This window comes from Cellvibrionales bacterium (assembly GCA_016713115.1).
Classification (GTDB): domain Bacteria; phylum Pseudomonadota; class Gammaproteobacteria; order Pseudomonadales; family UBA7239; genus UBA7239.
In genome coordinates this window covers 115,343-171,758 of the sequence record JADJPU010000001.1, presented here as the reverse complement: position 1 = coordinate 171,758, position 56,416 = coordinate 115,343, and the positions used below count along the sequence as shown (strand labels likewise).

Annotated in this window: 56 protein-coding genes, 1 tRNA gene and 1 pseudogene (2 of these 58 cut by a window edge); 32 read left to right on the top strand and 26 right to left on the bottom strand. The window is 50.9% G+C overall.

The features are described from left to right. The 6 genes from IPK30_00835 to IPK30_00810 form a co-directional block, all read right to left on the bottom strand. Positions 1 to 1,084, bottom strand: the 5' portion of a protein-coding gene (locus IPK30_00835; protein ID MBK8101881.1) for a B12-binding domain-containing radical SAM protein. It extends 404 nt beyond the left edge of the window; 1,084 of the gene's 1,488 nt are visible here — the first part of the coding sequence; it begins with the start codon at positions 1,082 to 1,084; the stop codon falls past the left edge of the window. Positions 1,085 to 1,178: 94 nt separating this feature from the next. Next, a complete protein-coding gene (gene scpA / locus IPK30_00830; GenBank protein ID MBK8101880.1) occupies positions 1,179 to 3,305 on the bottom strand; it encodes a methylmalonyl-CoA mutase in 2,127 nt (708 codons plus the stop codon). 22 nt (positions 3,306 to 3,327) lie between these two features. Further along, positions 3,328 to 3,744 (bottom strand): methylmalonyl-CoA epimerase, encoded by a 417-nt coding sequence (gene mce, locus IPK30_00825; protein MBK8101879.1) that lies wholly within the window; start codon positions 3,742 to 3,744, stop codon positions 3,328 to 3,330. A gap of 81 nt (positions 3,745 to 3,825) precedes the next feature. Beyond that, positions 3,826 to 4,020: an excalibur calcium-binding domain-containing protein gene (locus tag IPK30_00820; protein MBK8101878.1), complete on the bottom strand. Its 195-nt coding sequence runs from the start codon at positions 4,018 to 4,020 to the stop codon at positions 3,826 to 3,828. Positions 4,021 to 4,281: 261 nt separating this feature from the next. Next, on the bottom strand, positions 4,282 to 4,713 hold the full coding sequence (locus IPK30_00815; GenBank protein ID MBK8101877.1) for a type II toxin-antitoxin system VapC family toxin: 432 nt from the start codon (positions 4,711 to 4,713) through the stop codon (positions 4,282 to 4,284). A 1-nt stretch (position 4,714) separates the two neighbouring features. After that, positions 4,715 to 4,954, bottom strand: coding sequence for an AbrB/MazE/SpoVT family DNA-binding domain-containing protein (locus IPK30_00810; protein ID MBK8101876.1), 240 nt, complete (start codon positions 4,952 to 4,954; stop codon positions 4,715 to 4,717). A gap of 89 nt (positions 4,955 to 5,043) precedes the next feature. On the opposite strand from IPK30_00810, the gene rluC reads away from it, so the two are divergent. The 13 genes from rluC (at position 5,044) to IPK30_00745 (ending at position 19,133) form a co-directional block, all read left to right on the top strand. Continuing rightward, complete coding sequence (rluC, locus tag IPK30_00805) at positions 5,044 to 6,000, top strand: 23S rRNA pseudouridine(955/2504/2580) synthase RluC (GenBank protein ID MBK8101875.1); 957 nt, start codon at positions 5,044 to 5,046, stop codon at positions 5,998 to 6,000. Positions 6,001 to 6,076: 76 nt separating this feature from the next. Continuing rightward, positions 6,077 to 7,474, top strand: a complete 1,398-nt coding sequence (locus IPK30_00800) for a hypothetical protein (GenBank protein ID MBK8101874.1) — start codon at positions 6,077 to 6,079, stop codon at positions 7,472 to 7,474. A gap of 200 nt (positions 7,475 to 7,674) precedes the next feature. Then, positions 7,675 to 8,964: a Fic family protein gene (locus tag IPK30_00795; GenBank protein ID MBK8101873.1), complete on the top strand. Its 1,290-nt coding sequence runs from the start codon at positions 7,675 to 7,677 to the stop codon at positions 8,962 to 8,964. A 34-nt stretch (positions 8,965 to 8,998) separates the two neighbouring features. Next, entirely contained in the window at positions 8,999 to 9,676 is a 678-nt protein-coding gene (locus tag IPK30_00790; GenBank protein ID MBK8101872.1) for an HAD-IA family hydrolase, read from the top strand. 49 nt (positions 9,677 to 9,725) lie between these two features. Further along, on the top strand, positions 9,726 to 10,379 hold the full coding sequence (locus tag IPK30_00785) for an SPOR domain-containing protein (protein MBK8101871.1): 654 nt from the start codon (positions 9,726 to 9,728) through the stop codon (positions 10,377 to 10,379). A 28-nt stretch (positions 10,380 to 10,407) separates the two neighbouring features. Beyond that, complete coding sequence (locus IPK30_00780; GenBank protein MBK8101870.1) at positions 10,408 to 10,986, top strand: CvpA family protein; 579 nt, start codon at positions 10,408 to 10,410, stop codon at positions 10,984 to 10,986. Between the two features lie 3 nt (positions 10,987 to 10,989). Beyond that, positions 10,990 to 12,504 (top strand): amidophosphoribosyltransferase, encoded by a 1,515-nt coding sequence (purF, locus tag IPK30_00775; protein MBK8101869.1) that lies wholly within the window; start codon positions 10,990 to 10,992, stop codon positions 12,502 to 12,504. Positions 12,505 to 12,522: 18 nt separating this feature from the next. Beyond that, a complete protein-coding gene (locus IPK30_00770; GenBank protein ID MBK8101868.1) occupies positions 12,523 to 14,010 on the top strand; it encodes a glycosyltransferase family 39 protein in 1,488 nt (495 codons plus the stop codon). After that, complete coding sequence (locus IPK30_00765; protein MBK8101867.1) at positions 14,010 to 15,206, top strand: O-succinylhomoserine sulfhydrylase; 1,197 nt, start codon at positions 14,010 to 14,012, stop codon at positions 15,204 to 15,206. Before IPK30_00770 ends, IPK30_00765 begins: the two co-directional genes overlap by 1 nt. Positions 15,207 to 15,223: 17 nt before the next feature. Further along, a complete protein-coding gene (locus tag IPK30_00760) occupies positions 15,224 to 16,147 on the top strand; it encodes a MoxR family ATPase (protein MBK8101866.1) in 924 nt (307 codons plus the stop codon). A gap of 3 nt (positions 16,148 to 16,150) precedes the next feature. After that, positions 16,151 to 17,119 (top strand): DUF58 domain-containing protein, encoded by a 969-nt coding sequence (locus IPK30_00755; GenBank protein MBK8101865.1) that lies wholly within the window; start codon positions 16,151 to 16,153, stop codon positions 17,117 to 17,119. 3 nt (positions 17,120 to 17,122) lie between these two features. Next, entirely contained in the window at positions 17,123 to 18,127 is a 1,005-nt protein-coding gene (locus IPK30_00750) for a DUF3488 domain-containing protein (protein ID MBK8101864.1), read from the top strand. Beyond that, complete coding sequence (locus tag IPK30_00745) at positions 18,069 to 19,133, top strand: transglutaminase domain-containing protein (protein MBK8101863.1); 1,065 nt, start codon at positions 18,069 to 18,071, stop codon at positions 19,131 to 19,133. The genes IPK30_00750 and IPK30_00745 overlap by 59 nt, the downstream gene beginning before the upstream one ends. A 52-nt stretch (positions 19,134 to 19,185) precedes the next feature. On the opposite strand, the gene IPK30_00740 is transcribed toward IPK30_00745, so the two are convergent. Next, positions 19,186 to 19,902, bottom strand: a complete 717-nt coding sequence (locus IPK30_00740; protein ID MBK8101862.1) for a hypothetical protein — start codon at positions 19,900 to 19,902, stop codon at positions 19,186 to 19,188. A gap of 710 nt (positions 19,903 to 20,612) precedes the next feature. Next, positions 20,613 to 21,014, bottom strand: coding sequence for a hypothetical protein (locus tag IPK30_00735; protein ID MBK8101861.1), 402 nt, complete (start codon positions 21,012 to 21,014; stop codon positions 20,613 to 20,615). Between the two features lie 20 nt (positions 21,015 to 21,034). Between IPK30_00735 and IPK30_00730 the strand changes: the two genes are divergently transcribed. Further along, positions 21,035 to 22,183 (top strand): hypothetical protein, encoded by a 1,149-nt coding sequence (locus IPK30_00730; GenBank protein MBK8101860.1) that lies wholly within the window; start codon positions 21,035 to 21,037, stop codon positions 22,181 to 22,183. Positions 22,184 to 22,218: 35 nt separating this feature from the next. Here IPK30_00730 and IPK30_00725 read toward each other — a convergent pair. Next, a tRNA-Val gene (locus tag IPK30_00725) sits at positions 22,219 to 22,295 on the bottom strand. 169 nt (positions 22,296 to 22,464) lie between these two features. Here IPK30_00725 and fnr point away from each other — a divergent pair. Together fnr and IPK30_00715 are read left to right on the top strand one after the other, a co-directional pair. Beyond that, positions 22,465 to 23,214 (top strand): fumarate/nitrate reduction transcriptional regulator Fnr, encoded by a 750-nt coding sequence (gene fnr / locus IPK30_00720; protein ID MBK8101859.1) that lies wholly within the window; start codon positions 22,465 to 22,467, stop codon positions 23,212 to 23,214. Between the two features lie 33 nt (positions 23,215 to 23,247). After that, positions 23,248 to 24,375 carry a lytic murein transglycosylase gene (locus IPK30_00715; GenBank protein ID MBK8101858.1) on the top strand — a complete coding sequence of 376 codons (1,128 nt, stop codon included), beginning with the start codon at positions 23,248 to 23,250 and terminating at the stop codon, positions 24,373 to 24,375. On the opposite strand, the gene IPK30_00710 is transcribed toward IPK30_00715, so the two are convergent. Next, the gene (locus IPK30_00710; GenBank protein MBK8101857.1) at positions 24,372 to 24,782 is read right to left on the bottom strand and encodes a MerR family DNA-binding protein; all 411 of its coding nucleotides are present in this window, start codon (positions 24,780 to 24,782) and stop codon (positions 24,372 to 24,374) included. The genes IPK30_00715 and IPK30_00710 overlap by 4 nt on opposite strands. A 72-nt stretch (positions 24,783 to 24,854) precedes the next feature. Here IPK30_00710 and IPK30_00705 point away from each other — a divergent pair, with 72 nt between their 5' ends. From IPK30_00705 to cadA, 3 genes are read left to right on the top strand one after another with little or no spacing between them, the layout of a single operon-like run. Continuing rightward, positions 24,855 to 26,537 carry a multicopper oxidase domain-containing protein gene (locus tag IPK30_00705; GenBank protein ID MBK8101856.1) on the top strand — a complete coding sequence of 561 codons (1,683 nt, stop codon included), beginning with the start codon at positions 24,855 to 24,857 and terminating at the stop codon, positions 26,535 to 26,537. Beyond that, positions 26,527 to 27,222, top strand: coding sequence for a copper resistance protein B (locus tag IPK30_00700; GenBank protein ID MBK8101855.1), 696 nt, complete (start codon positions 26,527 to 26,529; stop codon positions 27,220 to 27,222). Before IPK30_00705 ends, IPK30_00700 begins: the two co-directional genes overlap by 11 nt. A gap of 16 nt (positions 27,223 to 27,238) precedes the next feature. After that, positions 27,239 to 29,557 (top strand): cadmium-translocating P-type ATPase, encoded by a 2,319-nt coding sequence (gene cadA, locus IPK30_00695; protein ID MBK8101854.1) that lies wholly within the window; start codon positions 27,239 to 27,241, stop codon positions 29,555 to 29,557. A 64-nt stretch (positions 29,558 to 29,621) separates the two neighbouring features. On the opposite strand, the gene IPK30_00690 is transcribed toward cadA, so the two are convergent. From IPK30_00690 to IPK30_00675, 4 genes and pseudogenes are all read right to left on the bottom strand, one after another. Further along, complete coding sequence (locus tag IPK30_00690; protein MBK8101853.1) at positions 29,622 to 30,791, bottom strand: thiolase domain-containing protein; 1,170 nt, start codon at positions 30,789 to 30,791, stop codon at positions 29,622 to 29,624. A gap of 1 nt (position 30,792) precedes the next feature. Beyond that, positions 30,793 to 31,861 (bottom strand): annotated as a pseudogene (locus tag IPK30_00685) (thiolase domain-containing protein). After that, on the bottom strand, positions 31,854 to 32,396 hold the full coding sequence (locus IPK30_00680) for a Zn-ribbon domain-containing OB-fold protein (GenBank protein ID MBK8101852.1): 543 nt from the start codon (positions 32,394 to 32,396) through the stop codon (positions 31,854 to 31,856). Before IPK30_00680 ends, IPK30_00685 begins: the two are co-directional and overlap by 8 nt. 11 nt (positions 32,397 to 32,407) lie before the next feature. Further along, positions 32,408 to 32,872, bottom strand: a complete 465-nt coding sequence (locus IPK30_00675) for an OB-fold domain-containing protein (GenBank protein MBK8101851.1) — start codon at positions 32,870 to 32,872, stop codon at positions 32,408 to 32,410. A gap of 216 nt (positions 32,873 to 33,088) precedes the next feature. Here IPK30_00675 and IPK30_00670 point away from each other — a divergent pair, with 216 nt between their 5' ends. Continuing rightward, positions 33,089 to 33,337, top strand: a complete 249-nt coding sequence (locus IPK30_00670) for a prevent-host-death family protein (protein ID MBK8101850.1) — start codon at positions 33,089 to 33,091, stop codon at positions 33,335 to 33,337. A gap of 12 nt (positions 33,338 to 33,349) precedes the next feature. Further along, entirely contained in the window at positions 33,350 to 33,721 is a 372-nt protein-coding gene (locus IPK30_00665) for a type II toxin-antitoxin system death-on-curing family toxin (protein ID MBK8101849.1), read from the top strand. 46 nt (positions 33,722 to 33,767) lie between these two features. On the opposite strand, the gene IPK30_00660 is transcribed toward IPK30_00665, so the two are convergent. Further along, positions 33,768 to 34,499, bottom strand: a complete 732-nt coding sequence (locus IPK30_00660) for an arginyltransferase (GenBank protein ID MBK8101848.1) — start codon at positions 34,497 to 34,499, stop codon at positions 33,768 to 33,770. An 89-nt stretch (positions 34,500 to 34,588) separates the two neighbouring features. Between IPK30_00660 and IPK30_00655 the strand changes: the two genes are divergently transcribed. Next, positions 34,589 to 35,518, top strand: a complete 930-nt coding sequence (locus IPK30_00655; GenBank protein ID MBK8101847.1) for a sugar nucleotide-binding protein — start codon at positions 34,589 to 34,591, stop codon at positions 35,516 to 35,518. A 13-nt stretch (positions 35,519 to 35,531) separates the two neighbouring features. Here IPK30_00655 and IPK30_00650 read toward each other — a convergent pair whose 3' ends face one another. From IPK30_00650 to IPK30_00630, 5 genes are read right to left on the bottom strand one after another with little or no spacing between them, the layout of a single operon-like run. Next, positions 35,532 to 36,308 carry a hypothetical protein gene (locus IPK30_00650; GenBank protein ID MBK8101846.1) on the bottom strand — a complete coding sequence of 259 codons (777 nt, stop codon included), beginning with the start codon at positions 36,306 to 36,308 and terminating at the stop codon, positions 35,532 to 35,534. Beyond that, positions 36,308 to 38,461 carry a glycoside hydrolase family 3 C-terminal domain-containing protein gene (locus tag IPK30_00645; GenBank protein MBK8101845.1) on the bottom strand — a complete coding sequence of 718 codons (2,154 nt, stop codon included), beginning with the start codon at positions 38,459 to 38,461 and terminating at the stop codon, positions 36,308 to 36,310. Before IPK30_00645 ends, IPK30_00650 begins: the two co-directional genes overlap by 1 nt. After that, entirely contained in the window at positions 38,461 to 39,348 is an 888-nt protein-coding gene (gene ispA / locus IPK30_00640) for a (2E,6E)-farnesyl diphosphate synthase (GenBank protein ID MBK8101844.1), read from the bottom strand. The genes IPK30_00645 and ispA overlap by 1 nt, the downstream gene beginning before the upstream one ends. Before the next feature lie 11 nt (positions 39,349 to 39,359). After that, positions 39,360 to 39,602, bottom strand: coding sequence for an exodeoxyribonuclease VII small subunit (locus IPK30_00635; protein ID MBK8101843.1), 243 nt, complete (start codon positions 39,600 to 39,602; stop codon positions 39,360 to 39,362). Positions 39,603 to 39,610: 8 nt separating this feature from the next. Next, on the bottom strand, positions 39,611 to 40,645 hold the full coding sequence (locus IPK30_00630; protein ID MBK8101842.1) for a rod shape-determining protein: 1,035 nt from the start codon (positions 40,643 to 40,645) through the stop codon (positions 39,611 to 39,613). Between the two features lie 198 nt (positions 40,646 to 40,843). On the opposite strand from IPK30_00630, the gene gatC reads away from it, so the two are divergent. The 4 genes from gatC (at position 40,844) to IPK30_00610 (ending at position 44,371) form a co-directional block, all read left to right on the top strand. Next, positions 40,844 to 41,131 (top strand): Asp-tRNA(Asn)/Glu-tRNA(Gln) amidotransferase subunit GatC, encoded by a 288-nt coding sequence (gatC, locus tag IPK30_00625; GenBank protein ID MBK8101841.1) that lies wholly within the window; start codon positions 40,844 to 40,846, stop codon positions 41,129 to 41,131. A 17-nt stretch (positions 41,132 to 41,148) separates the two neighbouring features. Then, entirely contained in the window at positions 41,149 to 42,606 is a 1,458-nt protein-coding gene (gene gatA, locus IPK30_00620; GenBank protein MBK8101840.1) for an Asp-tRNA(Asn)/Glu-tRNA(Gln) amidotransferase subunit GatA, read from the top strand. Continuing rightward, entirely contained in the window at positions 42,603 to 44,054 is a 1,452-nt protein-coding gene (gatB, locus tag IPK30_00615) for an Asp-tRNA(Asn)/Glu-tRNA(Gln) amidotransferase subunit GatB (protein ID MBK8101839.1), read from the top strand. The genes gatA and gatB overlap by 4 nt, the downstream gene beginning before the upstream one ends. Before the next feature lie 92 nt (positions 44,055 to 44,146). Further along, positions 44,147 to 44,371 (top strand): PA4642 family protein, encoded by a 225-nt coding sequence (locus tag IPK30_00610; protein ID MBK8101838.1) that lies wholly within the window; start codon positions 44,147 to 44,149, stop codon positions 44,369 to 44,371. A gap of 69 nt (positions 44,372 to 44,440) precedes the next feature. Here IPK30_00610 and IPK30_00605 read toward each other — a convergent pair whose 3' ends face one another. The 4 genes from IPK30_00605 to IPK30_00590 form a co-directional block, all read right to left on the bottom strand. Continuing rightward, a complete protein-coding gene (locus IPK30_00605; GenBank protein MBK8101837.1) occupies positions 44,441 to 45,817 on the bottom strand; it encodes a cytochrome P450 in 1,377 nt (458 codons plus the stop codon). Positions 45,818 to 45,906: 89 nt separating this feature from the next. Then, positions 45,907 to 47,283: a cytochrome P450 gene (locus tag IPK30_00600; GenBank protein MBK8101836.1), complete on the bottom strand. Its 1,377-nt coding sequence runs from the start codon at positions 47,281 to 47,283 to the stop codon at positions 45,907 to 45,909. Positions 47,284 to 47,404: 121 nt separating this feature from the next. Further along, the gene (locus IPK30_00595) at positions 47,405 to 48,022 is read right to left on the bottom strand and encodes a methyltransferase domain-containing protein (protein MBK8101835.1); all 618 of its coding nucleotides are present in this window, start codon (positions 48,020 to 48,022) and stop codon (positions 47,405 to 47,407) included. Continuing rightward, positions 48,023 to 48,955 carry an alpha/beta hydrolase gene (locus IPK30_00590; protein ID MBK8101834.1) on the bottom strand — a complete coding sequence of 311 codons (933 nt, stop codon included), beginning with the start codon at positions 48,953 to 48,955 and terminating at the stop codon, positions 48,023 to 48,025. Between the two features lie 150 nt (positions 48,956 to 49,105). Between IPK30_00590 and IPK30_00585 the strand changes: the two genes are divergently transcribed. From IPK30_00585 to IPK30_00560, 6 genes are all read left to right on the top strand, one after another. After that, on the top strand, positions 49,106 to 49,282 hold the full coding sequence (locus IPK30_00585; protein MBK8101833.1) for a YezD family protein: 177 nt from the start codon (positions 49,106 to 49,108) through the stop codon (positions 49,280 to 49,282). 119 nt (positions 49,283 to 49,401) lie between these two features. Next, positions 49,402 to 51,003 carry a porin gene (locus tag IPK30_00580; protein MBK8101832.1) on the top strand — a complete coding sequence of 534 codons (1,602 nt, stop codon included), beginning with the start codon at positions 49,402 to 49,404 and terminating at the stop codon, positions 51,001 to 51,003. 49 nt (positions 51,004 to 51,052) lie between these two features. Next, positions 51,053 to 52,063: a sulfate ABC transporter substrate-binding protein gene (locus IPK30_00575; protein ID MBK8101831.1), complete on the top strand. Its 1,011-nt coding sequence runs from the start codon at positions 51,053 to 51,055 to the stop codon at positions 52,061 to 52,063. A 36-nt stretch (positions 52,064 to 52,099) separates the two neighbouring features. Next, positions 52,100 to 52,933 (top strand): sulfate ABC transporter permease subunit CysT, encoded by an 834-nt coding sequence (gene cysT / locus IPK30_00570; protein MBK8101830.1) that lies wholly within the window; start codon positions 52,100 to 52,102, stop codon positions 52,931 to 52,933. Further along, positions 52,920 to 53,777: a sulfate ABC transporter permease subunit CysW gene (cysW, locus tag IPK30_00565; protein ID MBK8101829.1), complete on the top strand. Its 858-nt coding sequence runs from the start codon at positions 52,920 to 52,922 to the stop codon at positions 53,775 to 53,777. The genes cysT and cysW overlap by 14 nt, the downstream gene beginning before the upstream one ends. 11 nt (positions 53,778 to 53,788) lie before the next feature. Beyond that, the gene (locus IPK30_00560; protein MBK8101828.1) at positions 53,789 to 54,862 is read left to right on the top strand and encodes a sulfate/molybdate ABC transporter ATP-binding protein; all 1,074 of its coding nucleotides are present in this window, start codon (positions 53,789 to 53,791) and stop codon (positions 54,860 to 54,862) included. A gap of 11 nt (positions 54,863 to 54,873) precedes the next feature. Here the strand turns inward: IPK30_00560 and IPK30_00555 are convergent, their stop codons facing one another. Together IPK30_00555 and IPK30_00550 are read right to left on the bottom strand one after the other, a co-directional pair. Next, positions 54,874 to 55,908: a phytanoyl-CoA dioxygenase family protein gene (locus tag IPK30_00555; GenBank protein ID MBK8101827.1), complete on the bottom strand. Its 1,035-nt coding sequence runs from the start codon at positions 55,906 to 55,908 to the stop codon at positions 54,874 to 54,876. A 171-nt stretch (positions 55,909 to 56,079) separates the two neighbouring features. Then, positions 56,080 to 56,416, bottom strand: the final stretch of a protein-coding gene (locus IPK30_00550) for an LLM class flavin-dependent oxidoreductase (GenBank protein ID MBK8101826.1). The gene runs 407 nt beyond the window's last position; only the last 337 of its 744 coding nucleotides appear in the window; the start codon falls outside the window, past its right edge; its stop codon occupies positions 56,080 to 56,082.

The following is a 56,416-nucleotide window of genomic DNA, read 5'->3' as shown; positions in this document are numbered from 1 at the left end:
GTATAGCGTTGCGAGTTTTTTCAATATCTAGGTTTTTTTCGACAAGCTTTTGTAGTCGCGGCGTTACAGTTTCAATGGCAACGCCAACTAGATAGGTGCCTGCGTCCGCTAATGCGTTAATTGTTTCTTCGTCGAGAATGTCTGCGCGTAATCCATTTGGAAATGCAAATTTTAATTTTCCTGGCCAGCGACGTTTTACCTCTCCCATAATAGCTTTGAGGCGAGGTTTATGAAGGTTGAAAATATCATCCACGATGTGAAATTCGTCAACGCCGTACTCTTCGTGCAATCTTTCTATTTCTGCAACAACATAGTCAACGCTATGGTAAACAAATTTTTTTGAAAATAGGTCGTGACAGTAATTGCACAGGTAGGGGCATCCGCGAGATGTAAACAGTAGTGCGTAGCGCTTTCCTCGCAAATTATTTGCCATGTTGGAGACTTTTGCATAAGCGCTGATATCAATGGCATCCCATGCGGGGGGCAGCAAACTGTCCAAGTCGTTGATCTGATCTTGCCGTGTAGAGAGAAAAATAGAGTTATCTTTTCGCCGAAAAGACATGCCAAGAATTGATTCATCGGGCAATCGTCCTTGTGCTAGTTGTAAAAGAGCTTGAGTAAAGGTTCTGTCTGCGGATCCTTCAAAAACCCAGTCAATATTGGAATCTTGTAGAATTTTTTCTGCATTCTTAAGTGCGTAAGGGCCGCCAAACACAGTGATAATTTTGGGATTTTGGGTTTTGATGCGTTCTGCTAAAGCATGCCCAGCATAAGCTTCATAGTTCAGTGCGGAGAAACCCACGACATCAGGTTGAAACTCTTGCAATATCTGATCAAAGGTCTCTTCTTTCATCAGTCGTAGTTTCATGTCTACAACACGGACCTCAACATGCTCCTCCAGTGCTGCTCGAATGTTAGACGCAAGGTATAACAGACCTATCGGAGGCGCGTGAGCCGGTACAGGTATGGGCTGGTAAGGCTTTAGAAGCAAAACTTTAAGAGAGCGAACAATAGGGTGGTTGATAGTGTCTTGGGCACTTGTGTCAGCGCTGTAATCAACCAACCGAATAGCTTGAGCTTTCATGATAGATATACCACTGCTAATCTGAGGCAACCTGAGCAATCGTATAGTAACGGTGATGTGTTTTATAGATGCTTGTTTTGTGTGCTAGACAATATCAAGCCCTAATCGCCGCCAACACTTCTTTCGCTGCCACCGGAATCTGCGTGCCGGGGCCAAACACGCATTTCACACCAGCGTTGAACAGGAATTCGTAATCCTGTTTCGGAATTACGCCGCCGGCAATGACGATGACATCCTCTGCGCCGAGTTTTTTCAGTTCGGCAATCAACTCTGGTACTAATGTTTTGTGACCTGCGGCCTGTGACGAACAGCCGACGATGTGTACATCGTTTTCCACCGCTTGTTTGGCCACTTCGGCTGGTGTGGAGAACATGGGTGACAGGTCGATGTCGAAGCCGAGATCGGCAAAGGCGGTGGCGATGACTTTCGCGCCGCGATCGTGGCCGTCTTGCCCCATTTTGCACACCAACATGCGCGGGCGGCGACCGTGTTTGTCGGCGAATTGCTTCACGTCTTCCACAATGTTTTGCCAATCCTTATCCATCTGGTAAGCGCCTCCGTAAACGCCGGAAATGGTGCGGGCTTGTGCGTTGTAGCGGCCGAATTCTTTTTCTAACGCAGACGAAATTTCACCCACGGTGGCGCGTGCGCGCGTGGCTTGAATCGCTAAATCCAGCAGGTTGCCGTTGCCAGTTTTTGCTGCTTCAGTCAGTTGATTCAGAATGGCTTCAACTTTGGTGTTATCGCGCTTGGCTTTCAAATCATTCAAGCGTTTGATTTGCGATTCACGCACCGCGACGTTGTCGATTTCAAGAATTTCGACATCGTCTTCTTTTGCCAGTTTGTATTTATTCACGCCGACGATGACATCTTCGCCGCGATCAATGCGCGCTTGTTTTTTCGCGGCCGACTCTTCGATACGCATTTTTGGCAAGCCGGATTCCACGGCTTTCGCCATGCCGCCCTTGCTTTCGATTTCTTCGATCAGCGCCCATGCTTTGTCAGCCAGTTCTTGCGTGAGTCTCTCCATCATGTACGAGCCGCCCCACGGGTCGACCACATTACAAATGCCGGTTTCTTCCTGAATGATGAGCTGCGTGTTGCGAGCGATGCGCGCGGAAAACTCGGTTGGGAGCGCGATGGCTTCGTCGAGTGCATTGGTGTGCAGCGATTGCGTGCCGCCGAACACCGCTGCCATCGCTTCGATGGTGGTGCGCACCACATTGTTGTACGGATCTTGCTCGGTGAGCGACCAGCCGGAGGTTTGGCTGTGTGTGCGCAGCATTTTCGAGCGCGCGTCTTTCGGATTGAATTCGCTGACGATGCGCGACCACAGCAAACGCCCAGCGCGCAGCTTGGCAATTTCCATGTAGAAGTTCATGGAAATACCCCAGAAGAAGGACAGGCGACCGGCGAAAGCGTCGATATCCAAACCGGCGGCGAGTGCAGTGCGGATGTATTCCTTGCCGTCGGCCAGCGTGTAAGCCAGCTCCAGCGCGGCATCGGCACCGGCTTCTTGGATGTGATAGCCGGAGATGGAAATGGTGTTGAACTTCGGCAGGTTTTTCGAGCAGTAGGCAATGATGTCGCCGATGATTTTCATGGAGGGCGCAGGCGGGTAGATGTAGGTGTTGCGCACCATGAATTCTTTCAGGATGTCGTTCTGGATAGTGCCAGCGAGCAGGTCTTGCGACACGCCCTGTTCTTCAGCGGCGATGATGTAACCCGCCAGCACCGGCAACACCGCGCCGTTCATGGTCATGGATACCGAAACCTTGTCGAGCGGGATACCGTCGAACAGCACTTTCATGTCTTCCACCGAATCGATGGCCACGCCCGCTTTGCCCACATCACCCGTTACGCGCGGGTGATCGGAGTCATAGCCGCGGTGGGTCGCCAGATCGAAAGCCACGGAAACACCTTGACCGCCCGCCGCCAGGGCTTTGCGGTAGAAGGCGTTGGATTCTTCGGCGGTGGAAAAGCCCGCGTACTGGCGAATCGTCCACGGCTTGCCGGCGTACATGGTGGCCTGTGGGCCGCGCACAAAAGGCTCGAAGCCGGGCAGGGTGTTGGCGTGGGGCAGGCTGGCGGTGTCGGCAGCGGTGTAGAGAGGCTTGAGGGTGATGCCTTCCGGTGTTTCGGTGTTCAGGCTGTCCAGCGGCTTGCCTTTCAGTTGTTTCTCTACAGAGGCTTGCCAGTCGGCGACGGTTTTGTTGGTCATGTGGGCTGTCCTAAAAGGCGTATCAGTGATGGTCGTCAGCGGGCTGGTTAATTTCAATCAGCACGCCGTCGCAGCATTTGGGGTGGATGAAAATGACTTGGCAGCCGTGCGCGCCGGGGGTGGGCGCATCGGAGAGGAACTGATAGCCCTTGGCTTGCAGCATGGCCACATCTTCCAGAATGTTGTCGGAGCGGAAGCAGATGTGGTGGATGCCACCTTTGCCGTTCTTTTCCAGATATTTTGCGATGGGGCCTTCGCCGTTCAGCGGGTGTACCAGCTCAATTTGTGTGCCAGCGATAGGGAAAAAGGCCGTGGTGGTTTTGGCGGCTTCCACATCTTCCGTGCCGTTGAAGGTCAGGCCGAAGTCTTCCAAGAAGCGGCTGATGGCTTTTTGCAGGTCGGGAACGGCGATGGCGATATGGTCGAGATGGGTAATCATCGGAGCCTCAAAGAAGGTGGGGAGCCACAAAGAGGCGGCATTTTAGCGGGCTGAGGCAGGGCGGGGCTAGTCAAACAGCGACTAACTGCACCATTGACTCTCACAAGGAATGCCATCGTTATCGCCATCCATTTTGGTATTGGGGCAGTTTCGTAGAAAGTAAGTTGCTTCTTCACAGGAGGTCATTTGTGAGCAATGGACGCGGCCATCGCAAGTGAATTTTTGGGGGGGGCTTGCGTTGGCGCTTTGTAAAAAAGGAATGTTGTTGGGTGTCATACTTGGTATACGGATGCTGCCTTGCTCCGTCAAAACTGCAAATACGAGCAGGGCCACGCCAAAAACCTGTATAAAAAATGACTTTTTAGCCACTTGCCAGTGAAAAATCAGGAAAAAGAGCGAGATAAAGGGGATAAATAGAACGCCCAAGCCCCACAGTATGCTGGTTCTAAAAGCGGCAACCAGAAACATAATGCCGCCGACAAAGGCGATGGCTAAGCCCAACAGAATGGCGGTATCCGACATGCATTTTCCTCCCAATTAGAGCGCGTAATTTGCCACAGATTCATGCACTTGGCTTGCCCAGTTTTCCACGCGCAGATCGGGGTAGTGCTGGAAATCCTGTTCGTTGTTGGTGACTAGCGTGAGATCAAGGCTCAAGGCGTGAGCCGCAATCAAGCGATCCAGCGCATTGCGTTGGCGGTCGCGCACGGCGGCGCGCAGAACGCCGTAGTGCAGCGCCTCGTTTTCAGTGAAGGGCAGCGCCGGAATATCCTCCAGCAGCGCGGCAAGCGCATGTTCGTTTTGCTGACGGTTGGCAGGATGCATTTCTACGCCCGCGCGTAGCTCGGCCAGCGTCACCATCGACATCACCACATCGCCGCGATACAGGCTTTCTAACTTGTGCAGCACTTGCGGCGGATGCTGGCGAATCAAGTAGATACAGATATTGGTGTCGAGCAGGTAGCGCATATCACCAGCCCGCTCTTTCGGCTTCTGGCTCGGCGGCTGGGCGACCTGCGGCCATGAAATCCACGCTGAATGCCGCCAATTTGCTGCGCAAACTCGTCAACCGATGTTGGCGGAGTGGGCGAATGATTAGCTCGTCACCACGGCGCTCGATCTCCACATCTTGCAGGCCATCGGGAAAACCCAGTTCTTTGGGAATACGGACGGCTTGCGAATTGCCGCTTTTGAAAACGCGCGTTTGCATGATGTGAGCCTTCACTAAGTTGTGCGTGATTACAGTATATACATAATATGACCAATCTTCCAACAGCCGCCGCTGCTATGATGCCGCCCATGATCGAACCCGCCTCTCCATCTTCTAAAACGCCTGTTCAGCTCGTGACTGTGGATGAAAACCACGACGGGCAGCGCATCGACAATTTTTTGCTCGGGCAGCTCAAAGGCGTGCCGCGCACACTGGTGTATCGCATCCTGCGCAAAGGTGAAGTGCGCGTGAACAAAGGGCGTGCCAAGCCGGAACATAAATTGGCAGCGGGCGATGTGGTGCGCATTCCGCCGTTGCACATTCCAGAGCCAGATGCGCCAGCGAAGGCGAGCAGCAATCTGTTGGAAGTTTTAGAAAGCCGCATTTTGTTTGAAGATCAATATTTGGTTGCGATTAATAAACCAGCCGGTTTAGCAGTGCACGGTGGCAGCGGTATTCGTTTGGGCTTGATCGAAGCACTGCGCCAGATGCGTCCGCAAGAAAAAATGTTGGAGCTGGTGCATCGTTTGGATCGTGATACTTCCGGCTGCATGTTGATTGCGAAACGGCGCTCTGCGCTGACAGCATTGCACGAAGATTTGCGCGCAGGTCGTGTGGATAAACGCTATCTGGCGCTGGTGTATGGGCGTTGGCCAGCGCGCATCAAAGAGGTGAAAGTTCCGCTGCTGAAAAATGAAGTGGCGAGTGTGGTACGCGTGAGTGATGCCGGTAAATCTGCCCACACAGGTTTTACGATCAAGCAGCAGTTTGATGTCTATACCTTGCTAGAAGCCAAACCCTACACCGGGCGTACGCATCAAATTCGCGTGCATGCAAAACATGCAGGGCATTCCTTGGTTGGCGACGAAAAATACAGCGATGCAGAAAAGAACGCTGTTGCAAAAATGCTGGGGTTTAAGCGTTTGTGTTTGCACGCGGCATCGCTCGTTTTTACGCACCCGATTAGCCAAGAAAAGCTGCATATCGCCGCTGAGTTGCCGGAGGATATTGCTATGCCGTTACAAAAACTGGAGACAAAAAACTGATGTTTGCTATGCATAGGATTTTTATTTCCATATATGCTAGCGTTATCAACCATAAGAAATATGGTTGATACTCAAGATGAATGCAGGAAAAGTGGTTAAGTCAGATGGGGTAAACGACAGCGAGCGCCTGCTGGCTGACTTATGTGAAAAATCATTTCTGAAGCTCTGGAGCTACCCAAATCCATTCAAAGATGACCGAAAGGAATTATGCGATCTTCTAGCCGTATTTGAAAATCATGTATTTATATTTTTTGATAGAGAAAACCAACAGCTTGAAAACCCTGATAAGGATCCTGAAGTCCTTTGGAGAAGGTGGAAAAAACGAGTAATTGACGATCAGGCAAGGACTGCGCATGGGGCTGAAAAGTACATCCGTAGTGGGAGGCCTATATTCCTCGACAAAGATTCAAATATGCCGTTCCCGTTAAAGTTTAATCCTGAAACTGCTGTTATCCACAAGATAATCATTGCCCATGGAGCGGTGGATGCCTGCAAGCGGCATTCTGACAAGAATATTTTTGGTAGCTTGGGTATTTCATATTCTGATATTTTAGAAAATGATCTTGAGACTCCATTTATTGTAACTATTGACAGGGGTAATCCTGTCCATGTTTTTGATAGCCATAATCTCCCCGTCGTCTTTGGCGAGCTGGATACATTTTATGAATTTTCTGTCTATTTGGACGAAAAAATACGAGCCATAAAATCGCTGTATTTGTTGTCATATTGCGGAGAGGAAGATTTGCTTGCGCACTATTTACTCAATTTTGATGATAAACAAAATAGGCATTTTATAGGGGTGAAATGCGAGGTTGTAAATGGATTGACAATTGGGGAGGGTGCATGGAATGACCTTCTCCAACATGAGAATTATCACAATAAAAAAATGGCGGATGAAGTTTCATATATGTGGGACGAATTGCTGCAGAGGACTTGTCAAAATGAACTGGACGGCACATTGCTTGGTGACGGCCTGATATTGTCGGGTTGCAGTGCCATACATGAGATGGCAAAAGAGCCGCGCTTTATGCGTAGGGCGCTGTCACAGAATATGATTAATGCCATACAGTCATTTCCAGAGGGCTCTGGTTTATTTGTAAGAAAAATGTCATTTATGCCTTCATATTATGAAAATAAGGCATATGTTTTTTTGCAATTGAAGTTTGATGACATTAAAGACTTTGAAAGTGAAATTCGCCCAGGACGTCAAAAAATGCTTGAAATTGCCTGTGCGGCAGCAAAAGAAAAGTTTTCGCATTTGACTGTTATTGTTGGCATTGCCATCAATGCGCCAAAATTTCATCGAGAAAATTCTGAGGATTTTCTGTTATTGGATTGCTCTGATTGGTCAGAAGAGCAGAGTCAACACTACAAAGACCTTAATCAATATTTTGGATTCTTCCAGTCTGAATCTTTGGTCAGTGTTGAGAGAAGAATTCAGGAGTTTCCTTCATCCAGAGACGTGTTTGGCTAAGGTGGCTGATGCGTGCGCTAATTAATCGCGCCACCTGCCTTGTGCTATCGCGCCAAATCGTGCCATAATCGCGCCAATTCGCTGGCGCGATTCAGTGTCAGCGCAAAAAATCAGGAATAAACCGGCGCGCACGATGAAATCCACCAACGGCAAACAAGCGGTGATTGAGGTAGTGGCGGCCTTGCCCCAAGGGGGCGAGGGTGGATGCCATAGCCGCGCGCCTGCCCGATATTCCTCGCCGTACCTTGCAGCGTCTGCTCGCTGAGCTGGTGCAGATCGACCAACTCACTCGCAGCGGTAAAGGCCCAGCTACGCTCTATACCAACGGCAAACAGTCTCTGGCAGTCGAGGTCGGTGGGGATTACACCCACTTCATTCACCTTTCGGATACCAGTCTCAGCTTGCTAGCGCAATTGCGGCGACCATTGGCAGCCCGCACACCCGTGGCCTATCAGCGCGAATGGTTGGCGGACTACCAGCCCAATAAAACCCACTACCTAGACGAACACACGCGTAGCCAGTTGCGCCGCGTGGGGGATACCGGCCTCACCAGCAGCCCAGTGGGTACTTATGGTCGCGACATCCTTGACCGCCTGCTGATCGATCTTTCTTGGGCATCAAGCCGGCTGGAGGGCAACACCTACACGCGGCTGGATACCGAGCGACTGATTCGCTACGGCGAGGAAGCTGCAGGCAAAGATGCGCTGGAAACCCAGATGATTCTCAACCACAAGCATGCGATTGAAATGCTGGGGGAGTCCGCAGGAGAAGTGGGCTTCAATCGCTACACTTTTCTGAACCTGCACGGTCTGTTGTCTGAAAACCTGATGCCAGACCCAACCGCCAGCGGGCGCTTGCGCCTGCGCGAAGTGGAGATCAGTGGCACAGTGTACAAACCTTCTGCCATTCCGCAGTTGGTGGAGGATTGCTTTCACGAAATTCTGCACAAGGCTGAAAAAATTCGCGACCCATTTGAACAGGCATTTTTTGTGCTTACACATCTGCCGTACCTACAGCCGTTTGAAGATGTGAACAAGCGCGTGGCGCGTATCGGCTGCAATATTGCTTTCATCAAACACAATCTGTGCCCACTTACCTTTGTGGATGTGCCTGAGCGTGCTTATGTGGAAGGTTTGTTGGGTGTGTATGAGCGGAATGATGTATCACTGCTGCGCGATGTATTTGTATGGGCGTATGAGCGCTCCACACAGCGCTACATTCAGGTCAAGAAAACTCTCGCCGAACCCGAGCCTTTGCGCTTGCAATACCGCAACGCACTGCACCAATTGGTAGGCGATGTAGTGCGCGCCGAGCAAACACAATACACCGCCACGGTGGAGGCATTTGCTACGCAAATCCCTAGCAACGACCGCAACGCATTTATTGCCATGGCCTTGGATGATATTCGCCGTTTGCACGAAGGTGTGTTGGTACGCTACCGCCTGACACTAGCACAATTCCGTACATGGAAGGACAAGCAGTATGTTTGAATACTTGTTAAACACTGATACTGGAGTAAGGTAAATGTTGTTGATTTTTGATTGGGACGGCACGCTGATTGATTCAGCGGCAAAAATTGTGACCTGCATGCAGTACGCAGCAGAGGAGTCGGGTGTGGAGCCTCTGCCGGATGAGCCGATTCGTCACATCATCGGTTTGAGTTTGCCGCAGGCGATTGCGGTGCTGTATCCCAATGAATCATCTGCACTGCACGAAGATATTCGCCAGCGCTACGTGAGCCATTACATCGGTATGGATCAAACGCCTACACCTTTATTTGCCGGCGTAACAGAAACGCTGCACACGCTGCGTGATGCGGGCTACACCTTGGCAGTGGCGACGGGCAAAGCGCGACGCGGTTTGGATCGTGTGCTGGAACAAATGGGTATGCAAAAGTTTTTTCATGCTACGCGCTGTGCGGATGAAACGCGCTCAAAACCGCATCCGCAAATGCTGCATGAATTGTTGGATTTTTTTGTGTGCGCGCCGGAACAGGCTTTGATGGTGGGGGATTCGAGTTACGACATGGAAATGGCGCAAGCCGCAGGCGTGCCGCGCGTGGCGGTGAGCTACGGCGCGCACAGCGTGGAGCAAATGCTGCGCTATGAGCCAGTGGCTTGTTTGGATCAATTTGCTGATTTGCTGCCTGTGGTGACTTCTATTGTGGATTTGGGCGTGCAGCCAATCGTCAGCAAGGGTTGAAACGGCTAGAATTGGCGCCTCATTTTTGGGCGGCATCACTGGGGGCTTTTTGGAACAAGCAGTCAAGCAGCGGCTGGTGGGTGCAATGGTGTTGGCGGCCATTGCGGCGGTCACTTTGCCCATTATTTTTGATGCTGAGCGCCCACAAGGTGTGCAGGTACCTGAGACTATTCCGCCTGCGCCGGTGTATCAGCCTGTGATAACACAACCCGCTAAGCCGGTTGCCTTGCCTGCGGATCGTCCTACGGAAGAACCCACGCCTGTGGCGGATATGTTCGCCATGAATCGGGATGTCGATCCGCAAGTCGCAGCTGAACCGATAGCGACAACCCAAACAGCAGAACAAAAAGCTACTGAGCAAAAAACGGCAGCGGTTGCGCCAGCAGTGCCTAACGGCAAAAGCGTTCCCGCTGTTCCATCAGCGCCTGGCGGCAAGCTCAATAAGCATGGCACGCCAGAGGCTTGGGTGGTGCAAGTTGCAGCGATGACAGACAAGCAGAAAATAGATCAGCTGCAAGCGAGTTTGAAGTTGCGCGGTCACACCGTGTTTACGCGCACCACGCCAGATAGCAAGGGCAACAAAATTACGCGCGTGTATGTCGGTCCAAAGCTGGATAAAGCGCAAGCGATAAAGCTTAAGCAGCAGATTGATAGCGAGCAAAAACTGCAATCTATCGTTAAACCATTTGATCCAAATCCGTGATCGCCGGGGAACGCTGTTGAACGAAGTGTTGTCGCAAACAGGATTCAATGGTGCCGATTGGTCAGTTGTTGCTGTGGTCGGCATTTCTATTTTGATTAGCTTGTCGCGCGGTTTTGTGCGCGAAGCTTTGTCTTTGTTGGTATGGGTGGCTGCGTTTGTGGTGGCATTTTTCTTTAGTGAAAAATTGTCGCCGTTGTTGGTGAACGCAATTGAAGTGCCATCCCTGCGTTATGCCGCCGCGTTTGCGCTGTTGTTTGTATTAACGCTGATTGTTGGTAGCTTGGTGAGTTATCTCGTGGCGCAGTTAGTGAAAATGACAGGGTTATCGGCAGTCGATCGCTTATTGGGCAGCATGTTTGGTCTGTGTCGCGGCGTATTGATTGTACTGCTGGTTTTGATTTTCTTGCCCAAGATTTTGCCGGTGCAGCAAGACAATTGGTGGCAGAAATCGGTTTTGATTCCACGCGTATTGGTGTTGGAAAACTGGTCGCGTGAAACTGCGTCGTTATTGACGGGTTGGGGCGCAGAACAGTTATCGCGTAAAGATGAAGTGATTCAGAAAGTACAACCAAATATCCCAGTGCAATCGAATATCCAGAGGCAATAATTCATGTGTGGTGTTGTCGGAGTTGTTGGAACCAGTAGCGTCAGTGTTTCGTTATATGACGCATTGACGATGTTGCAACATCGCGGACAGGACGCTGCCGGTATTGCTACCTGTCATCGCGGGCGCGTGTATCAGAACAAAGGCAACGGCATGGTGCGCGATGTGTTCAAAGATGAGCACATGCAAAATTTGTTGGGCAATATGGGTATCGGCCATGTGCGTTACCCAACGGCAGGTGGTTCCAGTGACTCTTTGGCGCAGCCATTTTATGTCAATTCACCTTACGGTATTTCATTGGCGCACAACGGCAATCTCACCAACACGCAAGAGTTAATGGATGAGTTGTTCCGCACGGGTTTGCGTCATATCAATACCGAATCCGATTCCGAAGTGTTGCTGAATGTGTTGGCTTTGGAACTGCAAAATCGCGGCCAATTGATTCCAGCAGCGGAAGATATTTTTGCGGCGGTTGCTGCGGTGAATCAACGCTGTCGTGGCGGCTATGCGGTAACGGCAATGATTGCGGATTACGGCATCGTGGCGTTCCGTGACCCTCTCGGTATTCGCCCGCTAGTGTTTGGTAGTCGTGAAAGCGAGCACGGCAAGGAATACATGATCGCTTCCGAAAGTGTGGCGCTGGATGTACTGGGTTTTCAGTTGATCCGCGATGTGGCGCCAGGTGAGGCGATTTATATTCAAAGCGACGGCACCTTTCATGCAAAAGTGTGTGCAGAAAACCCGCAGCTGAAGCCCTGCATTTTTGAGTATGTGTATTTCGCGCGTCCCGATTCCATCATGGACGGCATCTCGGTATACAAAGCGCGTTTGCGCATGGGTGAAAAGTTGGCGGAAAAAATCCAACGCTTACGCCCAGAGCACGATATTGATGTGGTAATTCCAGTGCCGGATACCAGTCGCGTTGCTGCGCAAATTTTGGCGCACAATCTTGGTGTGAAGTTTCGTGAAGGCTTGATGAAGAACCGTTATATCGGCAGAACTTTTATCATGCCAGGGCAGAAACAGCGTAAGAAGTCCGTGCGTCAAAAATTAAACGCAATTGATTTGGAGTTTCGCGGAAAAAATGTATTGCTGGTGGATGATTCTATTGTGCGCGGCACAACCTGCGAACAAATTGTACAAATGGCACGCGATGCTGGCGCGAACAAAGTGTATTTTGCCTCGGCAGCACCTGCGGTGAAGTATCCCAATGTATACGGCATTGATATGCCGTCGGCAACTGAGTTTATTGCGCACAATCGCACGGAAGACGAAGTGTGCCAGGCAATCGGCGCGGATTGGCTGGTGTATCAGGATATGGATGATCTGGTGGAGAGTTGCGGTGAGTACACGCATCTGGAGAGCTTCGAGTGTTCGGTGTTCACTGGAGAGTACATTACCGGTGATGTCGATCAGGCTTATTTAGATCGTTTGGATGCGCATCGCAATGATGCGGCAAAAAATAAAAGTGTTGGCGGGGATGTCAATGGCAGCGTGGTTGGCATACACAACGCGCGCTGAGCAGAGCGAAGCCAGTTGATGCTTTACGCTCGCTGGCACTATCTGTTGTGCTTGCCACTGTTGTTTTTCGGTGGAGAAGCTTTTTTTAATCTCGTACAAGTCATTTCACAGCGCGCTGCCTATCCGTTTGAGTTGGAGTGGATGGAAGGTGGTGTATTACAACAAGTGTTGCGGGTGGTGCAGCATCAGCCCTTGTACGGTGAGCCATCACTGAATTTTGTGCCGGCCTTGTATATGCCGTTGTACTATTGCTTTTCCGCGATTTCTGTTGCGATTTTTGGCGAAAATTTATTTGCTTTGCGTGCAGTATCGGTAGCGGCACTGGTCATTATTTTTCTGCTGGTTTTTTTGCTTGCCAAGCGCATGGCGCACTCCCGTATGGCTGGGGTGTTGGCGGTATTGTTTTGTGCGGCGATGTACCCGCACACTAGGTTTTGGTTTGATCTGGCGCGCGTCGACACCCTGTGGGTGATGTGGTTGATGTTGGCGTGGTGGTGTCTGTTGTATTGGCGCGATCGGCCGACACTTGGCGGCGCTTTTTTATGCGCGTTTGTCAGCGTGTTGGCATTTTTTACCAAACAAGCTTCGCTGTTTTTATTGCCGTTTGTGATGTTGGCCATCGTGTGTTGGATGGGATGGCGCGCGCTGCTGGCTTATGTGTTGTGTTGTGCGGTCGTTGGATTGCCAGTGCTGGGCGTTTTGATAATTGGCACAGGCGGTAAGTTTTGGTTTTACACCATGCAGATGGCGAGCACGCACGGCGTTACCTTATTCGGTTGGCGGCGATTTGCGGAAATTGTGCTGTGGGCTGTTCCTACATTTTTAGTGCTGTTGCCAATTTTTTTCTGTCTGATGGGAAAAACGTGGCGCGAGCGTGCGGGTTGGTTTGTCCTCGTCGGTGGCTTTGTTTTTCTCTCGGGTTTGTCTCGCGCGTATGCCGGCGCATTTTTTAATGTCTTGATGCCGATGTATGTGTGTCTCGCCGTGGTCGCTGCGGTGGTGGTCAGTTTGCTGTTGGAGCGTTTCTCCAAGCAGCGCACGGTGATGATGGACGTGTTGTCTGTTTTGGCAGTGGCGGTGTTGTCTCTGGATATTGCCCGCTTTCGTTATGACCCTGCACAACAAGTGCCTGCAGAGCGCGATATGACAGCTGCACAATTCTTGTTGGATAAAGTGCGCGCTGTGCAAGGCAATGTGTGTATCACTTCGCACGGTTATCTCGCTTGGATGGCGGGTAAAGCATTTTGCGCGCACAATACCCAAGTCACCGATGTGATGACGGGTAGCGACCCAGTGATGGCGAATAGGCTGCGAGAGGACGCGCGCAAGAAAATTCTCGGCGGATACTACGCGGTAATTGTTTTAGATCGAGAAAAAGAGTTGCGTGACCTAGGTTTGGAGTTTGCAGAAATTCCTTATGCTGTGAAAAAGTTGAGTTATCCCGATGGACCTATTCGGTTTCCGGTGAATGGTTACAGCCCAATGTTTTGGTTGGAGAGAAAGTAATGAGTAGAAAAAACAATCACAGCGATGATTGGTCCTTTGAAACGCTGGGTGTGCGTGCAGGTTTTGAATCCACTGCATTCGGCGAACACAGCGAGCCGTTATTTCTCACTTCCAGTTATGTGTTTGATTCTGCCGAGCAGGCAGCTGCGCGTTTTGCTGGCACCGATCACGGCAATGTGTATTCGCGTTACACCAATCCAACTGTGGCCATTTTTGAACAGCGTTTAGCAGCACTAGAGGGCGGTGAAATGGCAGTGGCTACCGCTTCTGGTATGGCGGCTATTCTCGCGACCTGCATGGCTCTGCTAAAAAGCGGGGATCATGTGGTGTGTTCGCGCAGTGTGTTTGGCACCACCACAGCCTTGTTCACTAAATACTTGCAGAAGTTTGGTGTGGAAGTCAGTTTCGTCACGCTGATTGATCTTGCTTCGTGGCAAGCGGCAGTGCAGAACAATACGCGGTTGTTTTTTTTGGAAACGCCATCTAATCCGCTGAATGAAGTGGCCGATGTGGCCGCAATAGCCAAGATCGCTCATGCAGCGGGTGCTTTGTTGGTGGTGGACAATTGTTTTTGCACGCCAGCATTGCAACAGCCATTAAAGCTCGGTGCCGATATCGTTGTGCATTCAGCCACTAAGTACATCGATGGACAAGGGCGTTGTTTGGGTGGTGCTGTTGTGGGCGCGAAAAAATATCTCGATGAAGTGTTAGTTTTTTTGCGCACCACAGGGCCGACACTCAGTGCGTTTAATGCATGGGTAATGTTGAAAGGTTTGGAAACTTTAGCGTTGCGTATGCGTGAACATTGTCGCAATGCCATGGCTTTGGCGCAATGGTTGGAACAGCAGCTCAATATCGAAGCGGTGCATTACTGCGGGCTACCGTCGCATCCACAACATGCGCTCGCTAAACAGCAGCAGCCCAACGGTTTTGGCGGCGTGCTGTCGTTTGCGGTGAAAGGTGATCAGGCAGCAGCATGGCGTTTTATCAATGCCACCACGATGGTTTCGCTCACGGCAAATCTCGGTGATGCCAAAACTACGATTGTGCATCCGGCGACGACAACCCATGGCCGTCTGACACCAGAAGAACGCGCGCAAGCCGGTATTGGTGATAACTTGATTCGTGTGTCGGTGGGCTTAGAAACCTTGGTGGATATTCAGGCTGATATGCAGCGTGGGTTATCTGCGTTGTAATGTTGCGAGAGAAAACTATGCAGGATGTCAATAAAACACTAGACGAAATCGTCGCTGCCGTAGGGCAGGTATTGTTAGGCAAGGATGAAAAAATTCGCTTAGCTTTGGCGTGCATGTTGGCGAAAGGGCATTTGCTGCTGGAAGATCTACCTGGCATGGGTAAAACCACTTTTGCCCATGCGCTGGCGGCAGTGCTTGGCTTTAGTTATCGCCGTGTGCAATTTACCAGTGATATGTTGCCGGCCGATATTCTGGGCACCAACATTTTTGATCCGGAAAAACGCGAATTTGTTTTGCACCGTGGCCCCATCTTTACGCAGCTGTTGCTGGCGGATGAAATTAATCGCAGTTCGCCCAAAACGCAGAGTGCTTTGTTGGAGGCGATGGAAGAAAAACAGGTGTCGATTGATGGACAGAGCACGGCACTGCCGGATCCTTTTTTTGTGATTGCAACGCAGAATCCGCTGCATCAGTCTGGCACTTATCCACTACCAGAATCGCAATTGGATCGGTTTTTGATGCAGATTTCCTTGGGGTTTCCCGATCAGCAAGTGGAGCGTCAGTTGTTGCAAGGTAAGAATCCGCGCGCGGCTTTGCAAAATATCAAACCGTTGTTGTCGATGGATGCTTGGTTTGCACTGCAGGCGCAAGTCAGTGCCGTGCAGGCGACAGACAGCGTGTTGCGCTATGTGCAGCGCTTGGTGGATCACACGCGTTACTCCGGTGATTTTCAGTGGGGGCTTTCGCCGCGCGCCACACTGGGATTGATGCAGGTGGCGCGTGCTTGGGCGCTGTTGCAGCGCCGCCAGCATGTGGTGCCAGAAGATGTGCAGGCAGTCTTTGCACCCGTGGTGTCACACAGGCTGCGCTATCAAATGCGCAGCAATCAACAGATTGATCCGGCAAAGTTGGTATTAGAGAAAGTGGATGTGCTGGGGTGAATCATGTTGCGTTGGCTGACGGTTTTTCCCCATAGTTGGCAGCGCCGTTATCAAGCTTGGCTGGATCGTAGAATTCCACGCTGCTCATCCGTGCAGCTGAGTCAACGCAATGTATTTATCTTTTTGTCGCGTCACGGCCTGCATTTTTTAGTGCTGGACGCTCTGCTTTGGGTGGGCGCGACTAACTATCAAAACAATTTAATTTATGCGCTCAGTTTTTTACTGTTAGCCGTGTTGTTTATTGCGATTTTATTAACTTTTTCAAATGTCAGTGGCTTGCAGTTGCGTTTTGTGGATGCAGAGCCGGTTTTTGCTGGTGAAGTTTTGCATGCGCGCATTGAATTGTCGGCAAAGTCCTTGCGCCAGCAGTTGGTGTTTAATTGGCCTGAGCAGCAGGCTGTTGCTTTCACAGTTTTTCCTGATAAACCTGCGATGTTGTTACTGCCGCATGCGACGCAGAAAAGAGGGGTAATGCGGTTGGGGCGCTTGCGCCTGCAATCGGTTTATCCGCTGGGCATTGTGCGCTGTTGGAGCTGGCTGGATTTGGCGGTGCAGGCTATGGTTTATCCGGTGCCTGTGGAGGCGGATTATCGTTTTTGTAGCCGCGGTAATGCTGAAGAAGGTGTGGTGGCTGACCGAGTGGTAGGTGGCGATGAATACTTTGCGCTGAAACCCTATGTCACGGGTGAACAAAATTCGCGCATTGCATGGAAACAGTTTGCGGCGGGGCGTGGCTTATTTGTGCGCGAGTACGCCGAGGAGCGTGGCGGGGAAGTGATGCTGGATTTTTCTGTGATGAGCGATCTCGATCTTGAACTGCGTTTATCAAAACTTTGTTACTGCGCGTGTTTTTTGCACGCACAAGGGCGCGCTTTTGGTCTGATCTTGCCTCACCAGCCCGCGATTGCGGTTGATCACGGCGAGCAGCATTTGCGTGCTGTGTTAGCAGCGTTGGCGTCGTTTACGGTGTAGCGCATGTCAGCTCAGGATAATGGTCAGCATTTCTCCAGTCAGTTATCGCGCCATGCGTTGTTGTATTTACTTTCCTCTTTTGTGGCATGCAATGCCTTGCTAACAGCTTTTTTGCCGTGGTGGCTGTTTGCTGTGGCGGCGAGTTGTTTGGTGTGGCGAGGATTGATTTTCACGGGTCGCGCTTCTTTTCCTGCCAAATTATTGCGTGTGGCATTGGTGCTGCTGTCTGGCGTAGCCTTGTTTTTACAATTTCGATTTGCTTTATCTATTGATCTGTTTGTCACGCTGTTGTTGTTGGGTTTTTCGCTCAAATTGTTGGAGTTGTATCACAAGCCAGACGCGCAGCTTTTGCTCTATCTATCACTGTTTGTGTTGATGACGGTTTTTTTGTTCACGCAAACGGTCGGTTATGCCGTGTTGGTTTTTGCGGCAGTGGTGGCGGTACTGGCCTCATTGGTGGCTGTTCAGAGTGATGAAAAGGTATTGCAGAGCACTGCTTGGCTGCCATTGCGGCGTGGGGCGTGGTTGTTTGCTGCTGCGCTACCTGTCATGTTGTTTATGTTTGTGGTGATGCCGCGTTTGCCGCCGTTGTGGTCGATGCCGCTGCAAACAAAACAAGCAAAAACGGGGATGAGTGACAGCATGAGTTTTGGCGATGTCGCCGATTTGGCAAAATCATCCGACATCGCTTTTCGCGCTTCTTTTTCTGACGGAGTGCCGTCAAGGCAATCACTGTATTGGTATGGTTTGTTCTTGGATCAATTTGATGGTTTGCGCTGGTCTGAATCTTGTAAGTATTGTTGGCAGTCAACATCGGATACGAAAGAAAAAAATAGCAAGCCGTATCAGGTGGTGCTAGAGGCTTCTGGGCAGCCGTGGATTTATCTCTTGTGGCCATCAGCAATAAATGGCTCACAAATGAAGGTGAAGCCAGATGGGATAGTGCGGTATGTTAAAAAATGTGACGGAGCGGCGGATTTATTACGCAGATCTTTTGGCGGCTGTTGATAAGCAGCCGTTAAGTGCTACAGAGCGCGTACATTATCTTGCATTGCCAGCAACTGGCAATGAAAAAGCCAAACAGTTAGCTGCGCAGTGGAAAAAGCAATCTTCAAATGCAGATGAGGTTGTGCGGCTCGCGTTTGAATTTTATCGGGCATCATTTCATTACACCTTGCAGCCACCGATAGTAACTGGTGATCGAATTGATAATTTTCTTTTCAATACGCGTAGAGGTTTTTGTGAGCATTTCGCAGGCAGTTTTGTTTGTTTGATGCGTGCTGCCGGCATACCTGCGCGTGTCGCCGTGGGTTATATGGGCGGTGAGGTAGATGAGGCAGATGGTTTTGTGGTGGTGCGCCAATACGATGCTCACGCATGGGCAGAAGTTTGGTTTGAGGGACGCGGTTGGCAGCGGGTAGATCCAACTACGGCGGTTGCGCCAGAACGAATTGAAATGAGTGTTGCGGATGCTTATGCGTCGAGTGCAACATTTGCCGGTGGAGCGGGTGGTTTTTTGCTGCGGCGGTTTTCGCTGTTGAATCGTATGCGCTTGGAGTTTGATCGCTTGGATTATGTGTGGTCGCGCTGGGTATTGGGTTATAGCGATGAACAGCAGTTGGCGTTTTTGCAAAAATTGGGATTACTGACACCGTGGCGCATTGCGATGTGGGGTGTCGGTGTTGTTGCGCTGGCGTTTATGGCCTTGTGTGTCTTCCTGTATTGGCGCGAACGAGGTGATGTGCGAGAGCATCCAGCAACGCGGCAGTACCGCAAACTGTGTAATGCATATGCGCGTTTAGGTGTTGTGCGAGAAATGTCCGAAACGCCGCTGCATTATGCCGAGCGTGTTTGTGCGGCTGGGGCAACACAAGCGAAACAGTTTTTGGTCTTGTCTGAAGAATATCATGCTTGGTTGTACCAAGCTGAGCTAAATAATGCTGTGCCGTCACCCAAATTTATGGCCGAATGTCGGTGCTTGGCGTGGCGGTTGCGGTGGAAATTTTGGCAATAAAAAACGCCATCTTCTTGGAGGAAGATGGCGTTTGATTGAGCGTAGATAAATCTTACGGTAGCTCGACTGTTGACACTGTGGCTTTTGTTGTTGCGCCAAATGAAAAGTTGGCTTCTCTGACGCTGCCTTTTCCATCTTCACCAGGTGTGACGATAGATTTTCCACCTACAAGAGTAGTGATAGTGGCTTGTGAATTGTTTTTACTCAATTGTATATAGCCTTTTTGTAGTGAAACGCTGGGATAAACAACCGTTATTGGCGTAGAAACTTTTTCTACGACAACAAGACCGCTGGAGGTATTTTTCACTGGGTTAATTAAGAAGGGAAAGAATTGTGGAATGCCGGTGGCTGCATCGGGATCGAACAGTGTGCCCCAAGTACCAGTGGCCAATGCGCCTTGTGAAATATCACCATTTAGCGTGAAATAAATGAGTTTGCTCTCGCCTGGATAGCTCCAAGTGCCATTCAGTGTGAAAACAGGCATGTTATCCAATCCTATAGCCGGTGCAGTGACACGAATAACGCTAGTAAATGTGCAGTCTGATTTTAGTTCCATATCCTGGCTAACAGCAGTCATAAGTTTATTGGGCAGCTTATTGGCCCCAAAACCAGTAAGACTCACTTTGATCGTGGTCCCCTTCTCTACGGCAGTAAGGTTGTAGTAATCACCGTGAGTGCCAGTGCCGCAGTTGCCAGCAAAGGTTGATGTTGAGACGAGCGCGCTGGCTCCAAGAGCCAATGACAAGAATGCTTTGAGTGATGACTTCATAAATATCCTCGGAAGTTACTTTAGGTTTATTGGTGGTTGTTATAGAGCTAGAGGAGCTGCCCAGCTCACCATGTTATAGCCAAAGATGGGTTTTTCTGAGAATTAGTTCACAAAAAAAGGCATTTTTTATTGGGCATGTGCGGCAATATTCTAGAATTTACTTGAGGTATTGCATGGAAGTGTATATAAGGAACACAATATGCCGTTGGAAAATAACAAATACCGTGTGATAACAATGGGGAGTTTCGGGATGATCAACCGCAAGATGACAAAGGTTTTGCTGCTGCTAGGAAGTTTTCTGGCGAGCCAGGCGTACGCACTGGGCCTAGGCAATATTACGCTGCAATCAAATCTTAATGAGCCTTTGTCAGCTGAAATCCAGTTGGTTGCCTTAGGTGAAGTCTCTGCTAATGCTGTGTTGGTCAATCTTGCTCCACAGGAAGATTTCGACAAAGCGGCGGTGGAGCGCACCTATCTGTTGAACAGTTTGGTGTTTCAGCTGGACGCCTCTGATAGCAATAATCCAGTAATAGTCGTTTCCTCTGCGAGTCCTATCCGCGAACCTTCGTTGAACTTCATTGTTGAGCTGCGTTCACCGTCTGGGCGTGTGTTGCGTGAATACACCCTGTTGCTAGATATCGAGCAAGGTGGAACGATTAGGGAGCCGGCGCAGCGTCCAACAATGGTGGTAAAGCGTGCGGCAAAAAAGTCTAAACCAGCTGTTGCTGCTGTAGAGCCGGCAAGCGCAGCATCATTAGCTCCAGCTCCAGCTCCAGCTCCAGCTCCAGAACCAGCTCCAGCTCCAGTTCCAGCTCCAGCTCAAGCTTCAGCTCCAGCTCCAGCTCCAGCTCCAGCTCCAGCTCCAGCTCCAGCTCCAGCTCCAGCTCCAGCTCCAGCTCCAGCTCCAGCTCCAGCTCCAGCTCCAGCTCCAGCTCCAGCTCCAGCTCCAGCTCCAGCTCCAGCTCCAGCTCCAGCTCCAGCTCCAGCTCCAGCTCCAGCTCCAGCTCCAGCTCCAGCTCCAGCTTCAGCTCCAGCTCCAGCTCAAAGCGTGATTGATGCTGCGGCTGAAGCAGCGGCTCAAGCTGAATTGGCAGCGCAATTGGTTGTTGCACAGGAGCAAGCAAATCGAGCGGTGGCCGACAGCGAAGCCTTAAAAAAGCAAGCAATAGATTTAGAGAGGCAGTTGGCTGAAGCCAATACTCAGTTGAACGACCAAAATACACAGCTGCAGAGCATGAAGACGGCGTTAGACGCAGCTGCAGCGACTAAGCAAGTAGCTGTGGTCGAACCAGCGCCTGCACCGGCTCCAGCTTCGCAAGGCGCCGCACCTCAGCCGACTGATCAGCCTGTCGTTGAGCCTGTTGTAGTAGCACCGCCTGCCGTGGTCGAGCCAGCGCCTGCACCGGCTCCAGCTCCGCAAGACGCCGCACCTCAACCGACTGAGCAGCCTGCCGTCGTTGAGCCAGCAACACCTGCAGCCGTTCCAGCAACGCCTGCAGCTGTTCCAGCCAGCCAGCCAGCGCCACAGGGCGAGCCTGATGACAGTGGTAGCTTAGGAACAACGCTCACCGCCGTGTTGGCTGTGTTGTTGATTGCAGTGGGTTTGTGGTTTGTGCGCAAGCGCCAGCAACCGGATGATGCAGAACAAAGCTCTACAGCCACCGCAACAGCAGGATCGACTGCTGATGTGGAAACGGATCAGATGATGGCGCAGTACAGCGCGGAGCATCCGCTTCAAGCACAAGAAGCGTCTGAGCCTCTCACAGAAGAAAAACCACTAAGCACAGACGAAGCATTGGATCTCTTGTTGGCAGATGCCGACTTGGGTATCGCGGAAGTGCCTGCAGAGGCAGTTGCTGCTGCTCAGCCAGAAATCGAAGCGCCTGTGATGGAGACCTTGGCTGATGACGCACTCGAGCTTTCCGATGATCTGATGCCAACAGTCGAGTTGGAAGATTGGTCAGTTGATACTTTGGCTACTGAAGCGGCACCAGCCGTTGATAAAGAATTCGTGTTCGAGCCAGAGTTGTTTGTTGATGAAGTGGTTGCTGCTCCAGAGGTTGCAGAAGTGCCAGTAGCTGTCCAGCCAGAGCCCGTGGTTGATGACGCGTTTCACGATGCGACGGACCGAGACTTCGTTGTCACCAAACTGGAGCTAGCTCGACAGTATCTGGAAATGAGTGACGCGGAAAGTGCGCGCGACTTGTTGCAAGAAGTCTTGGAAGAAGGCGACGAGGAGCTTAAACAAGCAGCAACGGATTTGCTGAAGAAAATTTCGTAATTGAGGTGAAACCACCAATCTGCGCATTTGCAGATTGGTGGGCATGAATGGACTCGAACCATCGACCCCCACCATGTCAAGGTGGTGCTCTAACCAACTGAGCTACATGCCCTTGCAAAAAAAACTGTCTGGTCGCAGACAGGGGCGGCAATGTACCAGTGCCTTCCTATCTTGTAAACCGCAAAATTCTTTCGCAAAAGCGCGTAGAGAACCCTTAAAACAGGGAAGGATATGGCGCATTTCGCTATCATATTGCTCTGCCTCCGCACACGAGAAAGATCATGCAAAAGAGCATCCCCGCCAGCTCAGCTGAAACCGTTCGCTGCCATCACAACAAGTTGACTAACTGTGGCGATTGTCGGCTCAACACGCTGTGTTTGCCCATTGCCTTGAATGCCACTGAAATTGATCAGCTGGATGAAATTGTGAAGCGAGGTCGTCCACTGGCAAAAGGCGAGCATTTGTTTCGTCAGGCAGAGCCGTTTAGCGCGGTGTACGCCGTGCGCTCTGGCAGTTTTAAAGCGTATGCCACTTCGGATGATGGTACCGAGCAGGTAACAGGATTTTATTTGCCCGGTGAAATTATGGGTTTGGATGGTATTAGTAACCTGTCGCATTGCAGCTCTGCCGTGGCGCTGGAAACAGCAACCGTTTGTGAAATCCCTTTTGCGCGATTAGAAGAGCTCAGTGTGCAGCTGCCTGCTTTGCAGCGTCGTTTCTTTCAAATGATGGGTAAAGAAATTGCACGCGATCAACAAATGTTTACGCTGCTGGGAAAAAACTCTGCTGAAGAGCGCATTGCTTCACTGTTGTTGAGTATTTCGACACGCCATCACCATCGTAATTTATCTGCCATTCGTTTTCGCTTGAGCATGTCGCGTGCAGAGATGGGTAACTACATGGGCTTGACTGTTGAAACGGTGAGCCGCGTATTTAGTCGTTTGCAGAAACAAGAAATAATTAAAGTGGATAATCGCGAAGTTGAAATATTGAATATGGATGCGCTAAAAACGGCCGCCAATGCAACTTGATGGTTTGTTGAATCTCTAAGTGAGTGAATAGTGATGTCGCGGTTTTTTTTACGACACAGTGTGACAGCGATATTGCTGAGTGTTTTGTGTGTTCCTTTGCAAGTGGTTGCAGAAGGTGATGTTGGATTTCAAGCGTGGATACGCAGTTTTCGCGCAGAAGCTTTAGCGCAAGGTGTTCGGCCGGATATTTATGATCGCGCGTTTCGCGATGTGACGATGCAAGACGCAGCGGTATTAGAAAAAGCGCACTACCAACCTGAGTTTCGTGCGGAAGCCTGGGAGTACATGGATAACCGCGTACAGGAGCGTTCCATCAACACTGGTCGTGAGATGTTGCGGCAATACAGCGATGTATTGCAGGCTATCGAGCGCAGCAGCGGTGTCAGTCGTTTCGTGTTGTTGGCGATTTGGTCAATGGAATCTGGTTATGGCGCTGCGCTGAAAAAGCCCGATAGTTTGCATTACATTCCGCGCGCACTGGCGACACTGGCGTATGCCGATCCTAAGCGTGCCAAATTTGCGCGTTCGCAATTGATTGCGGCGCTGAAAATTTTGCAGCGCGGTGATGTGTCACAAAACGCATTGTTGGGTTCGTGGGCAGGTGCGATGGGGCACACGCAATTTATTCCCACCAGTTATTTGGCTTATGCCGTAGATGGTGACGGCGATGGCAAAAGTGATATTTGGCAATCGGTGCCGGACGCACTGGCAACAGCGGCACAGTTGTTGAAAAAAAATGGTTGGCAGTCTGGCTCTAGTTGGGGCTATGAGGTGTTGAATTCAAATGATGCGCGAGGCAATAAAGTATTGGCCTTGCAAGGCGATAAAGGCCCTGTATTTGCGTTGCAGAAAAACTTTTCAGTAGTGAAGCGTTATAACAATGCCGACAAATACGCGCTCGCTGTGTTGTTGTTGGCTGATCGCATTGCAGGCAAGCCTGCGCCGCAGCGCGATTGGGTGCGTCCTTACACGCCTCTGACAATGACAGAAAAAGAAGAATTGCAGCGCTTGTTGTCGCAAAAAGGATTTTATTCTGGTGTGGTGGATGGGTTGATTGGCGATGAATCGCGCAAGGCAATTATTCGCTTTCAAACCAGTCGCGGCGTTGCACAAACCGGCTATCCATCGAAAGAAGTGTTGTTGGCACTGCGCGCGCGTTAATGTTTTTTTGTTGTTGTGGACAGTGAATCAATAATAGGGCAGCGTTGCTCTGTAGTAGAGCTGGCGCAACACGACACCAGTGTTTGCAGTGTATTTTTCATGCGCGACAAATCATCCAGTTTTTGTTGAATATGTTTAATTTTATGACTGGCAATTTCGCGAATGGTTGCTTTGTCGGTGTGATCATCCAGCGTCAGTAATTCATTAACTTCATTGAGTGTGAACCCCAATTCTTGAGCGCGTTTGATAAAACGAATGCGTTCAACCATGGAAGCAGGGTATTGCCGATAGCTGCCGCAGCGCGTTGGTATCGGCAATAGATTGCGTTTTTGGTAGTAGCGAATGGTTTCTACGCCGACATCAGCGTACTTGGCAAGGTGGCCGATGGTTAATGATGTGTTGTTCATCAGGAAGCCCTTGACTCTGTTCTTGGGTACAGAGTGTATAGTCCTCTCGCTGAATTGCTAGTGAGATGCTCTATGCCATATCGACGATGTTTATGTTTACCTATCTTCAGGTGGCTGAGTTTCTTGGCGTGCACACTGTTACTGGTGAACACAGGATGGGCAGCGGAATACCAGCTCGATATTCGCCAAGAAACGGTGAACATCACTGGCAAACCCATGCAGCGGATCACGGTAAACCGCCAATTTCCTGCGCCGACGCTGACTTGGCGCGAAGGTGAAGAAGTGGTGGTGCGCGTCACCAATCACATGAATGAACCGAGTTCGGTGCATTGGCACGGCCTATTGCTGCCGGGGTATATGGATGGTGTAAAGGGGTTCAACGGCTACCCTGGCATTGAACCAGGCCAGACATTTACTTATCGCTTCACCGTAAAACAAAACGGCACTTACTGGTATCACGCCCACACCAAGGGGCAGGAGCAGGATGGACTGTACGGTGCGTTAATCATTCATCCCAAAGATCACGAGCCGGTACACGCTGATCGCGAACAAGTGGTGATGTTTTCTGATTTTAGTGCGGAAACGGGCGATGAAATTCTTGCGAATCTGAAAAAATCGTCTGATTACTACAATACCGCGCGCCGCACGGTAGGTGATTTTTTTGACGATGTACGCGACAAGGGCTGGAAATTGGCGTGGCAGCATGCGCGCGATTGGAACACGATGCGGATGTCTCCAACGGATTTATCGGATGTCAGCGGTTATACCTTTTTGGTGAACGGAAAAACGCCGCAACAAAATTGGACTGGCATATTCAAAGTGGGCGAAACAGTGCGCTTGCGTATGATCAATGCTTCGGCGATGTCGTTTTACGATGTGCGTATACTCGACACAGAAAACAAGCGTTTGCAGATGACAGTCGTGCAAGCGGATGGGCGCAATGTGGAGTCGGTGTCGGTAGACGAATTTCGTTTTGGTGTGGCTGAAACTTACGATGTGTTGGTTACGCCGACAGAGGACAAAGCGTACACCATCGTGGCCGAGCCGATTGATCGCAGTGGATTTGCTATTGCAACTTTGGCGCCGCGCGAAGGCATGAAAGGTGTAATGCCAGAACAGCGTCCTCGCGCACTGTTGACGATGGCCGACATGGGACCGATGGACATGAGCGGCATGGATCACAGCAAAATGACGCAAGAAGAAATGAAAGACATGGCGGCGCAGATGCGCAGCGGCTGGGCAAAAACCGGTGCACCGCGCGGCGACAAACTGTTGTCCTACGCGGATTTGCGTTATCTCGGTAAGCAAAACGATGTGCGCGAACCGCAGCGTGAAATTGTTGTCACTTTGGGCGGCAATATGGAGCGCTATATTTGGACGATCAATGGCAAAACAATGCAAGAGGCGGAGCCCATTGCGCTGCGTTACGGGGAGCGCGTGAAACTCACTTTTGTCAACGAAACCATGATGGCGCACCCCATGCATCTACACGGTATGCTTGTGCAGTTAGACAATGGTCAGCCAGCAGGAAAATTGCCGGATAAAACCGTAGTTACTGTGCCGCCTGGTAAATCGTATTCGGTGTTGGTAACAGCCGATGCAGAGGGCGAGTGGGCATTTCACTGCCATCTGCTGTATCACATGAGTACAGGCATGATGAACAAAGTGGTCGTGGCAACGCTGAACGATGAGCAAACACCGGCACCAGCTTCGCTACCTGTACAAACGAAACAGGAGCGTGCACATGCGCATTAAAAATATGATAGTGATGCTGTTGCTGCTTGTTGTGGCAACCGCGCAGGCGCATGAGCACGACGCAATTTTTCATGCGCTGCGTTTGGAAATAGATGCGGGCGAAAGTCGAGAGAATGAATCTGTCGCCAACTGGAATCTCAACGGCTGGATTGGTGGTGACACGCACAAGCTGTGGTTAAAAAGCGAAGGCACAGTGAGTGATCACGAAACAGAAAGCAGTGAAGCATGGGCGTTGTACAGTTATAACGCCGCTACTTTTTGGGATCTGCAAGCCGGCGTGCGCTATGACAACCGCCCAGCCAGCGTGGGATATTTTGTGGCAGGTGCGACGGGTATGCTGCCATTTTTTATCGACACTGAAGTGCATACTTTTGTCAGCGATGAAGGTGATGTCAGCGCGCGTTTGCATATAAAGCGCGATTGGCTGCTGACGCAAAAATTTATTGCACAACCATATTTTGAAATGAATGCCTTTGCACAAGAAGTGAAAGCGCTGGAAGTCGGTTCTGGTTTGTCAGACGCCAAACTGGGTTTGCAGTTGCGCTACGAGATCACGCGCAAGTTTGCGCCGTATATCGCCGTGGAATATGAGCGCTTGTACGGCGACACGGCGGATTATGCTAATCAGCGTGGTGAAGATAGCGGTGATAGCACGATCAAAACCGGTGTGCGTTTGTTGTTTTGAAAGAGGAGAAAAGCGTATGAGCGATTGTTGTCATAAACAGACCGCGAATACAGAACAGGCGGCAACCCAAGTATTAAAAGATCCAGTTTGCGGTATGACCGTGCAGCCGGATTCTCCACTGCATCACAAACACCACGGCACCACTTATTATTTTTGCGGCAACGGCTGCTTGAAAAAGTTTTCTGCCAATCCGCAAGCGTATCTCGGTGAAAAGCCACCGGCACCGGTTGAAATCCCTGGTGCAGAATACACCTGTCCGATGCATCCCGAAATTGTGCAAATCGGTTTTGGCACTTGCCCAAAATGCGGCATGGCCTTGGAGCCGATGATGCCGACGGCAGAAGAGGAGGAGAATCCTGAGTTAACAGATTTTCGTCGTCGCTTTTGGTTTTCGTTGCCGTTGTCGCTGATCGTGATGGTGCTGGCGATGTCCGGGCACGCCGTGAGTTGGTTTGCACCCGGCGTGCAGCCGTGGGTGGAATTGGTGCTGACGGCACCGGTGGTGCTGTGGGCGGGGTTGCCGTTTTTTGTGCGCGCCGCGAGTTCTTTGCGCGAAGCCAGCCCGAACATGTGGACGCTGATTGCCACCGGCACTGGCGCGGCATTTCTCTACAGCGTGGTCGCCACCGTCGCGCCACAGGTGTTCCCTGCGGATTTTCAAATGCACGGTCAGGTTGGTGTGTATTTCGAGGCGGCGGCCGTCATCATCTCGCTCACGCTGTTGGGGCAGATGTTGGAGCTGAAGGCACGCTCGGCGACTTCGGCGGCGATTCGTGCGCTGCTCGGTTTGGCTCCCAAAACAGCGCGCCGTTTGAATACTGATGGCAGCGAACAGGATGTGCCGCTGGATGCAGTGCAGTTGGGTGACCGCCTGCGTGTGCGCCCAGGCGAGAAAGTGCCGGTGGACGGTGTAGTGCTGGAAGGGCGCAGCGCGGTAGATGAATCCATGCTGACGGGCGAGCCGCTGCCGGTGAGCAAGCAGGTGGGCGATCATTTGATCGGCGCAACGCTGAATACTTCCGGCGCGCTAGTGATGCGTGCAGAGAAAGTGGGCGCGCAGACCATGCTGGCGCAGATCGTGCAATTGGTAGCACAAGCGCAGCGCTCCAAAGCGCCGTTGCAGCGCATGGCCGATGTGGTGGCCGGTTATTTCGTGGTGATTGTGGTGGCGATTGCACTGCTCTCGCTTTTTGCGTGGGGCTTGCTCGTCCCGCAGCAGGGCTGGTTGTACGGCTTTATCAACGCTGTGGCGGTGCTGATTATTGCCTGCCCCTGTGCTTTGGGTCTGGCGACGCCGATGTCGATCATGGTGGCGACAGGTCGTGCCGCTGCGCGCGGTATTTTGTTCAAAGATGCCGCAGCGATTGAGCATTTGTGCACGGTGGATACGCTGATCGTCGATAAAACCGGCACGCTCACCGCAGGCAAGCCGAGCTTTGATGTGGCGCTGCCAGCTGAGGGCTACACAGCGGAGCAGGTGTTGCAGTTGGCAGCGAGTTTGGATCTGGGCAGCGAACACCCGCTGGCGGAAGCCTTGGTTGCGGCGGCGCGCGAGCAGCAGCTGGCACTGCAAGAGCCAGAGGCGTTTTTGTCGGATACAGGCATGGGTGTGACGGGGCGCGTGGCAGGGCATCAGCTCATCTTGGGCAGTGTGGTATTGATGGCGAAACACGGCGTGACAACTGAACAAGCACAGCACACAGCAGCAGAAACCCTGCGCGCACGCGGTGCCAGCGTGATGTTTTTAGCGGTGGATGGGCAGTTGGCTGGACTGCTGGCGGTGTCAGACCCTATCAAACCCACCACCGTTGAAGCACTGCATACGCTGCGGGCTGCGGGTGTGCGCGTGGTGATGGCCACGGGCGACAGCACCACTACCGCCAAAGCCGTGGCACAAACTTTGGGCATTGCCGAGGTGCATGGCGAAGTGTCACCAGCAGATAAACTCGCGTTGGTACAAAAGCTGCAGGCCGAGGGGCGTGTAGTGGCGATGGCGGGTGACGGCATCAATGACGCGCCAGCATTGGCGCAGGCCAATATCGGCATTGCCATGGGTACGGGTACGGATGTGGCTATGCACAGCGCCGCTGTGACGCTGGTGAAAGGGGATTTGCGCGGCATTGCCGAAGCACGGGAGTTGTCTGTTGCCACCGTGCGCAACATGCGCCAAAACCTGTGGTTTGCGCTGTGCTACAACGCGTTGGGCGTGCCACTGGCGGCGGGCTTGTTGTTTCCGCTCACAGGCTGGCTGCTGTCACCGATGTTTGCCGCCGTTGCCATGAGTTTGAGCTCGGTCTCGGTGATTTCCAACGCGCTGCGCTTGCGGCGCGGGTAAATTGCGAGCATAAAAAAAACCCAGCCTTGTGAGCTGGGTTTTTTTGTGCAGCAGATGAAAAACCTTACGGTTTGTCGCTGCCCACGATCCACATCGAGAAGAACTGCGCGCCGCCGCCATAAGCGTGGCCCAGCGCTTTCTTCGCGTTGGGCACTTGACGAGCGCCCGCCATGCCGCGCACTTGCAACGCGGCTTCGGCGAAGCGAATCATGCCGGAAGCGCCGATCGGGTTGGTGGAGAGTACGCCGCCCGAGCAGTTCCAAGGAATGTCGCCGTTTTGGTCGAGTGAGGTCGCACCGCTGTCAGTGAGTTTCCAGCCATCGCCCACATCGCAGAAGCCGAGGTTTTCCAACCACATTGGCTCGTACCAAGAAAACGGCACATACACTTCTGCCATGTCCAGTTCTTTACGCGGATTGGTGATGCCCGCTTGCGAGTACACATCTTTCGCGCAGTCGATACCGGCTTGTGGATTCACCTCTTCGCGCCACGGATACATGGTTGGCTCCGAGCGCATCGCCGTGCCGTGTATCCACGCCGGTTTGTTGGGCGATTTTTTCGCGAGTTCTTCGTTGCACAACACCATGGCGCAGGCGCCATCGGAAGAAGGGCACACTTCAGAAAAACGCAGCGGTTCCCACAACATGAACGAATCCAAATATTTTTGCAGATCCAAATTTTCTGCGTCTTCGTGCATGTGTGCGTGCGGATTTTTCAGTGCGTGTTTGCGATCTTTCAACGCGACTTTACAACCGATATCCAACGGCGCTTTGGTGCGGTTCATGTATTCGCGAATAATCGGCGCGAAGAAACCACCAGCACCAGCGTTCAAATGCGGCGAGAACGGTTGTTGTGATGACAAGGCCCACATCGCATTCGATTCGGATTGTTTTTCATACGCGAGCGTTAACACGCGTTTGAACATACCGCTTTGAATATAAGAAGCGGCAACAATCGCGGTGGAACCACCCACGGAACCGGCCGTGTGTACGCGCAGCATCGGTTTGCCTACGCAACCCAAAGCGTCAGCCAAGTACAACTCCGGCATCACCACACCTTCGAAAAAATCTGGCGCTTTGCCGATGATAACGGCGTCGATATCAGCCCAAGTGCAGCCCGCATCGTTCAGTGCATTTTGTGCAGCTTCACGCACAAGACCGGCCATGGATTTTTTGATTTTTGCTTTGTAGCGTTCGGTCTGGCCGATACCTACGATGGCACAAGGATTACCCATCTTATTTACCCTCCAGAACTGCAACCAAGTTTTGTTGTAAGCAAGCGCCGGATGTTGCGTGTGCAACGCCGCGATTCGCTTCGCCATTCATGATGCGTGTAGCAACCGCGCCGATGCGATCCAAACCGGCTGACATAAAAATGTTGCCAGCGAGTGGGCCGCCTGACGGGTTGATCACGGTGCTGTCATCGAGGCCGAGCGCTTCTTTGACCAGCAGTTCTTGGTGGCTGAACGGTGTGTGCAATTCTGCGATATCCACTTTGCCTTTTTTCACGCCAGCGTGTTCACCGGCAATGCGCGTGGAAGAAGATTGCGTGAGATCGCGCGTGCCGAATTGATGCGATTCAATGCGGTGATCAATGCCGGTGATGTACGCAGGGCGTTTGCCTGTGCCAGCCAACATTTTTTCAGCGATTTCTTTGGTGGCGATAAACAAGCACGAAGCGCCGTCTGTAATCGGCGGGCAATCGTGTTTGCGCAACGGCGAAGACAACATCGGCTCGGCCAATAATTGTTCTACGCTGTAATCACCTTTTAGCTGTGCGTTGGGATTGGCTTTGGCATTTTTGCGGCTTTTTACTACCACTTCGGCCATTTGTTTTTCCGTCAACTTGCCAGCATCCATCATCGCGCGTGCTTGCAAACCGGCGAGGCTGATTTGATCAGGCCACAGCGGTTGCAAATAGTAAGGATCGAGTTGCAACGCGAGCACTTCATGCATCGGCCCGTGCGAACTTTTTACCAAAACCGTAAATCAAGGCGGTGTTGAAGTGACCGGTTTGAATTTTCAACCACGCTTCGTACAGCGCCCATGCTGCATCCATTTCCACATGCGATTCAGACATTGGCGGTACAGCACCAATAGCATCCAATGCGCCAACGAATGCAAACGCAGCGCCACCTAAATAGTCGCAGCTGCCGGAACAAACGAAGTCGATATCGGCATTGGTAATTTTCAACTGATTTTTTACGCCGTGTACGGCTTCCATCACCAGCTCTACATCATTTTTTGCGCCTGCATCACGCACCATTGGTGTTTGGTGATAGGCAATAATCGCTACTTCACGCATTTTTGTGTGCCTCCACGGCTTTGAGGCGTTTTGCCTTCAAGTCTTGAATGTTGATTGGTGCTTCACCTTCAATCGGTTGAAAATATTCGATGTTGTTGAAGCTGTAACCCCATTCGCTCTGATCACGCCACACCGCTTTTACGCGTGTGCCAATTTGCACATCTTCGTTTTTGCAACCGGAGATCAAATGAATAAAAGTTTGATCGGTATCGTCGAGTACCAAGTTAGCAACGATGAACGGCGGCTGCACTTTCGAGCCAGGGATGGGCAAATGCACGATGGTAAAAGTCACCACGGTGGCGGTATCAGGCACAGAAACTTCTTCGGTAGTTGGCGTGCCAGATTCAGCGTCAGAGCCGCGTGGCGGCACGATCACTTTGCCAGTTACAGAAGAACGCTGTCCTACCAATTTGCCTTCTTTGATGGATTTCAGAAAACGCGAAGTCGCACGGCCAGCCGCAAAGCTGTATTGCATGTAGACCGGTGATTCCATGATTTCGACGGGTTTAACTTCTACAGGTTTTTGATCACTCATAACGATTCTCCTCAAACCGGCTCAAAGCATTCGATGTCAGTGATAAAGCCGCGTCTTTCTGCAGCCCAACGCACTTTCACTTTCATGCCAGTTTTCATATTGCTTTCACTGCCTGCGTCCACTTTGTGCAGCATCGCCGTGTCCGCGCCGTCAATTTTGATCAACGCCCAAGCGAAGGCTTGCGTCAAAAGGTGTTTTGGATGTGGCTGGTTGATCCAGCTCCAAGTGGTCACGGTACCGGTGGTGGGCAGATCGACCAACTCGCTCAATTCTTCCGAGGTCTGTGGGTCGTATTCCGTCGGTGGGCAGATCACTTTGCCGCCGCTGCCCTTGATGCCGAGCAGCTTGCCGTCGCGCAAACCGGTGAGAAACGCCCCGATGATGGGGCCGGTTGAGCGGGTGTAGGTAAAGCCGAGTTCAAAGCCGTCGCGCAGTACATCATCGTCGTACTGTTTTGCGGCATGTGGATTGGCCATGCGTAGTCTCCTAGGGTTAATGAAAAGGTGAAAAGAAAAACGAAAAAATACCGAAAAATTGGGTGGTGGCGCACGGTGCTGCGGCCAAAGTGGCGATTAGGGTAGGGATTTGGTGCAAAGCTGTCTACTGCTGATTACACGCGGTATAGGCTGATCTCAATTGCGATTTAGGTGTATATTGAAATGGCTATTTAACTGTATACAAAGGAGTGCCGTATGGAACATTTACTGACCCACAAAACCGTCTCTCTCACCGAGCTGCGCGACCCCGCCAAAGTGCTGGAAGAAGCCGGCTCCTCGCCTGTGGCCGTACTCAACCGCAATAAAGTGGTGGGTTACTTCGTGCCGGTGGCGGCGGTGGATGAGCTGTCGTTCGAGCCTGCACAACAGGAAGATATCATGCGTGCTTTGGCTGAAACACAGAAAGAAATGCAGCCGGTATTGAATTATTTGAGAGACAAATAAGGAGTAGGGACGATGAAATTCTTGAGTGCACAGGATGTGGTGCAAATTCATGATGCTGTGATTCAGCCGAACGAATTGCAAGGCATGGCAGGTGATAAATCGCTTGATGCAGTGATTGCGCGAGTCGAAAACCGTATCCATTACGGCATGATCGAAGATGTGTATGAACTAGCTGCTTGCTACGCCACTTATATCGCAGTTGGTCATACTTTTAATGATGCCAATAAACGCACCGCTTATGCCGCCATGCGAATTTGTTTACAGATCAACGAGATAAAAACTGATTTGGGATCAGCTGTAGAAGTGGGCGACATGATCATCCGCGCCGCGCAACAAATGCTCGACGAAAAGGAGTTGGCGCAATGGTTGCGGCGGCGGAGTTAGTGTGTGAGTGAGATAGCAATGAGTGAAGTGCGTTTGTGTACGCAATCTAAGGCGCTGCATTGAACGGCAGCCATTGCTTATCCACTAACATTTCCAGTGGTTGGTACTGGCTTTTGTAGCGCATCTTGGCGCAATCTTTTATCCAATAGCCGAGATACAAATAGGGCAACCGTTCCCGTTGCGCGCGCGCAATTTGATTTAAAACAGCATACACACCGAGGCTGCGTTTCTCTTCTGCCGGATCAAAGTAGGTGTAAACCGCAGAATAGCCATTATCAAAACGATCGCAAACCGAGACGGCAATCAGTTGCTCGGTGTGCTGCTGTGGATCGATTTGATAATAGGTGAGATAAAAACTGTTGGGCCAATGCACGCCGAGAAAGTTTTGGAATTGTTCGCGTGTAGCAGGGTACATGTCACCATTGCCGTGGCGGGTGTTAATGTATTTTTCGTACAACGCATAGCAGGCATCGTTATCAATGGTGTCTACTTGTCGCACGATGAGATCGCTATTGCGTTTGATGCAGCGCGTTTGATTGCGATTGGGTGTGAATTGCTGCACAGAAATGCGCACGGGGATGCAGGCTTGGCAGGCTTGGCATTGCGGGCGGTAAACATGCTGCCCGCTGCGGCGAAATCCTGCTTCGGCAAGGCGGGAAAACAGAAACGGTGTGATTTGGCACTCAGGATTCACAAAGGCCGTAGAGGCCTGCTGTTCGGGCAGATAACTGCAAGGGTGCGGGTGTGTCACCAACAGGGTGATGGTTTGGCTGGTCATGGTGTGCGGTATCGTGCGTTAGCAGTCATCTGCAAGGTTCGGTACCATTCTATCCAGATTGTGTATGCAGATTGCTAGGAATCCGAGGAATGAAAATTTTGTTGTGTGGCAGTGAATCACCCTTGGGGCGCTCGCTGTTGTTTCGTTTGGAGCAGTTGCAGTTTCCCTTGGTAGAGTTGAGTGCGGATGCTTTAGCTGCAATCACGCTGCCGCAGTTGGAATCTTTATTAAAAGAAAAACAGATACACGGCATCGTCAATGTGCAGCATTTGCCGTTTGGTGGCGGTGATGTAGATCCTGCGACCAGTGAGCAAGCGGTGCAGTATGCGCGCAATCCAGAGTTGTTGGCGCTGGCGGCAGCGATGAGCAATGTTTTCTTGTTGCAGTTATCCGATTGCCAAGTGTTTTCTGGGCAACAATCGGGTGCGTATCGCGAAGCAGACGAACCCGACGCACAAACTGCGTATGGTGCGCTGCGCTGGGCGGGTGAACGCGCGGTAATCGACACTTGTCCGCGTCATATCATTTTGCGCACTGGCGAATTGTTTAGCAGTATTGGTCGCAATATTTTGACAGATTTATTAAAAGCATGGCGCAATGGTGGTGTCGCGCGTGTGTCAGCGCGGTATCGGTTTTCTCCAACCTCCGTGCGAGATGCGGCGCGCGTGATTGTGGCGATTTTGCATCAATTAAGCTGTGGTATAGAACCTTGGGGCGAGTATCACTACAGCGGCACGGATGCGATCAGTTATTACGATTTTGCGCGCTTGATCAAACAAATTGTTGAAAGCCAGTCGGAGTTAAATTTAACAACGGAGATGCAGGAAATGGCAGACAGTGCGGCGCCGCTATCGTGGGCGCTAGATTGCGGAAAAATTCGCAACACTTTTGGTATCAAACAGCACCCGTGGCGCGCAGGATTAACAGGCAGTGTGCGCCGCGCTATCAAAGTGTTGGATGCAGAAGACGATGCAGTCACCGCGCAAGTAGAGCAGGAAGAAAACGAAGCAGGTGATTAAAGCTAGGTTGTTTTTAATCGTTGCTTTGCATGGTCTGGTATTGCAGATACAGCATGTACGATGCCCATAAAAATCCTGCACACATCACCACAAGACCAATGCCGAAACTGATTTTTGCCAACGCATAGCAGCTTTGTACGGCATCTAACATCGTAAGGATATTGCCCCAGTCGTGATTGACTTCCGTTGCGCCACCGACAAGCGGGAGGGCGCGATATTCGGCATCGCGGATATAGGGTGCTACATCGATAAAGCTCTGCCCGCACCATGCCAACATGAGCGCTGCAGAAAAATTGTCGTGTTGCTGAAAAGTGAAAACAGCCAGCGGCAGCAAAGGCAATAAAATTTGAAACAAGCTGCCGCCGAGAAACATCATTAGCGTACCAAAAGGGCTAAAAAAGACATGGCCAAATTCATGGAAGGCAAGGTTAATGTTGTGCATGAACGAGCCGCCGATCACTTCCCAGTCAATGCCGTGTATGGCGATGGAACCCCACCAGAGCATGATGGCCGCCAGTAGTGCGATACGCGCCCAGAAAGTTGTAGGGTCTACAGTGCTAGGTGTTGCTGTGAACGAGGCAACAAGGCGTGGAAAAAATCTTTCCTCGTTGCTATCAACGCCGTTAGAAAAAACATCTGAATCTGCTGAAAAATTTTCTTTGTATTCATTGTTTGCATTTTGATGTCGGTCTATCCACTTTTGATAAGCGATGCCGCAGGCAGGGCAGATGCCTTCGTGGATATGCGCGTCACTGGTTTTGCGCTCATAGTGGCATTTCGGACATTGCATTAGATGGCTACCTGTATGGTGAGTGGTTGCAAGTCGATAGCGCGTGACGAGGTGCCCAGCCAGAGTTTGTACTGTCCAGCATGAATAATCCACTGCTGCTGCTCGGTGTCGTAACGCGCTAATTTTTGCACAGGGATGCTTAGCGAAATGTTTTTTTCTTCGTTTGGGTGGAGGAATATTTTTTTAAATGCCATGAGCTTTTTTAATGCGGTAGGTTCTTCAGCAGGATTTTCCTCGCCGATATAACACTGCACCACTTCGCTGCCGTTATGTGCGCCGATATTGCGGATGGTAATGCTTGCGGTGATTGTGTCTTGCGCGCTGTAAAGTGACTTATCTGTGTGCGGTGTATGGTAGTGAAATTGTGTGTAAGAAAGCCCAAAGCCAAAAGCAAAGGCAGGCGTTTGTTGCTGTTTGTCGCACAAGGTGTAGCCGTGAAAATAATCGTAGTGCGCTGTGCTTGCCCAACAATCAAAAGCGGGCAGTTGATTTTCATGTGCGGGAATGGTGAAAGGCAATTTGCCTGATGGGTTCGCTTCACCAAACAGAATGCGTGCCAGCGCGTTACCGCCCTCCATGCCGAGATAACCGGCATGCAAAATAGCGGCGGGTTTTTCTTGCCAGTTGTTCATCATCACGGCGCTACCGGAAACCAGTGCGACAACTGTGTCGCGATTAGCGGTGCAGACGCGTGTAATCAGTTGTTGTTGCTGCGTGTTGAGATGCAGTGAAGCGCGATCACCGCCGCGAGGCACTTTGGGATTGGCGACGGGTTTGCGATTAGAGGTGAGATTTTCACCTTCGTCTTCTGCGTGATAACCGGCTACTAAAAGCACAACCGTGGCGGTACTGGCAATGCGTTCAGCGTTGGCAATATCACTGCCATCACAGTACGCAATATGAATATTGTCTTTTGCGTATTGCTGTAAGCCAGCAAGAAATGTGACAGCGTGAGGCGGCGATACGCGACTGCTGCCGTGATCGCCCAAGCAGGGTAGTGCGGCCAGTTCGCCGATCACGGCAATAGTCTTTCCTGTGAGCTGCTGTTTGCTCCACGGCAAGACGCCATTATTTTGCAGCAGTACAACAGATTGTTCTGCCGATTCTTGCGCTAATTGCCTGTGTTGCAGACAGGCAATGATGTCGCGCGGTGGCTTTGCTGTGTTCAGTTGTGATAGCCAGTGCAGTTTTTTTCGCAAAATACGCCGCACGCTGGTGTTGATGGTTTCTTCTGATACATCGCCGTGTTGTACGGCTTTTGCTAAGCGCTTGCCATAAAAATGCCCTCGTGGCATTTCAATATCCATACCAGCGCGCACAGGTTTTACGGTTTCATAAATTCCCCACAACCAATCCGATGAAACAAAGCCGTCGAACTGCCACTGCTCGCGCAGTATGTCGTGCAGTATATGGCGGTCGTGTCCGCAGTATTCGCCGTTGATTTGGTTGTACGCACTCATTAAAGAATCTACGCCATTTTCTACCAGTGTTTTGAAGTGTGGTAGATAGACTTCGTGTAATGATTTTTCATCTATATACACATTTAAATAAAAACGAGAATTTTCAATGCTATTGACGGCAAAATGTTTGGCGCAAACCATGACGCGTTGCGATTGCACGCCATGCATCAAGGCTGTGCCCATTGCGCTGAGGTGGTGTGAATCTTCGCCATAGGTTTCTTGTGCGCGCCCCCAGGCAGGGTGGCGCAATAAATTTACACACAAACCAGCAAAATAATTAGCACCACTGGCGCGCGCTTCCGCGCCTATGGCTGCGCCAATGCGTTGCTCCAGTGCGGCATCAAAGCTTGCGCCGCGCGTCATGGCGGCAGGAAAGCAAGTAGCGTTACCGATAACCACGCCGCGCGGTCCATCGGTAAACGAGAGCGGTGGAATATGCAGGCGATCGTTTTTTCCGGCATACATATTTGGAAAGCGTTTGAGTAAAAAAACGAAGAATCCCAATTTCAGTAATGCAAAATTGCCGCCATCACCAGACATCTGTGCGATTTTTTCAGTTAGCGACATTTTTTCTAATAATGTTTCTACAGCATGATCAATTTGCTGTGCATTCATCGACTGCGGCCAATGTACCGCATAGGATTCAATATCTGTGGGAGCAAACAGCGTTTTAAGTGTTTGCCACACGCGCATCAGAATTGCCGCGCGATGATGTAATGCGCCAATTCACGCAGCAGCATGCCTTTATCACCAAAATCGTTCAAAGCGGTGATGGCGTCGTCGTACAAAGTTTTTGCGTGTTGTTTGGCGACGGCAAGCCCTAGCAAGCTCGGGTAGGTGGACTTATTAAGCGATAAATCAGAACCTTGCTGTTTGCCGAGTTGTTCTGTGCTGCTTTCGATATCGAGAATATCGTCTTGCACTTGGAAGGCGAGACCAATGGCTGCAGCGTAACGATCTAACGCTGCCAATTGTGTTGAGTTGGCGCCGACAGCCAAAGCGCCACAGCGCACGCTGGCACGAATTAAAGCGCCGGTTTTGTGTTGATGCAGTGCTTCTAATTCTTGCAATGCAATTTGACGGTTTTCTGCCTCGAGATCCATGCTCTGTCCGGCGACCATACCCGCCGCGCCAGAAGCCCGTGCCAAGCTCAGTATCAATTCGCAGCGCAACTCAGCAGGCAAAGCCGCTTGTGCTAAGTATTCAAACGCCAGTGTTTGCAATGCGTCGCCAACGAGAATGGCGGTCGCTTCGTCAAACGCGATGTGACAAGTCGGTTGCCCGCGTCGCAAGGCATCGTCGTCCATGGCGGGTAAGTCGTCGTGCACTAAAGAGTAGGCGTGTATCAATTCCAACGCGCAGGCGATGTTGTCGGTGTGTGCAGGCGCTTCGCCCGCAATACTCATGGCTGCGGCGTATACCAGTGTGGCGCGCACGCGCTTGCCGCCATTGAGTGCGCTGTAGCGCATGGCTTGCTTGAGTTTTTGTGCGGGTTCTACTGCGGTAGGGAGAATATTTTCAAGCGCGTTTGTTACGCGCTGCTGGCTTTGCTGCAAAAATTGTTGGAAATCTGTCGTCATGACAAAAATGCTTAGTCGTCGTCAAACGGCTCGCTTTTCAGCGCGCCATTTTTCTCAACCAGTAATTGCACTTTTTGTTCGGCGGCAGCCAGCGTTTGTTGGCATTGTCGCGTCAGGATGATACCGGTTTCAAAAGCTTTTAGAGATTCTTCTAAGCTGAGATCACCTTTTTCCAAACTATCCACCAGCAATTCCAATTTTTCCAGCGAGTTTTCAAGATCTAACTCGCCGTCATTTTTTTTCTTGCCAGCCATGTTGTTTCTCAGGTGGAGAGCAAATCGAGGTTGAGGCGATCAATAATTTCTAATGCTTTGCCGCCGCCTTTTGCTACGCAAGAGAGGGGATCTTCTGCCACGATAACCGGCAAGCCTGTTTCTTCCATCAACAACTTGTCGATATCGCGCAGCAATGCGCCGCCGCCGGTCAACACGATGCCGTTTTCAGCAATATCAGAAGCCAGTTCTGGCGGTGATTGTTCCAGTGCTTGCTTCACTGCTTGCACGATGCCTTGCAGTGGTTCTTGCAGTGCTTCCAGAATTTCATCGCTGTTGAGTGTGAATTGACGCGGCACACCTTCGGCTAAATTACGGCCGCGCACATCAATTTCACGCAGTTCACGACCACCAAATGCACAACCTACTTCTTGCTTGATACGCTCTGCGGTGGCATCACCAATTATGCTGCCAAAATTACGGCGTACATAAGTGATGATGGCTTCGTCAAAACGGTCGCCGCCGATGCGCACAGAGTCAGCATAAACAACGCCGTTCAAAGAAATAATGGCGATTTCTGTAGTACCGCCGCCGATATCAACTACCATCGAACCGTTGGCTTCTTCTACATTTAAACCAGCACCAATGGCAGCGGCCATCGGCTCATCAATCAAACGCACTTCACGCGCACCTGCGCCGAGTGCGGATTCACGAATTGCACGCTTTTCAACTTCCGTTGCTTTACACGGCACGCCGATCAGCACGCGTGGGCTGGGTTTCATGAAGCTGTTTTCGTGCACTTTTTTGATGAAGTGCTGCAACATTTTTTCGGTGATTTGGAAGTCTGCAATCACACCATCTTTCAGCGGACGAATGGCTGTGATGTTGCCCGGTGTACGGCCGAGCATGCGCTTGGCTTCGATGCCAACGGCTTCAACGGTTTTTTGGCCGTTGTGATGACGAATGGCCACTACGGAAGGCTCGTCAAGCACGATACCGCGCCCGCGCGCAAAAATGATGGTGTTGGCCGTGCCGAGGTCGATCGATAGGTCGGTAGAGAACATTCCGCGGAATTTGTTGAGCATGGGAATACCTGGGTTGGGAGGGCAGCGTCATGCTGCCAATAAGGCGCGCAACTCTAACAATGACGGGGGATTTGGGCAAGGTGGCAGGCGCTGTTGTAACGGATTTATACGGCGAAATATGGTATTTTGCCGACCCTTTGCTGCGCCCCCTTTGGGTGTTGCTTGCCGTATTTTGCAACCCATATTTGGAGTATCTCGATGGTCTTTGAACGCCAACAGGTCGAGCAGCTGGCGCGGCTTGCGCGCCTTGGGCTGGATGATGCGGTGCTGGCGCGCACCACGCAGAGTTTGGGTGATGTGCTGACCCTTATTGACCAGCTGCAGGCCTTGGATACGGCGGGTGTAGAGCCGATGTCACACCCGCTGGATGCCGTGCAGCGCCTGCGCGCCGATGTGGTGAGTGAACCCAATCAGCGCGATGCCCTGCAAGCGATTGCCCCCGCTGTGGCAGACGGCTTGTTTCTCGTGCCTAAAGTGATTGAGTGAGACGAGCGATGACAGCCATTCATGATCTCACCGTTGCGCAGCTCGCCAAAGGTTTGGCAGAAAAACAATTTTCCAGCCGCGAAGCGACACAGCAATTTTTAGATCGCATCGTGCAGCACGATAAAACTTACAACAGTTTTATCACCGTGACGGCGGAACAGGCCTTGGCAGAAGCTGATGCAGCCGATGCGCGTCGCGCCGCAGGCAATGCGGTGTTTTTGACGGGTGTTCCATTCGCGCACAAAGATATTTTTTGTACGCAAGGTGTGCGCACCAGTTGCGGTTCAAAAATGCTCGACAACTTTATTGCGCCCTATGATGCAACTGTAGTAGCGAAATACCGCGAGCAGGGCATGGTGATGCTCGGCAAAACCAATATGGATGAATTCGCGATGGGTTCCTCCAACGAAACCAGTTTTTACGGCGCGGTAAAAAACCCTTGGGATATCAATTGCGTCCCTGGCGGTTCATCCGGCGGCAGTGCGGCGTGTGTCGCCGCGCGTTTAGCGCCTGCAGCAACGGCGACTGACACCGGCGGTTCGATTCGTCAACCCGCCGCCTTATGCGGTATTACCGGTTTGAAACCCACTTACGGCCGCGTGTCGCGCTGGGGCATGATTGCGTTTGCTTCCAGTCTCGATCAAGCGGGGCCGATGGCGCGCACCGCAGAAGATGTCGCCTTGTTGCTCGGTGCAATGGCGGGTTTTGATGCCAAAGATTCCACCTGTTTAGAGCGCGAAGTGCCGGATTACAGCGCAACGCTCAATAGCGACTTAACCGGTTTGAAAATTGGCGTACCGAAAGAATATTTTGGGGCAGGTTTGAACGCGCAAACCGCCGAGCGCGTGCAAGCAGCACTGCGTGAATATGAAAAACTCGGCGCCACTTTGGTGGAAATTTCACTGCCGCATTCGCATCTCGCTGTGCCAGCTTACTATGTGATTGCGCCGGCAGAATGCTCGGCAAATTTGTCGCGCTTTGACGGTGTGCGTTACGGTTATCGCTGTGAGAATCCGCAAGATTTGTCGGATTTATATTGTCGTTCACGCGCCGAAGGTTTTGGCGAAGAAGTGAAGCGCCGAATTCTCGTCGGCACTTATGTGTTGTCTGCCGGTTTTTACGATGCGTACTATCGCAAAGCGCAGCAAGCACGCCGTTTGATGCAGCAGGATTTTGTCGAGGCATTTAAACAAGTGGATGTCATCATGGGGCCAACTTCACCATCGCCGGCGTTTGCCTTTGGCGCGAAGGGTAATGATCCAGTGGCGATGTATCTCGAAGATATTTATACGATAGCCACCAATTTGGCGGGCTTGCCCGGCATGTCGCTGCCTTGTGGTTTGGTGGATAACAAACCTGTGGGTTTACAAATCATCGGCAATTATTTTGATGAGGCGCGCTTGCTGAATGTGGCACATCGCTTCCAACAAGTAACGGATTGGCATATGCAGCAGCCAACAGGAGTTGCCGTATGAGTTGGGAAACAGTCATTGGTTTAGAAATTCATCTGCAACTCGCCACAAAAACCAAAATTTTTTCTGGCAGCTCGACAGCATTTGGCGCGGAACCCAATACACAAGCCTGTGCCATTGATCTCGCTCTGCCCGGTACGCTGCCTGTATTAAACGAAGAAGCCGTGCGCATGGCGGTGATGTTCGGTTTGGCAATTGATGCCGAGATTCCACAGCGTTCGGTATTTGAACGCAAAAATTATTTTTATCCTGATTTGCCGAAAGGCTATCAAACCACGCAGTTGGCTGAGCCGATTGTGGGCGCGGGGCATGTTGATGTCACCTTGTCGGATGGCAGCGTGAAGCGCGTGCGCATTCACCACGCGCATTTGGAAGAGGATGCAGGAAAATCTCTGCACGAGCTGTCTTTTATAGACGGCGCGGGCATGAGCGGCATAGATTTGAATCGTGCAGGCACGCCGCTGATAGAAATCGTCACCGAACCGGATATGCGCAGCGCAGAAGAGGCCGTGGCATTTGCGAAAAAATTGCACAGCATCGTTACCACGCTGGGTATTTGTGATGGTGAGATGTCGCAGGGCTCGATGCGTTTTGATGTAAACATTTCGGTGCGTAAGTTAGGCGCGCCACTGGGTACGCGTACAGAAACTAAAAACTTAAATGCATTTCGCTTCATGGAAGACGCCATTGCCTACGAAGTGGAACGCCAAATTGAAGTGATTGAAGATGGCGGCAAAGTGGTGCAGGAAACTCGGTTGTATAACGGCGATACCAAAACCGGCCGCTCCATGCGCAGTAAAGAAGAAGCCAACGATTACCGCTATTTCCCTTGCCCAGATTTGTTGCCCGTGGTGTTGGATAGCGATTACATCAGCGCATTGCGTGCGGCGCTGCCGGAATTGCCGGATGCTAAGCAGGCGCGTTTTGCGCAGCAGTATGGGTTGTCAGATTACGATGCCGGTCAGTTGAGCGCAGAGCGCGCCACAGCCAATTTCTACGAGCAAGTGGTTGCCGCGTGTAGCGATGCCAAACTCGCCGCCAACTGGGTGATGGTGGAGTTGCTCGCCGCGCTCAATAAAAATGGTTTGGATTTGGCGCAAAGTCCTGTGTCGGCTGCGCAGTTGGGCGGCATGATTGCGCGCATTAAAGACGGCACGATCTCCGGCAAAATTGCCAAACAAGTATTTGAGTTGTTGTGGAATGAAGGCGGTAATGCCGATGCCATCATCGAAAAACACGGTTTGAAGCAGGTGTCGGATTCGGGTGCTATCGAAAAAATTGTCGATGACATCATTGCGAGTAATCCGCAACAGGTGGAGAACTATCGCGCTGCCACAGAGGACAAACGCCCCAAAATGCTGGGTTTTTTTGTCGGTCAAATCATGAAAGTTTCACAGGGCAAAGCGAATCCACAGCAAGTGAATGAAATTCTGTTGAAGAAATTACTTTGAATTTACGCAAGAGTGCAAACAATGACTGAGCCAGTTATCGTTAAGAAAAAGACAAGAAAGTTGTCGAAGATGAACACCGTACCGATGAGCAGGTGCGTGAATTACTGCATGTGCTGCCGCCGGCAGGTTTTGATGCGGATTTTCACGCGCTGCACAATGCATATAAATGTTTAAAGCCAGATGAGTTTGAAGTGTTTGTTGTATCTTTCAAAGAGGCGGGTAGAAATTTGGCAGCAAAAAGCCCCTTCGGTGAAACGATCGTGGATTTAATCAAGCAACATCGCCACGGCGCAGAGTACTTGCCGGCGTTGCAGTAAGTTGAGCAAGTGATAGGCATAAAAAAACCGGCTTAGCCGGTTTTTTTATGCGTGTTGCACCACAACGCCTTAGCGGCGTGTGAACACAATCGGCATGTCATCGCTAGGTTTAGGCAGCGGGAAGGTCTGCATGTACACATCCGGTTTGGCATGACGCGCTTCAAAATCGTAACGCTTCATGAATTTGAACAGGAAGTTGCGGTATTCCATCTGCGCAAAGTGCATGCCGATGCATTTGTGTGCGCCACCGCCGAAAGGGTGGAACTGGAACTGGTGTTTTTTGTGCTCGGCGCGTTCTGGCGAGAAGCGCTCTGGATCAAATTTGAATGGGTTGGTCCAATACTCTTCCATCCAATGCGTGAAGCGCGGTAGCGTCAACACCATGGTGTTGGCCGGTACGCGATGTCCTGCCATTTCGCATTCGCGAATAGTGCGGCGTGGTACTGAAGGCACAGAAGGACGAATGCGCTGCACTTCGTTGAATACCATCTGCATGTAAGGCAGTTTTTCTTGGTCTTCCCACAGCAGGCCGTCGAGGTCGATAGAATCAATTTCTTGCTGCAATTTTTTCTTGATCTCTGGATTGCGCGCCAAGTAGTAAATGGTGTGCGTGATGGCGGCGGTGGTGGTGTCGTGTGCAGCAAACATCAAGAAGATCGCTTGGTTGGTTACTTCTTCTGGTGAGAAGAAGTCGCCGTTTTCATCGGTGGCGCGGCTGAAAACACTCAGCATGTCCATGCCATCGCCACGGCGCTTTTGATCGATCATCGGGCGGAAAAAGTTTTGCAATCTGTTTTTGCCTTTCATGCCCGTGTGATACACAAAACCGGGGATATTCCATGGCACTAAGTACATCAAGCCTTTGGTTGCATCGACAAAAGCATTGTTGAGATAGCTCACGCGATCACTTTTGTATTCGGTTTCACCGGCAAAAATTTCAGCGGCAACGATCAGCAGCAGCTCTTTAATGTAGGTAAAGAAAGGAATGGTTTTGCCTGCGTCGGCATCCCATTCATTCAGTGCGCGGTCATAGATGCGGTTAATTTCACGCGTGTAGTGTTGCAGTGCTTCATTTTTGAATGCGTTTTGTACGATACGGCGCTGGTGTTTGTGGTGATCGAAGTCCTCCATGATGAGGCTGCCTTCGAAAAACTTTTGCACGCGATCGCCAAACCCCATCTTGGAAGAGAAATTGCGATCAGTGTCGAGCAATATTTGTTGTGCCAAATCGGGGCCCATCGCCAGAACGGCGCGCATACCGATCGTTGAAACCCGTTGCAACGGGCCGTATTTTTTGAAGCGCTCCTGCGCCCAAATGAATGGGTCTTTAACATAGCCAAAAGTATTGCCAACCACCGGCAAGCCGTAATCGCCTGGAATATGATCCAAGTCGTTGCAGTTAGGCTGATGAATGTAATCGCCGTACGGTTGAATAATTTTAGCCATGAGTTCACTCCTTACAGATGGCGAGCATCATAAGGAGTGCGGAGCTTGTTACCTATCCGATATTCGTCGGGTATGCCGCTCAGCCAAGGCTAGCGGCGACGCATCACGATGGGCATATCATCATCAGGCTTAGGCAGCGGGAAGGTCTGCATATAGACATCCTGTTTGGTATGGCGCGATTCAAAATCAAAGCGTTTCAGGAACTTGAACAGGAAGTTACGGTACTCCATCTGCGCGAAGTGCATGCCTATGCACTTGTGCGCCCCGCCACCGAATGGGAAGAATTGGAAGGCGTGTTTCTTGTGTTCGGCGCGTTCGGGTGAGAAACGCTCAGGGTCGAACTTGGCCGGGTTGCTCCAGTACTCCTCCATCCAATGTGTAAAGCGCGGCATCACAAATACCATGGTATGCGCAGGGACTTTGTGGCCAGCCATCTCGCACTCGCGAATGGTGCGACGCGGAACCAGTGGAACAGAGGGGCGGATGCGTTGTGTTTCGTTGAATACCATCGACATATAAGGCAGTTTTTCTTGGTCTTCCCAGAGCAGACCATCCAGATCCACGGAATCGATTTCCTTCATCAGTTTCTCTTTGACTTCAGGATTGCGCGCCAAGTAGTAGATGGTGTGCGTGATGGCAGCCGTGGTGGTGTCGTGCGCGGCAAACATTAAGAAGATAGCTTGGTTGGTAACTTCTTCGGCGCTGAAGTATTCGCCAAACTCGTCTTTTTCACGACTGAAAAGACTCAGCATGTCTTTGCCATCGCCTTTGCGTTTTGCGTCAATCATTGAACCGAAGAATTGTTGCAAAAACTTTTTGCCTTGGATGCCTCGGTGGTAAGTGGTGCCTGGGATGTCCCACGGTACGAGATACATCACGCCGTTGACGGCATCCAGAAACGCTTTATTTAATTGGCGTACGCGTTCGCCTTTGTAATCGGTTTCGCCGGCAAAAATTTCCGCGGCGACCACCAACAACAAATCTTTGATGTACATGAAGAAAGGGATAGTTTTGCCGACATCCGCGTCCCACTCGTCGAGTGCACGGTCGTAGATGCGATTAATTTCACGCGTGTAGTGTTGCAGTGCATCGTTTTTAAACGCGTTTTGTACGATGCGACGCTGGTGTTTGTGGTGCTCGAAATCTTCCATGATCAAGCTGCCTTCAAAGAAGGTTTGCAGGCGCGTGTGGAAGCCCATTTTGGAGGAGAAATTGCGATCCATATCCAGCATAACCTGCTGCGCCAAATCAGGCCCCAGTGCCAGCAGACCGCGCACGCCGGTGGTCTGCACGCGCTGCAGCAAGCCGAATTGTTTGTAGCGTTCCTGTGTCCAGATCAGCGGGTCTTTCAGGTAACTAAATGTATGGCCAATCAAGGGCAGGCCGTAATCACCTGGGATGTGATCCAGCTCGGTGGCATTGGGTTGATGTATGTAATCGCCGTAAGGTGTAATCACTTTTGCCATGCAAAAATCCGCCCGTGTATAGAGGTAGAAGGAGTGTGGAAAACGGCTCCATTCTAGGCGCGGGGTTTTGATGGAAAGATGTGCTAGGTCAAAAAGTTGTGGGTTTTTAGTTTGATCGAAATCAAGGCAGCTCGCCCAGCTCGCGCAGGGTTTTGCGCATCAGCTCCAGTTCAATGAGTCGTGTTTGGTGGGTGAACTTTTTATTCCATTCGGTATAGCGTTTTTCAAAAGCCTCTAAGGGCACTTCTGTGTCTTTGATGCCGATGCCGACGATAGTTTGCGGAAAATAATCCGGCCCGTACCAGCCGACATGCGCTTGGCGGAATGGTTTTAGCAGTGAGCGAAATGCATCGGGCGTGTAACGCCAAAAGTCATTAGGCGTTTCATGAATAAAGAAATCCAACACGGAACTCATCACCAGCAAGCCACCGGGTTTCAGAATGCGATAGATTTCTGACAGAGCTTGGTGCGGATATTCCACATGCTCCAGTGTGTCCATTAAAAAAACGGTACCGGCGGTGTTATCGGGCAAATCGATGTGGTGCAGGTTCAGCACTTTATCCACGCCTGGGCCGGCGCGCATATCGCAGCCGACAAACACTTTGTCTGCAAACAACGGACGCAAATCCGTTTCTTGGCCGGAGTCTTCCACTTGGTATGCGCCGAACTCATAAATAGGTTCGGCAATGGGCAGCGTCTCCAGCACGATATTGATGTATTTCCACAGCGACTTGCGCATTTATATTTCCAAAAATTGAGTGACGATCTGCCAAGTGCGCGCACGGATGCTAGTGCTTTCATTGGCGAGATGATGGCGTGCTTCAGCAAGATAATGCAACTGTGCGTTGGGTATTTTTTTGCAGATAGTGGGAATGTTGTAGCGCCAGTCTACGGTGTCGTCCAATTCGCCTTGCAAAATGAGCGTGGGAATAGCAATGGCGGGTTGTTTAGAAAAGCGGCGTAGCCAATTTTTCATGGCAGTGACCCAGGCGACGGTGAGGTAGCGCGGTTGCAGTGGATCTTCATAGTGGCAGAACTGTAAAAATGCCTGATTAGAGGAATTAGCGCGAAAATTTCTGGGGATGTATTGCACAAAATGGCGCAGCGTGAGGTACAGCGCGTGTGCTTGTGGCTGCCAGTGATGGGGGCGTAGCAGCGGCGAAAACAAAATCAGTTTCTGAATGCTGTTGTTAAAACCGGACATTTGAAAATTCATCCACGCGGCACAGCCTGTGCTTGGTCCAAATCCCAGTGTGATTGGCGGTAATTTTTTATTGGCACTGGCTACAAAAACGGCGTGTATAGCTTGTGCGTATTCGTCAAAATCGTGGATCACGGCGCGCGCGCCGGAGGACAAGCCGTGGCCAGGTAAATCAAACGCAATCACCGCAAAGTTTTTTTTCAGCAGGTAGTGGATGACATGGTGATACAGGCCGACATGATCAAAATAGCCGTGTACAAGCAATGCTGTTTGTTGCGCATTCTCTGGTAGCCAATACTGCACAGCGAGCGTATGTATGCCGCTGGCAACAGAGCCGATGCGGTGTGGCGCAGGCAGCTGATCTAATTGATAAAAATGGCGGTATTCCTCAAAGCCTTCCGGATTGGAGTCCAGCGCCACATCAAATTGTAGTGGTGTGAGGGCAGTTTTGAGCGGGAGGAAGCTTTGCATGACGACAGTTTATCTCAGGCATTGAGACGGCAACTTTGATACCTTTATATTCCTTATGGGAATATAAATATGAAATTATATTCTTTTTGGTTTTTTGTGGGTGCGTATATCGTGCGCAGCCACTGAGCAGACATTATCCGGCGGTTTTCCATGAAAGACAGCAGACAAGATGAAAGTAATAGCCTAGCGGCAGTAACCGATGATAGCCGAGTGCTGGTTGAAGTGAGCAAGGCCTTGACGGGTTTGCGGTATGGCTCGATCGAGATCATGGTGCATGACGGCAAAGTTACCCAGATTGAGGCCAAGAAAAAGATCCGCCTGAACTGATAGCAACGCATTCTGACCTACCGGGTTGTACCGGCGGTTTTATACACAACCACTTGAACACTCTCGGCTGACCGGACCACCGGAAGTCGAATTTCCTCACCACTATTGGAGATTCGACTATGAAACCCTTTACCCGCCATCGTGCCGCATTGACGGTATCTACCCTTGGGCTAATTTTTGCAACGCTATCCGGCAACGGCTACGCGGCCAACGGAGAAATTCCTCCAGAAGTGCTGAAACAATTGCAAGACTTGGCCAAACAAGTTGAGCAGTTGCAGAAGCAGGTGATTAACCAACGCAATCATGCTGTGTCGAATGATGGCAACGGTGAGCTTGATGCGTTGCGCCAAAAAGTGTTGGTGCTGGAACGAAAACAAGAGCTTGCTGCTGCTGATGCCGCTGAGCTGAAGAAAAAAACGCCAGTTGTTGTGGCTGGGGATAAGGGCTTCGGTCTGAAATCGCCAGACGGTGCCTACGAGATCAAACTGCGCGGTTTATTGCAGGCTGATGCGCGCATTTTTAATAGCGGTATCAAAGGCCTACATGCATACACCGGCGACACAGCAACGCAAGTGCGCGATGCCGACAATGCCACACGCACTGCGACAGATAATTTTTTAGTGCGCCGCGCGCGAATCTCGCTGGAAGGAACGCTGGGAGACACTTACGGCTTTCGTATTACGCCTGACTTTGGCTCAAACGGCTCAACACTGGTTGATGGATATATCGATGCCAACTACAGCCCTTATGCCAAGGTTCGTGTGGGTAAATTCACGCCGTCATTAAGTCTTGAGCGCTTGCAGAGTTCCTCCGATACCAAGTTCAACGAACTGGGTCTCTCCAGTAATTTTCTGCCGAGTCGTGATATCGGTGTTCAGTTGAGTGGTGATGTTTTCAACAAGACGCTGAATTACGCCGTTGGTTATTTCAACGGTGCGAATGATGGGGCGAATGGAGATATCGATCCGAATACCGACAAAGAACTGGTGGCGCGTGTATTTGCGCAACCATTTGCCAATACACCGGGTTTCTTACAGGGATTGAGTTTCGGTGTGGGGGTTAGCAGTGGCGATGCGGTAGGCGCCAATGGCAACCCTTTATTGAGTAGTTATCGCTCGTCGGGACAAGAAAATATTTTTAGCTACCGCACTGACACCAGTGTCAGCAACACAGTGTTGGCCAACGGTACGCGCGACCGTTTGGTTCCGCAGTTCTCCTACTACAACGGTGGTTTTGGCATTACCGGTGAGTATGTGGATGAAAAACAAGATACCAAGCGTGTTTACGGCACGGCGCTGAACCAAACGCGTGAAGAGCAAATCAATCATCAAGGTTGGAGTTTAACAACTTCATATCTGCTAACTGGAGAAGAGGCTTCATTTAAGGGTGTGAAGCCCGCGAAGAACTTTGATCCAGCGAAAGGCGGCTGGGGTGCCTGGGAAGTGAAGGCACGCGCGAGTTCATTGGATATCGACAAGCGCGCTTTTTATGACAGTCGCGGCGTGCTGGGTGGTACAGATTCTTTTGCACAAGCTACGCGTTCAGTACAAGGAGCGGATAACTGGGCTGTGGGTGTGAATTGGTACCCAAACAGCAATTTGCGCATCTCATTGGATTATGAAAACACGGCATTTGACTGGGGTGGTGGCGGCACATCGCTGGATCCGCAGGATCGTGATGATGAGCGTTTGTTGCTTGGTCGCGTGCAGGTTTCGTTCTAATTGTAAAAAACTGTTAGTAAAAATCATTTTTATAATCGAGGAAAAAAACATGAAAGCAATATTCAAATCTAAAAAACTTCTTGTTGGATTGGTGTCAAGTGTTCTAAGTGCTGGTGCATTGGCAAAAGATATCACTTTGCTAAATGTGTCCTACGACCCTACGCGCGAGCTGTATGCCGAGTACAACGCGGCATTCAGTAAATATTGGCAAGAAAAAACAGGCGACAAAGTCACCGTCAATCAGTCACATGGTGGTGGTGGAAAACAGATTCGTGCAGTGATTGACGGATTAGAGGGCGATGTGGTGACTCAGGCGTTGTCTTACGATGTGGATCAGTTATATGAAAAAGCAAGGTTGATTCCACAGGATTGGCAATCGCGCCTGCCACGCAATAGCTCGCCTTATACATCGACCATGGTGTTTCTGGTTCGCAAAGGCAATCCCAAAAATATCCGAGATTGGAGTGATGTAGTGAAGCCTGGCATCGGCGTGGTAACGCCGAATCCTAAAACATCGGGCGGTGCGCGTTACAACTACTTGGCCGCTTGGGGTTATGCCTTGAAGCACAACAACAATGATCAGGCTGCAGCCAAAAACTTTGTTGCTCAGTTGTATAAAAATGTCTCGGTATTGGATTCCGGTGCGCGTGGTTCTACCACAACTTTTCTTGAGCGTGGTGTGGGAGATGTATTGCTTACTTGGGAAAACGAAGCGTTTTTAGCACTGAAAGAACAAGGGCCAGAAAAGGTAGAGATTGTTGTGCCAAGTTATTCCATTCTTGCAGAGCCGCCTGTGTCTGTCGTGGATAAATTTGCTAACAAACACGGCACGGCAGAAGTGGCGAAGGCGTACCTAGAATATTTGTATTCACCAGAAGGGCAAGATATAGCGGCGAAGAATTATTACCGGCCTACAGATCCAGCTGTTGCTGCGAAATATCTCGCGCAATTTCCTAAGTTGGAGCTGTTTTCTATCGACGCAATATTCGGCGGTTGGCAGCAAGCTCAGAAGGAGCATTTTGGTGACGGCGGTACTTTTGACGATATCTACGGCAAATAAGCAAAACAATTTCCGATAAATGTTTGAGAGCATGATATGAAATTATTGCGATCTTCTTCCGTGTTGCCGGGTTTCGGTCCTGCTCTCGGTTATACGGTGTTCTGGCTTAGCTTGATTGTGCTGATTCCCTTGTCTGCGGCGTTTATTAAAACGCTGGAGTTAAGTTGGCTAGAATTTTGGCAGGTGGTAACGGCACCGCGTGTACTTGCTTCATACCGCTTGTCTTTTGGTGCATCCTTGATTGGCGCGTTGTTAAATGTTTTTTTTGGATTGATCGTCGCTTGGGTGCTAGTGCGCTACCAATTTTTTGGCAAGAAACTGGTTGATGCCTTAGTTGATTTGCCATTTGCTCTGCCGACAGCGGTAGCGGGTATTACTTTGTCGGCACTGTATGCCAGCAATGGGTGGATCGGGTCACTGCTAGAGCCGTACGGCATCAAAGTAGCTTATACGCCTATCGGTATCGTGGTGGCACTTGCTTTTATTGGCCTGCCATTCGTGGTGCGTACAGTACAGCCGGTGTTGGAGGATCTGGAAGGTGAAGTGGAGGAGGCGGCGGCGAGTTTAGGTGCTTCGCGGCTGCAAACTTTTACACGCATCATCGTGCCGGCGTTGACTCCCGCGTTGTTGACAGGGTTTGCACTGGCGTTTGCGCGTGCTGTAGGTGAATACGGCTCGGTAATTTTTATTGCAGGCAATATTCCAAAGGTGTCAGAAATTACACCGCTATTGATCATCACAAAATTGGAACAATATGAATACAGCCAAGCAACGGCGATTGCTGCTGTTATGTTGCTGATTTCTTTTTTTCTTCTGCTAATTATCAATGTGCTGCAATGGTGGAGTGGAAATCGTCATGTCCGTAAATAACAGTACTGCATCCAATATTTCAACTGCGGAAGCGCCGTGGGTCAGAGTCTTACTTATCGCTGTAGCACTGACATGGTTGGCGCTATTCCTGGTATTGCCATTGGCGTCAGTTTTTGCAGAGGCGTTTCGCAAAGGTTGGCTGATGTATCTCGCGGCGTTTGAAGATGCCAATGTTTGGGCGGCAATTCAACTCACGGTATTGGCAGCGGTTATTTCTGTGCCGCTGAATTTGGTGTTTGGTGTGTCGGCAGCTTGGTCGATTGCGCGTTTTGATTTTCGTGGCAAAAGTTTATTGCTGACTTTAATTGATTTGCCATTTGCAGTGTCGCCCGTCATTGCCGGTTTGATCTATGTATTGGTTTTTGGTTTGCAAGGTTGGTTTGGTGAATGGTTGTCTGATCACGACCTCAAAGTAATTTTTTCCGTGCCAGGGATTGTGTTGGCTACGCTGTTTGTCACATTTCCGTTTGTGGCACGGGAGTTAATTCCTTTGATGCAGGCACAAGGTAAAGATGAGGAAGAAGCAGCCATCGTGTTGGGCGCTTCCGGTTGGCAAATGTTTTGGCGTGTCACGCTGCCGAATATTAAATGGAGTCTGTTGTATGGCGTGATCCTGTCGAATGCGCGAGCAATGGGCGAATTCGGCGCAGTATCGGTGGTATCTGGTCACATCAGAGGCGTTACCAACACGCTGCCGCTGCATGTGGAGGTTTTATACAACGAATACAACCATGTCGCTGCTTTTGCTTGTGCGTCTGTTTTAGCACTGCTGGCGCTGATCACGCTGCTACTAAAAACAGTGGTTGAATGGAAAGTACAACAAAACATTGCCAAAGATTATTGAGAGAGATAGTTATGAGTATAGAAATTAGAAATGTTAGTAAGCAGTTTGGCAACTTTAGGGCGTTAGAAAATGTGTCATTGGATGTGCCTACTGGTGAGCTGGTGGCATTGCTCGGTCCTTCTGGTTGCGGAAAAACTTCACTGCTGCGCATTATTGCAGGTATGGAAACACCGAATATCGGCAGCATCTATTTTCACGGTGCAGATACCACACATGCAGATGTGCGTGAGCGTCAGGTTGGTTTCGTCTTCCAGCATTACGCCCTGTTTCGCCATATGACGGTGTTCGAGAATGTCGCTTTCGGTTTTGCGTGTGCGCCCGAAAAAACGCGACCTTCGGAAGCTGAAATTCATCGCCGTGTACATGAGCTGCTGAGTTTGGTGCAATTGGACTGGTTGGCAAATCGGTATCCGCCTCAATTGTCCGGTGGGCAACGCCAACGCATTGCCTTGGCGCGCGCCCTTGCGGTTGAGCCAAAAGTGTTGCTGCTTGATGAGCCCTTCGGTGCGTTGGATGCCAATGTGCGCAAAGAACTGCGCCGCTGGTTACGCAGGCTGCACGATGAGTTACACATCACCAGTGTTTTTGTCACGCACGATCAAGAAGAGGCTTTGGAGGTAGCAGATCGCATCGTGGTGATGAATAAAGGAAAAATAGAACAGATAGGCACGCCAGAACAAATTTACGATGAACCTGCGTCACCATTCGTCTATCAATTTATTGGTAATGTGAATCTTTTTCACAGTCGCGTGCGTGATGGATTTGCGCGTATTGGGGCATCGGAAATTCCGGTAGAGGAACATGCGCATGTTGAGGACGCGCATGCAACGGCGTATGTGCGGCCGCACGATATTGAAATTCAGCGCGAGCCAGGCAATAACGCGGCATTTAGAGTCAAAGTTGTTCATATTCACACGATTGGCTCAGTGGTGCATTTGGAGCTGCATAGCGAAGATGAATCTGAAGTGATTGAAGCAGAATTGTCTCGCGAGCGTTTTCGGGAGTTGTCGTTGCAAAATGGTGAGCGGGTGTGGGTTAGGCCATTAACGGCGCGTGTTTTTCTTGCTGAAAACACGCACGCTTGAGCGATGCGTTCTCATAACAACATCGGAATTTGGTTTTGTGCGCTGGCGCTCGCCGCAAAAAACCAACACTCAATCGCGTAGCGCCTGCCGGTGATGGCGGGCGACCACGCGGTGCGATGCAAATTCATGTGATCAAAAAACAGTGCGTCACCGGCTTTGAAAGCGGGGCGCTGCCACGGGGTGTTGCTGAAGTTTTTTTCTACATAAGCGGGGCCGACGGTCCAATCAAAACGCGCGCCGTCGGTGCCGGTTTGCACGATGTCTTCGAAGCGGTGTGGCACCACATCAATGCCGGGGTTGACGGAATCGCCGCCGCAATCGCTTAAGGCAATCCACAAATTCATGCTGCGCACTTCTCTGCCCATGAATGCGCCGTCTTGATGCCAGTCGGCTTCGCCGGCGATGGGATCGACGCGGCGCAGCACCCATTTTTTGACGGAGACACAGGGTGTTTCACCAAAATAATCTGCCAATAATTTTTTGAGTTGCAGTTGACGATACAGCTCCATCACGGAAAACAAACCGCGCGGGGAATCGGCTGCCCATACGCCGCCCGTTTCGGCAATAAACTTTCTACCCACACCGAGTTTGTGGTGTGTGTTCAAATACTGTGACGGCGAGTAGTGCGGGTTGTTGCTATCAATCATTTCACCGGCGGCGCGCTGATTGCGCGCGTTGACTGCACACTCAATGTTGTCGCGCAAAGTGTCCAACATGTTTTTTGGCACGAGGTTGCGCACTAGCAGCGAGCCGTGTTGCTGTACAGCGGCGCCCAGTGTGTTGGCATTCAGTTGTGTGACAGTAATTTCTGGAATGCCATTGACCAGCGAAAAAGTGTTGCCGCAGCCAGATGGAAAAACTGGCGGCCAAACTGTGTTGGGTGCTGGGTGTACCGTGTGCTGAAAACCTTGTACGCGCCAATCGATCAATTGTTTTTCCAGCGCAACATCGGCGTGCAAACGATTTTGCTCCGATAGCAGCGCAATGGCTTCTTGCCACTGTCCGCTTTCGGTAAGTTGAGTCGCTTGTGCTTGCACGCTTGTCATGGTGCTTAATCCCTAGCTATGCGAAATGGGTGGCCTGTTGATACTAGAGAATATCCAGCAGACGATCCAGCTCGCTCAGTTCATCGGTGGCGGAACACAGAAACACTTCTTCGCAACCGGTAGCGGCCATTTCTGCCAGTGTGTCTTTAATGGCGTGTTTATCAAAATTTTTCATACTGTTAGCCACAGGGCGTGCAATTTTATCGCCGAGAATTTTAGATAATCGTAAACATAGTCTTTCATTTTTTCTTCGGCGTTGTCGGCCAAGCAGTACCAAAAACCGCCTACTTTTTGTGGGGCGGTGCTGCGTTCGGCAGCTTGCCAAGCTTGTTCAGCCATTTTGAAAAAACCTGCGGTTTCTGCGGCGGAGCCCGACATAGAGAACGAATACACACCGTCTGCCCAGTGCGCTGCGCGTGCCATGGCTTTGGGCCCCATGACTCCCGCCAAAATCGGTGGGCCGCCCGCTTGCACAGGTGTGGGGCCAACGGGGTCGGCACCATCAAAA

What these genes read in the sequence shown, in the direction of transcription:
- IPK30_00715 (MBK8101858.1), top strand. Translation starts at nt 23,248, where the DNA reads ATGTCGCGGTTTTTTTTACGACACAGTGTGACAGCGATATTGCTGAGT.
- purF (MBK8101869.1), top strand. Translation starts at nt 10,990, where the DNA reads ATGTGTGGTGTTGTCGGAGTTGTTGGAACCAGTAGCGTCAGTGTTTCG.
- IPK30_00560 (MBK8101828.1), top strand. Translation starts at nt 53,789, where the DNA reads ATGAGTATAGAAATTAGAAATGTTAGTAAGCAGTTTGGCAACTTTAGG.
- IPK30_00705 (MBK8101856.1), top strand. Translation starts at nt 24,855, where the DNA reads ATGCCATATCGACGATGTTTATGTTTACCTATCTTCAGGTGGCTGAGT.
- cadA (MBK8101854.1), top strand. Translation starts at nt 27,239, where the DNA reads ATGAGCGATTGTTGTCATAAACAGACCGCGAATACAGAACAGGCGGCA.
- IPK30_00815 (MBK8101877.1), bottom strand. Translation starts at nt 4,713, where the DNA reads ATGCGCTACCTGCTCGACACCAATATCTGTATCTACTTGATTCGCCAG.
- IPK30_00665 (MBK8101849.1), top strand. Translation starts at nt 33,350, where the DNA reads ATGAAATTCTTGAGTGCACAGGATGTGGTGCAAATTCATGATGCTGTG.
- ispA (MBK8101844.1), bottom strand. Translation starts at nt 39,348, where the DNA reads ATGACGACAGATTTCCAACAATTTTTGCAGCAAAGCCAGCAGCGCGTA.
- IPK30_00660 (MBK8101848.1), bottom strand. Translation starts at nt 34,499, where the DNA reads ATGACCAGCCAAACCATCACCCTGTTGGTGACACACCCGCACCCTTGC.
- IPK30_00590 (MBK8101834.1), bottom strand. Translation starts at nt 48,955, where the DNA reads ATGCAAAGCTTCCTCCCGCTCAAAACTGCCCTCACACCACTACAATTT.
- IPK30_00670 (MBK8101850.1), top strand. Translation starts at nt 33,089, where the DNA reads ATGGAACATTTACTGACCCACAAAACCGTCTCTCTCACCGAGCTGCGC.
- gatC (MBK8101841.1), top strand. Translation starts at nt 40,844, where the DNA reads ATGGTCTTTGAACGCCAACAGGTCGAGCAGCTGGCGCGGCTTGCGCGC.
- scpA (MBK8101880.1), bottom strand. Translation starts at nt 3,305, where the DNA reads ATGACCAACAAAACCGTCGCCGACTGGCAAGCCTCTGTAGAGAAACAA.
- IPK30_00555 (MBK8101827.1), bottom strand. Translation starts at nt 55,908, where the DNA reads ATGACAAGCGTGCAAGCACAAGCGACTCAACTTACCGAAAGCGGACAG.
- IPK30_00760 (MBK8101866.1), top strand. Translation starts at nt 15,224, where the DNA reads ATGCAGGATGTCAATAAAACACTAGACGAAATCGTCGCTGCCGTAGGG.
- IPK30_00585 (MBK8101833.1), top strand. Translation starts at nt 49,106, where the DNA reads ATGAAAGACAGCAGACAAGATGAAAGTAATAGCCTAGCGGCAGTAACC.
- IPK30_00635 (MBK8101843.1), bottom strand. Translation starts at nt 39,602, where the DNA reads ATGGCTGGCAAGAAAAAAAATGACGGCGAGTTAGATCTTGAAAACTCG.
- IPK30_00750 (MBK8101864.1), top strand. Translation starts at nt 17,123, where the DNA reads ATGTCAGCTCAGGATAATGGTCAGCATTTCTCCAGTCAGTTATCGCGC.
- IPK30_00755 (MBK8101865.1), top strand. Translation starts at nt 16,151, where the DNA reads ATGTTGCGTTGGCTGACGGTTTTTCCCCATAGTTGGCAGCGCCGTTAT.
- cysT (MBK8101830.1), top strand. Translation starts at nt 52,100, where the DNA reads ATGAAATTATTGCGATCTTCTTCCGTGTTGCCGGGTTTCGGTCCTGCT.
- IPK30_00770 (MBK8101868.1), top strand. Translation starts at nt 12,523, where the DNA reads ATGCTTTACGCTCGCTGGCACTATCTGTTGTGCTTGCCACTGTTGTTT.
- IPK30_00650 (MBK8101846.1), bottom strand. Translation starts at nt 36,308, where the DNA reads ATGCAATGTCCGAAATGCCACTATGAGCGCAAAACCAGTGACGCGCAT.
- IPK30_00630 (MBK8101842.1), bottom strand. Translation starts at nt 40,645, where the DNA reads ATGCTCAACAAATTCCGCGGAATGTTCTCTACCGACCTATCGATCGAC.
- IPK30_00800 (MBK8101874.1), top strand. Translation starts at nt 6,077, where the DNA reads ATGAATGCAGGAAAAGTGGTTAAGTCAGATGGGGTAAACGACAGCGAG.
- IPK30_00600 (MBK8101836.1), bottom strand. Translation starts at nt 47,283, where the DNA reads ATGGCAAAAGTGATTACACCTTACGGCGATTACATACATCAACCCAAT.
- IPK30_00710 (MBK8101857.1), bottom strand. Translation starts at nt 24,782, where the DNA reads ATGAACAACACATCATTAACCATCGGCCACCTTGCCAAGTACGCTGAT.
- IPK30_00655 (MBK8101847.1), top strand. Translation starts at nt 34,589, where the DNA reads ATGAAAATTTTGTTGTGTGGCAGTGAATCACCCTTGGGGCGCTCGCTG.
- IPK30_00680 (MBK8101852.1), bottom strand. Translation starts at nt 32,396, where the DNA reads ATGAGTGATCAAAAACCTGTAGAAGTTAAACCCGTCGAAATCATGGAA.
- IPK30_00575 (MBK8101831.1), top strand. Translation starts at nt 51,053, where the DNA reads ATGAAAGCAATATTCAAATCTAAAAAACTTCTTGTTGGATTGGTGTCA.
- IPK30_00820 (MBK8101878.1), bottom strand. Translation starts at nt 4,020, where the DNA reads ATGACACCCAACAACATTCCTTTTTTACAAAGCGCCAACGCAAGCCCC.
- IPK30_00580 (MBK8101832.1), top strand. Translation starts at nt 49,402, where the DNA reads ATGAAACCCTTTACCCGCCATCGTGCCGCATTGACGGTATCTACCCTT.
- IPK30_00675 (MBK8101851.1), bottom strand. Translation starts at nt 32,872, where the DNA reads ATGGCCAATCCACATGCCGCAAAACAGTACGACGATGATGTACTGCGC.
- mce (MBK8101879.1), bottom strand. Translation starts at nt 3,744, where the DNA reads ATGATTACCCATCTCGACCATATCGCCATCGCCGTTCCCGACCTGCAA.
- fnr (MBK8101859.1), top strand. Translation starts at nt 22,465, where the DNA reads ATGCAAAAGAGCATCCCCGCCAGCTCAGCTGAAACCGTTCGCTGCCAT.
- IPK30_00790 (MBK8101872.1), top strand. Translation starts at nt 8,999, where the DNA reads ATGTTGTTGATTTTTGATTGGGACGGCACGCTGATTGATTCAGCGGCA.
- IPK30_00690 (MBK8101853.1), bottom strand. Translation starts at nt 30,791, where the DNA reads ATGGGTAATCCTTGTGCCATCGTAGGTATCGGCCAGACCGAACGCTAC.
- IPK30_00740 (MBK8101862.1), bottom strand. Translation starts at nt 19,902, where the DNA reads ATGAAGTCATCACTCAAAGCATTCTTGTCATTGGCTCTTGGAGCCAGC.
- rluC (MBK8101875.1), top strand. Translation starts at nt 5,044, where the DNA reads ATGATCGAACCCGCCTCTCCATCTTCTAAAACGCCTGTTCAGCTCGTG.
- IPK30_00645 (MBK8101845.1), bottom strand. Translation starts at nt 38,461, where the DNA reads ATGCGCGTGTGGCAAACACTTAAAACGCTGTTTGCTCCCACAGATATT.
- IPK30_00700 (MBK8101855.1), top strand. Translation starts at nt 26,527, where the DNA reads ATGCGCATTAAAAATATGATAGTGATGCTGTTGCTGCTTGTTGTGGCA.
- IPK30_00810 (MBK8101876.1), bottom strand. Translation starts at nt 4,954, where the DNA reads ATGCAAACGCGCGTTTTCAAAAGCGGCAATTCGCAAGCCGTCCGTATT.
- gatB (MBK8101839.1), top strand. Translation starts at nt 42,603, where the DNA reads ATGAGTTGGGAAACAGTCATTGGTTTAGAAATTCATCTGCAACTCGCC.
- cysW (MBK8101829.1), top strand. Translation starts at nt 52,920, where the DNA reads ATGTCCGTAAATAACAGTACTGCATCCAATATTTCAACTGCGGAAGCG.
- IPK30_00605 (MBK8101837.1), bottom strand. Translation starts at nt 45,817, where the DNA reads ATGGCTAAAATTATTCAACCGTACGGCGATTACATTCATCAGCCTAAC.
- IPK30_00595 (MBK8101835.1), bottom strand. Translation starts at nt 48,022, where the DNA reads ATGCGCAAGTCGCTGTGGAAATACATCAATATCGTGCTGGAGACGCTG.
- IPK30_00765 (MBK8101867.1), top strand. Translation starts at nt 14,010, where the DNA reads ATGAGTAGAAAAAACAATCACAGCGATGATTGGTCCTTTGAAACGCTG.
- IPK30_00745 (MBK8101863.1), top strand. Translation starts at nt 18,069, where the DNA reads ATGTTAAAAAATGTGACGGAGCGGCGGATTTATTACGCAGATCTTTTG.